The sequence below is a fragment of the Helicobacter pylori genome (genome assembly GCF_021062735.1).
In the GTDB taxonomy this organism is placed as follows: Bacteria; Campylobacterota; Campylobacteria; order Campylobacterales; family Helicobacteraceae; genus Helicobacter; species Helicobacter pylori_DN.
In genome coordinates, this window is sequence record NZ_JAHXLB010000013.1 from 1 (window position 1) to 50,401 (window position 50,401).

The window sequence follows — 50,401 nt, forward strand, 5'->3', positions numbered from 1 at the left end:
CAGGGATAGGGAAATGTTTTTTAATCTTGCTTTTTATTTAATTTCATTATTGATTATATTTTAGTGCTTTATTTTTCTGTTGCTTTTTTCATTTTTTTTGTTTTTAGTTGTTTTGGTTTGGGGTTTTTTGGGGGGGTGTGGAGTGTGTGTTGAAATGGTTTTTGTGTTTTGGATTTTTAGAACCGATCTAAAAGAAAACTTTTTCATCAAGTTTCTTTTTTAAAAAAGCCTAAAAATTTCTTAAACACTTCTTTAGGATCGAATGCATCGCACACCTTGCACCCATACATGCCAATTAAAATCACAAGCCAGCTCACATACACCCAGCTCATCAAAAACCACAAAATAGAAACGCTCCCATAAAGCTCATGGTAAGTGCGATTATACAACACATAATAAGTGAAAGCCCATTTTAACACATGCCAAGAAACGCTCGTAAAAAACACCCATAAAAACACCCAAAAATAATGTTTAAACACCTTATTCGTGGGAATGGTAAAAAGGATCAAAAAAAACGCGTAAGTGCCTATCCATCTTAAAACATGCAACAAATTTGAATCTTTATCTTCAAAAAACACTTGGATCTTAATATCAAAAAACACCACCAAAGGCAGAGCGAATAAAAACACTAATGTCGTGCCAAAACCCCAAAATAAAAAGATTTCTTTACCCTTAAAATGCGCATAATCTCTGGGCTTTGCATCAAAAATTTTTGATGCGATGGAGCGGTAGTTTTCACAAAAAAGCACCAACGCCACCACAATGGACACCTCTTCAAGCGTGCCTAAGGTCATGTCTGTTTTTTTAAAATTTTCTAAAAAATCCTTAATCGTGCCAATGAGTTTAGGGGCGTTGGGGAAAATCAAGGCTTCCATTTCACCGCTGTGCGCTTGCAAATAATGAGACACAAAAAGACTAAACACAAACAACAAAATAGGCGATAAAGACAAAATCGTATAAAAACTCAAGCTAGAAGCGTAGTAAAACAATTCGCTCAAGCCCAAAAAGGCGTTTTTCAGACGCTTGGGGAAAATCATTCTAAGAAGGCGCAAAAACCCTCTAACGCTTTTAAAAAGTTCTCTCATTAATGACAGCTTGTCGCCATTGTCAAGCCATAAGAGAGCAGTTTTTCTATATCTTTTTTAGGGGCTTTGCCTTTGGTGGTCAAATAATCCCCTAACACCACCGCATTGATGCCGTATTCAAAAAGCTTGGCTTCCTTTTTATCGTTATCTTTAAACACCACTTCACGCCCCCCAGCCACCATAAGCCTAGCGTTAGGCAAAAATTCCTTAGCCAAAAGCACGCATTCTAGGGCTTCATCCGCGCTTAAAGTCTCTGCATCAATGGGCAATACCGGGTTTTTAATGAAAAAATTAATCGGCGTGGTGTGCGGGGAGAGCGAAGCTAGTGCCCTAAGCATTTCAATCCGATCTTCCCAGCTCTCATTAAGCCCAAAAATCCCCCCACTGCACAAGCCTAATCCCGCCCTTAAAGCGTTTTCGCATGTGATAAACCTTTCTTCCCATGTGTGCGTGGAACAAATCTTAGGGAAGAAATTTTGCGAAGTCTCTAAATTATGGTTGTAGCTATGAATGCCCGCATCTCTTAAAAACTCTAATTGCTCCAAATCCGCACGCCCGCAGCATGCGATTAAATGCAAGCCCAATTCTTCTTGATTGATGGCTTTAGCTAATTGGGCGATGTATTCGCATTTTTCATCGTCTAATTCGCGCCCTGAAGTAACCAGACAAAACCCTAAAGCCCCTAATTCCCTTAACGCTCTAGCCTCTTGTAAAACCACTTTTTCATCTTTAAATTTATAGCGCTTAATCGCTCCTTGGTGGTGTGAGCTTTGCGTGCAATAAGCGCAATCTTCCTTGCAATCCCCACTGCGCACATTGGAAATAGAACATAAAAAAATCTCTTGCATCATCATTCCTTATATTTTAAAAAAGTTGGTTTTTTTGAGATTGATTATAGCAAAGAAAAAGAAGCGCTTTTGATTTTAAGGGCTTTATTCCATTAAACATTAAAACTAAAACTTTATTTGATTTTAATTTAATTGTTCGCTAGTGCCTCTAAAGTCAATCTCAAAACTTTACGCTATAATTTCCTCACTTTTTCATTAAGGGATTTCATGCAAGATTTATTCACTCAAGGTTACCCCCCCCCCCCCAATCAGCCATAAAAGATCACGCACCCAATAATGCACCCAATAATGGAGAAATAGAGCTACCCACTCACATCACAAGTAATTTAAAAAACGAGCTTAGAGATTATCAAAAACAAGCGATAAATAATTATTTAGAAAAACGACAATCCAACCCAACTCAGAAGCATTTCATGTTTGAAATGGCAACCGGTAGCGGTAAAACCTTAGTGATGGCGGGTTTGATTTTAGAATGCTATAAGCAAGGCTATCAAAATTTTATCTTTTTTGTGAATAGCACCAGCATTTTAGAAAAAACGAAATTGAATTTTATAGACAGCGCCTCATCAAAATACCTTTTTAGTGAAAATATCAATATCAATGATGAAAACACAGAAATTAAAAGCATCAATCATTTAAACGAGAGCCAAGCAAGTGCTATTAACATTTATTTTAGCACCATTCAAGGCTTGTTTTCATTATTCACTAAAGCTAAAGAAAACGCTATCAGCATAGAGGATTTAAAAGATCAAAAATTAGTTTTTTTAGCGGATGAAGCGCACCATTTAAACACAGAGACTAAAAAGAAATTAAACAATGCAGAATCTAGTGAAAAACACAACTGGGAAAGCGTTGTGAAATTAGCGCTAGAACAAAATAAAGACAATTTATTGCTAGAATTTAGCGCCACTATCCCTAATGAAAAAAGCGTTAAAGACAAATATGAAAACTTAAAGGTGATCACTTACCCCTTAAAAAAATTTAGCGAGGATAAATTTTGCAAAAACATCTACTCCCTTTCTTATGAAAATAAAGAATTAGAAACACGCTTTTTAGGGGCATGCGTTTCAAGTTTGTATAAGGAATTATTAGCCCAACACCACAATATTGAAAACTTTAAACCATGTATTTTGTTTAAAAGCGAGAGGGTTGAAGATAGTAAAGAAAATCAAGAGCGCTTCAATACTTTTTTAGAAAATTTAAGCCCTTTAGATTTAGAAAATTTTTTCAATCACAGCCGTAACGCTTTTTTTAAAGACGCTAAAAACTTTTTTGACAAGCAACATTACACCCCCAACCTTGCCGCATTATTGCAAACGAAATTCAAAAAAAGTGTTCAGATTAACACCAATAACGAAAAAGAATTAGAAAAGAGCATGCTTTTATTGAACTCCCTAGAAGACAGAGACAACCCTAAAAGAGTGATTTTTAGCGTGGATAAGCTCAATGAAGGCTGGGATGTGTTGAATTTGTTTGACATTGTCAGGCTTAAAAATAAAGCGAGCCAAAAAGACACCACTAAAGACGCCCAGCTCATAGGGCGAGGAGCGAGATACTACCCCTTTAGCTATAACGATTTAAAACCAAGCCAAATAGAGTTTTACCAACGCAAGTTTGATTTTTCCAACCCCTTAAGCGCGCTGGAGAGATTAGACTACCATGCCGTTTATGACAGCGAGTTTATCGCTCAATTAAACAACGAGTTACAAGTTTTAGGATTAGGATTTGTAAATGAAAAACAGACTATCCCTCTAACACCCACCAAGAATCTCAAATGCTACTATGCGAGCAACACAAAAGACAAAAATAAAAACCTATTCAATAAAGACTATACAGACCCTGTTAAAGTCAAACTCCAAAGTTTGCATGTCCCTTTATTTGCTTTTGGCGTGTGTGAAAAGAAAGTGGATTTTAAAGAAGAAAATAAAGGCGATAAAACTTATTATATACCCCATACCTTAGATAAAATCCCTATAAACTATTTTTTAAAAGCCCTTAATTTAAAAAACCTGGATTTCAAAACGCTTAAAAAAGCCTTTAAAAAACATGCCTTTAACAATAAGGTGGAATTTATAGAGCGCTATATTTCTCCATTAAAAACAAACTTTCATAAAAACCAAAAGTTTGACGACAATAAAATCCTTTTAAAACTCGCTGTTTATATCATTGAAAACTTAAAAGACACGCTTTTAAGAGAGCAAGACAAATACGATGTGAGCACGTTAGAATTAAAAGAATTTGAAACGCATAACAGAAGCCTTAGCGCTAGTGAATTGGAAAAAGACATTCCCTTTTATGAATGGCTGCTTTTTAAAGACATGAGGAAACTAGACAGCGATTTAGAAAGGGATTTTTTAGTTTTCATCAACGATAATAAAGAGGTTTTAGACAAGAAATTCAAAGAATGGTGCGTTTTAAGGAATGATCGTTTCACTGAATTAAAAGTTTTTTGCAATATAGAAAATAGCCCTTATTACGCGCAAGGTTTTGAGCCGGATTTTATCCTTTTTGCCCAAACGCATAGCGATGAATTTTTAGGCTTCACTTGTTATATGGAAGCTAAAGGCGAACATTTAGAGCATTCTAACGCTTGGAAAGAAGAATTTTTAGAAATGCTAGAAAACGCCACGCTTAAAAGCCATAACAAAAAACTCCATTTAAAAGGCTTGCCGTTTTTCACGCTCCATAATAAAGTGCTAAAAAGCGAGTTTGATACCGCTTTCAATCAAATCTTTAAGGATCAAGAATGTTAAAAAACCCACTAAAAACCCTACTAGACGCTTTAATCAATCGTTTCACTAAAGAACGCTTAGAAACTTTAATCCTAACAGCTGATGAAAAGCTTTTAACTTTCATGCTTGAAGATAAAAACGCTGACGACTACAAAAACGCTTTTTTTAAAACGATCGCTAATGCACTTGTATTCAATCAAAAAGCGTTATTAGAATGTTTAACCAATGAATTAGAAAACTCTTTCACACGATTTGAAAATAAAATAGGCTTATATTCACAAGGGCGTCCTATCAAATCCAGCGAATTAGTCGTTTTGAATTTCCCTTTTAAAGACAATGTTTTATTAGGCAGTGCTAAAGATAACAGCACCAAATCTAACGAGCTTTTTTACCATGAAATATTGCATAAAAAAGAAATTGACACGCTTTTAAAGAAAAAAGCACTGTGCCGTTTTGAAATGCATGGGGAAGGCGATTTAGAAAGCGCTTTAAAAGATAAAAACACGAACTACCTTATCAAAGGCAATAATTTGATCGTTCTTCATTCTTTAAAAAAGAAATTCGCTAAACAAGTTAAATGCATCTACATTGACCCCCCCTATAATACGGGCAATGACAGCTTTAATTATAACGATAATTTCAACCACAGCTCTTGGCTAGTGTTTATGAAAAACAGGCTTGAAGCGGCTAGGGAATTTTTAAGCGATGATGGCGTGATTTTTGTGCAATGTGATGACAACGAACAAGCTTATTTAAAAGTGTTAATGGATGAGATTTTTCTTAGGGAGAATTTTGTGGCGAGTATTATCTGGGCTAACAAGGAGGGGGGTGGGAAAAGCGATAGCAAGCATTTTAGACAAAAACACGAATATATCCATTGTTTCGCTAAAAATAAAGAGCAGACTATTATTTACGGACAAGCCGTTGAAGATATTGATCGTTATAAATGTAGCGATAAACATGAAAACACAAGAGGAAAATATCAGTTAGTCAAACTAGACTCCGGAAGTTTAGGGTGGATTAAATCACTAGATTATCCCATAGAATTAGAGGGAAAAACATTTTATGCGGGCGGAGATTATGATCAATGGTTAGATAGACAGAATGGCAAGGCAAGGATTAAGGATTGGGGATGGAGATGGAGTAAGGAAAAATTAGAGTGGGGTTTAAAAAATGATTTTATAGAAATAAAAGAAAACTCTAATGACGAATGGAATATTTATACTAAGCAATATTTGAATTGTGATAACGACGGAAATATTAAACCACGCACTTTACAACCTATGGCACTTATTGAAAAACACTCAAATACGCAATCCAACAGACACATAAAAGAAATGCAATTAAATTTTACTTATTCAAAACCTGAAGCGTTGATTATGGATATTTTAAATTTTTCCACCAACGAAAACGATCTCGTGTTAGACTTTTTTGCTGGGAGCGGGACGACTTGCGCAGTGGCACACAAAATGAAACGCCGCTACATTGGCATCGAGCAAATGGACTATATAGAAACGATCACTAAAGAAAGGTTAAAAAAAGTCATAGAGGGCGAGCAAGGGGGCATTTCTAAAAAATGCGATTTTAAAGGGGGTGGGAGTTTTGTCTATGCTGAATTGAAAGAAGTGAATTTAGAAATTAAAAGACAAATCCTTAACGCTAACAGCAAGAGCGAATGCCTAAAAATCTTTGATAATCTTAGCGAGCGTTTTTTAAAACGCACCGATTGTAAGATTGATGGAATCCATAGCGAAGAGTTCCACAATTTAGATTTAAACGAGCAAAAAAGGATTTGTTGCGCGCTTTTAGACTCTAACGAAGACTATTTGAACTTGGGCGATATTGACGAAGACGCATGGGGGATAGATAAGATCACCAAAAAATACAATGAAATTTTTTATTCTTAAGTTTGATCGTTCAATGCACGCTATTTAACGCATCAAAACGCTATGCACTAGGCTATTGAGTGGGTAAAAATAAACGATTAAAAATATTGTTGTAGTATTCAAGCCAATCAACAAGGAGCAAAACATGAAAACCTTTAAAAACCTGCTCTGTTTTATCCTGATTGCTATGAGTTGGCTCCAAGCGGACATGCTGGATAATTTCACTAAGGCTATTAACAGCTACACCACTAAAAAGCTCAATGAAATCAAAGATCAAGCCAATAGTGCTAACCCCACTAAGACCTATACTAATGGCATTCTCACTAACATTGATTGTAAAGTCTTAAAAAATAACTTTTATTCGGTGTGTTATTCTAGCGAGTTAAAAAACCCTATTTATGGCGTGAGCGTGTTGTTTGGGGATTTAGTGGATAAAAATAATATTGAAAAACGCTATGAGTTTAAAACAGACACTCGATTAGCCAAATACCAACAAGCCACGACACAAGATTACACAAGAAGCGGTTTTGATAGGGGGCATTTTGTGGCGAATGACGCTTCTTTTGATTTTGCGTCTAACCCTTTAAGAGAGACTTACAGAATGACTAACATCACCCCTGAAGCCAAAAACACCAACAGGCATTCTGTTTTATTAGTAGAAAAAGAGGGCCGTAATTTGGCCAGGAAATACCATCAAGTTTTAGTAGAAGAACTCACCATCATCAAACAAGATTATAGGACTTTTAGCTCTAAGAATATCGCTATCCCTAGCGGATTTTGGTACCACTATGATACAAGCCTAACGGACAGCTATGAAAACGCTAAAAGCGAATGCTTTTATATCCCTAATGACAACCAAAACTATCCCTTACAAGAAATGAGAAAAGATTGTAAAGAATATGAGCGAGTTGAAAAGCAGGTGGTTTTTAAGAACAATAAAAACACTGAGTTGAACGAATTGCCTAAGTATCTTAACAACGCTAAGAAGTATTAAAACCGCTCTTAAAATGCCCGTAAAACACCGGTATTGTGGATAAAGGTTTAAGAAATCAAATTTCTAAATGGCTTAAAACTGGTTTTTTATTAGAAGCGATAAAAGTTTTATGGGCGTTGGAGGAATGAGATGAAATTATTATTACAATTATGGCAAACACAACAATAGATCCGGGTTTAAGATAATCTCTTATGGTTGTTTGCTGGTTGCTGGGTAAATCCATGCTATCCATATGAAACAGCCTATAATCCATAAAAACAATCCAAATACCCCATTTCGCTTCTCGCACCCCTAAAAACAACAATATACAAAATTTTAAATTATTTTACATGAACTCCTGGAGTTTGTTTGCTTGCGCCATCCATTCTGCAAGGCTTTCATAATCGTTATTTTCTATCCAAGCCTTAGCTTGTGCGATTTCTTTTTCGCATTTTTCAATCGCTTCTAAGACATTGTCTCGGTTTTGTTTGAAAATATCTTTCCACATTAAAGGCGAGCTTTTAGACAAACGGCTCATGTCCCTAAAACCCCCACCCGCTAAGGATAGAATCACCTCTGGGTCGTTTTGCTTTAAAACGCTATTAGCTAGAGCGTAGCTCAAAACATGGGGTAAATGGCTGATATAAGCCACATGGGTGTCATGCTCGCTAGATTTCATTTTGATCAAGCGTGCTTTAATGCCTAAAAAGATTTCTTTAGCGAGCTCTACTTGCTTGGTCCCTGAATCTTCTAAATCGCACAATATCACCAAAGCGTTTTCATACAGCCCCTTAACGCTCGCTTTAGGGCCATAAAACTCTGTCCCACACATGGGGTGCGCGGCGATGAAATTTTGACGGATGCTTTTAGGGATATTGCGAATGATTTGCGCTTTAGCGCCGCCTAAATCAATAATCGTTGCGTTTTTTTTAACAGAAGTCATTTTTTTCAAACACCCAATGATGCCCTCAACTGGAATGGCTAAAAAAATCACATCGCATTCTAAAATCTTTTCAAACTCCACGCATTCATCTACAAGTCCCAAAGTCAAAGCCAATTTAGCATGCAAAGCGTTATGATCATAGCCTATAACGCTTTTAAAACGCCCCCATTCTTGTAAGGCTAGCCCTAAACTGCCCCCCATAAGCCCTAAACCAATAATGCCTGCTTTCATGCCAACTTCTAAAGTAAAGTTTTTTCTAACACTTCAGCGATGTTTTTCACCGCAACGATGTTTAAATTCTCTCGCACTTCAGCAGGGATCTCGTCTAAATCCCTTTCGTAATTTTTGACAGGAATGAGAGCGGTTTTAATGCCGGCTTTAAAAGCAGCGATCAACTTTTCTTTCAACCCTCCTATGGGTAAAACTTCCCCGCTCAAAGTCAATTCGCCCGTCATTGCCACTTCGCTTCTTGTAGCCCTGTCGCATAAAATGCTCGCCATCACGCTCGCCATAGCGATCCCAGCGCTTGGGCCGTCTTTGGGCGTAGCCCCCTCAGGGACATGCAAATGCAAATCATAAGCGTTATAAACTTTCAGCGCTTTTTTCTTTTTCTTATTCTCTGCATCGGTTTCGCTAGGGATTTTAGGCGCTTTTAAGGTTTCGTTATCCAATAAGGCTTTGACAACAGAAAAGGCAATAATAGCGGATTCTTTCATCACATCGCCTAAACTCCCGGTGAGTTTTAATTCCCCCTTACCCCTGATCTTAACCGCCTCAATTTTAAGCACATCACCACCCACTGGAGTCCATGCCAAACCATTGACGATACCGATTTTATTTTCCCCATCTATGGGGTCAATTTCAAACACCATGCGCTCTAAATACTCTTTAAGGTTGTTAGGCGTGATAGAGACGCAGAAATCTTTGTTCTCGTCTCTTTTTTTGTTTTCTTCATTTTCGCCTTTTTGATCTTTGCCTTTTTTGGTTCGCCCTTTTTTGTGCGGGTTATCTTCTAGGTATTTTAAAGCTACTTTACGCATAATCGTTGCGATTTGTCTTCGTAAATCCCTAACGCCCGCTTCTCTGGTGTATTTTTCAATAATGAGTTTCAAACACTCATGGCTAATATCCACTTCGCTAGGCCTTAAGGCGTGCTTTTCTAATTCTTGGGGGATGAGGTAGTTTTTAGCGATCTCTTCTTTTTCGCTAGGCGTGTAGCTGGACACGCTGATAAATTCCATTCTGTCTCTTAAGGGGGCTGGGATCCTGTCAATATTGTTAGCGGTAGCGATAAAAATCACTTGCGACAAATCAATGCTAAAATTCGCATAATGATCCCTAAAAGCGATATTTTGTTCAGGGTCTAAAATCTCTAATAAAGCGCTCGCTGGATCGCCCCTAACGCTTCTATCCACCTTATCAATTTCATCTAAAACCATGACCGGATTCATCTTTTTAGCTTCAATAAGCCCTTGGACAATACGCCCGGGCATTGAGCCTATATAAGTGCGTCTGTGCCCTCTTAATTCATTTACATCTTCTAAGCCCCCTAAAGCGATCCGAACTAAAGGGCGCTCTATCGCTTTAGCGATAGAATTAGCCAAACTCGTTTTACCTACGCCAGGAGGCCCATAAAAGCATAAAATCGTGCCTTTAGCTTTGTCTTTTTTTTCTTGCTTTTTCTTGTGGCGCATTTCTAAAAGCTGCATGGTGGCAAAGTATTCTACAATACGCTCTTTAGGCCTTTTTAAGGAATAATGATCGTTATCTAATTGTTCTCTCACATGCTTAATGTCAAGCGCTTTTTTCCCGTATTGCCCAAAAGGCACATCTAACATGGTTTCAATATAATTTTGTAAAGTCGCGCTATCAGAGCTGTCCGCATGGGTTCGGCTCAGCCGGTCAATTTGCTTTTTAATCTCCTTAAACGCTTCTTCTTTTAAAAAAGGCTTGACGCTTTCTAGTTTTTGGTAGTATTGGTTTAAATCTTCATCTCGCTGCTTGTCTGTGCCAAGCTCTTTTTGGATCTGTTTGAGCTGCTCTTTTAAGAAATATTCCTTATTGGTTTGCTCCATTTTTTGATGGACTTTGGATTTGATTTCTTTTTGGAGTTTTTGGGTTTTAGTCTCTTCTATCACAATATCAATCAAATCCAACAAGCGCTGTTCGGTGTTGTTGTTGGCAAAAAGAGAATACGCTTGATCTTTTTTCAAATGCAAGGCCGCTGCGATTAAATCAGCGATGCGGTTAGGATCGTCATTGTCTTCTAAAGCCTTGATCAAATCCGGGGGGAAGAGTGAGCTGACATTGGCTAGAGTGATCACCTTTTCTTTTAACACTTCCACAATAGCTTGAATGTTTTCTTTATCGTATTCTAAATATTCAATAGGGCTTATTTGAGCTTCCAAAAAGCCTTGCTCGTTTTCTTTGGCAGGTTCTAAAATACGCCCCTTAGCGATGCCATTAAAGAGCAATTTCACGCGCCCATTAGGCATGTTGGCTTCACGCATAATAGATCCAATCACCCCCACATCATAATAGGGGGCTTCATTGTCGTTCAATTTGTCTTTTTGGCATGCAATAAAGACTAACGATTTATTGTTTTTAGCGTAAGCTACCGCCTTGATGCTGGCGTTATTTTGCAAAAAAATAGGGGCTATCATAAAGGGGTATAAAAAGGTGTCTTCTTCTACCAATAAAGGCAGAATTTTAGGAAAATCTTCAGTCATTTTTCATCTCTCTGTTATAAATTTGTATGGTTTTGAAATATCCTACCAATCAAAAATTAACACATACCAAGGCATGTGCGATGGTTTGGGTTTAGTCTCTTTCTCTAAAGTCTCATCTATTCTTTCTAAATAGCGTTTCACGCCCTCAGGTTTGTGGCGTTTTTTATAGACATTTGCGATCGCGCGATTGAGCTCGTTTTGCCCTAAAATGAATTTGATTTGCATGTATTCTACATAGGGGCGGTAACGGCTGTTAGGGTATTTTTCTATAAATTCGCCTAAACTCACAATAGAATTAGAGATAAATTCCTGGTCTTTAGAATGGTTTTTGAAAGCGTAATAATGCGATTGCAATTTCAAAAAGGTCAAATAATCCACATTGTCCTTAGTCCCAAAGCGCTTGATGTATTCATCAAAGTAAAAAGACGCTAAAACATACTCTTTCTTTTTCATGTGCGCTTGCCCTAAAGCTAACATCGCCTCTGGGACAAGGGGGGAATTGATGTGTTCGCTCTGTAAGGAAGAATAGTAATTGTCCGCTGTTTCTAAATTAGCAAAAAGGATTTCTCTCAAAATCCCTTGATACCAAAAGATCGCCGGTTTGTTGTATTCGTCTTTTTTTTTCTTTTTGTTCGCGCAACCGGTGCCTATCACAATAATCGCCATTGCGATAAAAAGGAAAGTTTTAAAATGTTTTAAACGCATGCCACCTGTCTTATAAAATTAAATTTTTGAATAACTCATGGTTATTTTTTCTTATCTTTCTTATTCCTATCTTCCTATCAAATAATTTAAAAACTATTTCTCCAATCAAGCACACCGCACCAAAAACGTTCCACCCAGTGCTGTAATGAGATTTGCTGGGATTATTTTTCTTGATTTGTAGTTTTATTTTGCTCATTTCTTACTCCTTATTATTTTTATAATGATTCAGTTAAACTTCCATCATGGTTAAGCATGGTTAAGTTATTGGGATTATACCCAAAACTAGCGAAAATTGATTTTACCAAAATTGTTTGATATAATACAGAGTTTTTAGTTTAGAAATCATTGAGCGCTGGTTTTAAGGCGGTCTTTTATTCTTTAAGGAGAGGATTTTGTGCTTTTTTAAAGGGAATGCAATCGCCTATGCTTTTTGATGTGAAAGCACCTATTCTAGGGTTTGAAACCATTCATAAAATGCGTTTGCAAAAGATTGATGAAATCTTTTTGCGTTTGAATAGTGCAGAAGAGAATTCCGTGGTGTCTTTCACGCTGGTCAATCCCTTTGCTTTAAGAAAATACGAATTTGAAGTGCCTACCCCCTTAAAAATCCTTTTAGAATTAGAGGGAGCCAAGAGCGTTCTAGTCGCTAATATCATGGTCATTCAAACCCCCATTGAGCTTTCCACCGTGAATTATTTAGCCCCTTTAATTTTCAATTTAGACAAGCAGTTCATGGGGCAAGTGGTTTTGGATTCTAACAAATACCCACACTACCATTTAAGAGAGAATATTCTAAGCCACACGCATGAATGATATATGAATAATGCATGAGCGGTGTCTGTGTAAAGCGTTTCTTTAAGTTTATGGCACAATGCATCGGTGTTTTTGCAAATGCAAGCGAGCGGTTTTCTTATGGTATAATAGCGGTTATTTTTTAGAATAACCAACGCTAAAAATGGCGCTTTAATTGAATCCAAAACAAGGAGTTTATTTTATGGAACAAAGCCATCAAAACTTACAATCTCAATTTTTTATAGAGCATATCTTACAGATTCTACCTCACCGCTATCCCATGCTATTAGTGGATAGAATTATAGAGTTACAAGCCAATCAAAAAATTGTCGCTTATAAGAATATCACTTTTAATGAAGATGTGTTTAACGGGCATTTCCCTAATAAGCCCATTTTCCCGGGCGTTTTGATCGTAGAGGGCATGGCACAAAGCGGAGGGTTTTTAGCTTTCACTAGCTTGTGGGGGTTTGACCCTGAAATAGCCAAAACAAAAATCGTGTATTTCATGACGATTGACAAGGTTAAATTCCGCATTCCCGTAACCCCAGGCGATAAATTAGAATACCATTTAGAAGTCTTAAAGCATAAGGGCATGATCTGGCAAGTGGGTGGCACGGCTCAAGTGGATGGCAAAGTGGTCGCTGAAGCCGAATTAAAAGCCATGATCGCAGAGAGAGAATAAAAATGAGTAAGATTGCAAAAACAGCCATTATCTCTCCTAAAGCAGAGATTAATAAGGGCGTAGAGATTGGGGAATTTTGCGTGATTGGAGATGGCGTCAAACTAGATGAAGGCGTGAAACTCCACAACAATGTAACCTTACAAGGGCATACTTTTATTGGGAAAAACACCGAAATTTTCCCTTTTGCCGTGCTAGGCACACAGCCTCAAGATTTAAAATACAAGGGCGAATACAGCGAACTGATTATTGGAGAAGACAACCTTATTCGTGAATTTTGCATGATAAATCCCGGTACTGAAGGGGGGATTAAAAAAACCCTTATTGGGGATAAAAACCTGCTCATGGCTTATGTGCATGTCGCCCATGATTGCGTGATTGGCAGCCATTGTATTTTGGCTAATGGCGTAACTTTAGCAGGGCATATTGAAATAGGCGATTATGTCAATATTGGCGGTCTTACCGCAATCCATCAGTTTGTACGTATCGCTAAAGGGTGCATGATAGCCGGTAAGAGCGCTTTAGGCAAAGACGTGCCGCCTTATTGCACCGTAGAGGGCAATCGCGCTTTTATTAGGGGGTTAAACCGCCACAGGATGCGCCAATTACTAGAGAGTAAGGATATTGATTTTATTTATGCGCTTTATAAAAGGTTGTTCCGCCCTATCCCCTCCTTAAGAGAGAGCGCTAAATTAGAGTTAGAAGAGCATGCCAATAACCCTTTTGTGAAAGAGATTTGCTCTTTTATTTTAGAGAGTTCTAGGGGTGTGGCGTATAAGTCAAGCGAATATTCTAGCGAAGAAAAACAAGAGGAATAACATGAACGAAACGCTTTATTGCAGTTTTTGCAAAAAACCAGAATCAAGAGATCCCAAAAAACGCCGCATTATTTTTGCGAGCAACCTGAATAAAGATGTGTGCGTGTGCGAATATTGTATAGATGTGATGCATGGGGAATTGCACAAATACGACAGAATGGATTCTTTATTAACGCTCAAAAGAGACCGATTGAGGCGAATGGAATCCAGTGCCTATGAAGAAGAGTTTTTGCTCTCTCGCATTCCAGCCCCTAAAGAGCTTAAGGCGGTTTTAGACAATTATGTGATAGGCCAAGAGCAGGCCAAAAAGGTTTTTTCCGTAGCCGTGTATAACCATTACAAACGCTTATCTTTTAAAGAAAAACTCAAAAAACAAGACAACCAAGACAGCGATTTAGAGTTAGAACATTTAGAAGAAGTGGAATTGAGCAAGTCTAATATTTTACTGATCGGCCCTACAGGATCAGGCAAAACTTTAATGGCGCAAACTCTCGCCAAGCATTTGGATATCCCTATCGCCATTAGCGATGCGACTAGCTTGACTGAAGCGGGTTATGTGGGCGAAGATGTGGAAAATATCCTCACAAGATTGTTGCAAGCGAGCGATTGGAATGTTCAAAAAGCCCAAAAAGGCATTGTGTTTATTGACGAGATTGATAAAATCAGCCGTTTGTCAGAAAACCGCTCTATCACTAGAGACGTTTCTGGCGAGGGCGTTCAGCAAGCGTTGTTGAAAATCGTTGAAGGCTCTTTAGTGAATATCCCCCCCAAAGGCGGCAGAAAGCACCCTGAGGGCAATTTCATTCAAATTGACACGAGCGATATTTTATTCATTTGCGCTGGAGCGTTTGACGGGTTAGCTGAAATCATTAAAAAACGCACCACGCAGAATGTGTTGGGTTTCACTCAAGAAAAGATGAGCAAAAAAGAGCAAGAAGCGATCTTGCATTTAGTCCAAACCCATGATTTGGTTACTTATGGGCTTATCCCTGAGCTTATCGGCCGTTTGCCGGTTTTAAGCACGCTAGATAGCATCAGTTTAGAAGCGATGGTGGATATTTTGCAAAAACCTAAAAACGCTCTCATCAAGCAATACCAGCAGCTTTTCAAAATGGATGAAGTGGATTTGATCTTTGAAGAAGAAGCGATTAAAGAAATCGCTCAACTCGCATTAGAAAGAAAAACCGGGGCTAGGGGCTTAAGGGCGATCATTGAAGATTTTTGTTTGGATATTATGTTTGATTTACCCAAGCTTAAGGGATCGGAAGTGCGTATCACTAAAGATTGTGTTTTGAAACAGGCTGAACCTTTGATCATTGCTAAAACGCATTCTAAAATTCTTCCTTAAGGAACACGCTTATAAAATTAACGATAAAGGATTAGAAAGGGCATGATTTTTAGCAAATTAATCGGTTTGTTTTCGCATGATATTGCCATAGATTTAGGCACGGCTAACACGATCGTGTTGGTCAAAGGGCAGGGCATTATTATCAATGAGCCTTCTATTGTGGCGGTGCGCATGGGATTGTTTGATTCTAAAGCTTATGATATTTTGGCAGTGGGGAGCGAGGCTAAGGAAATGCTAGGCAAAACCCCTAACAGCATCAGAGCGATTCGCCCCATGAAAGATGGCGTGATCGCCGATTATGACATTACCGCTAAAATGATCCGCTACTTTATTGAAAAAGCGCACAAACGAAAGACATGGATTCGCCCGCGCATCATGGTGTGCGTGCCTTATGGGTTGACGAGCGTGGAAAGGAATGCGGTTAAAGAGAGTGCTTTAAGCGCGGGGGCTAGAGAAGTCTTTTTGATTGAAGAGCCTATGGCAGCCGCGATCGGAGCAGGCTTGCCCGTGAAAGAGCCGCAAGGGAGTTTGATTGTGGATATTGGCGGCGGCACGACTGAAATTGGCGTGATCAGTCTTGGGGGGTTAGTCATTTCTAAAAGCATTAGAGTGGCTGGGGATAAATTGGATCAAAGCATCGTGGAATACATCCGCAAGAAATTCAACCTATTGATAGGGGAGCGCACCGGCGAAGAGATTAAAATTGAAATCGGTTGCGCGATCAAATTGGATCCGCCTCTCACAATGGAAGTGTCAGGGAGGGATCAAGTGAGCGGGCTATTGCACACGATTGAATTGAGCTCTGATGATGTGTTTGAAGCCATTAAAGATCAGGTGAGAGAAATCTCTAGCGCTTTAAGGAGTGTGCTTGAAGAGGTGAAGCCGGATTTAGCTAAAGACATTGTGCAAAATGGCGTGGTGCTTACCGGTGGTGGGGCTTTGATTAAGGGCTTAGACAAGTATTTAAGCGATATGGTTAAACTCCCTGTGTATGTGGGCGATGAGCCTTTATTGGCGGTAGCCAAAGGCACGGGAGAAGCCATACAAGATTTGGATTTACTCAGCCGTGTGGGTTTTAGTGAATAATGCATGCGTTTTTATTTTAAATTCCTTTGGCTTTTAGGGATTTTTCTTATTTTTTATTTTTTAGACATTAAGGGCAGTTCTTCTTATATCAGCGACCGGATTAAAAACGCCTTGATGAGCGCTAAAAACAGCTTATTAGACAACGTTCAAGCGTATTTTTTTCAAGCCCAAAACATTAAGGAATTTCAAAAAGAACGCTTGATTTTAGAAGCTTTAAAACTAGAAAACGCTGATTTGAAAGAGCGTTTGAACAGCGTTTATCCTTTAGAAAATCCAAAAATGACTTATACCCCTACTTTTATGACTTCATTCATCAGTTTAGAAGACACGCACAGCGTTTCTCTCAACCCTATTGTAAATTTAGAAGAAAATAAGATTTATGGCCTTGTCTCTCACAACCAAGCCATAGGCATTGCGGTGTTAGAAAAAGGGCGCTTGAACGGGTTTTTGAACGCTCACAAGCGGTGCGCTTATAGCGTGATGATAGGCAAAAATCAAGTGTTAGGCTTCATAGGATCTAATTTTAGGCAAGAATTAGTCGTGGATTTCATTGTCCCAAGCGCTGAAATCAACATAGGCGATCAGGTGCTAACGAGCGGGTTAGACGGGATTTTTGGAGCGGGGGTGTTTGTGGGTGAAGTTTCAAGCATTGAAGATCATTACACTTATAAAAGCGCGGTGTTGAAAAACGCTTTTTTAAGCGAAGCCAAACTTTTAAGGCATGTGTTTTTGAGCGATGTGAAAAACTAGCGCTCTATTCAAGGCTAATTCAAGTGCATTTTAACCCCTTTCAATGAAATTAGGCTAATCCTTTAAATCCAGAAAAAAATATTCTAGTTTCCCTTTTTCAATCCAAAGATCCCTATAACGCTCCCCCACCTCATCCTTATCCCCATAAAATTTTAAAACCACTTTGATTTTGAGATTGGGATCGTCTTTAGGGTTAAAAATTTTATCTTTAAAAAGTTGATACGCATCTGCCTTATGTTCGTAATCAGTGTGTTTGCTCCCTTTAGGATCAATGAAGCAAATGATCTGCGTGCCGCCTTTTTCTAGCCAAAAGATAAAATCAGGGAAAAAGCGCCTTTCTGCAGCGTTGTCTATATAAGGAATAAACAAATTGTCTAAATGCTCATCAATCTTGCTGAACGCCCAAAAATCATAGTTTTCTTGCAGCGTTTCTGTAATCTTTAACAACTCTTCTAAAAAATCGCTCTCGCTCTTTACTTTAACCACATGCTTAAGCCAATCGCAGTTTTTGGCTTTAATTAAAGGGGTGTAGTAATGCTCCTTGAGTTTTAACAGCTCTGCACCATCAACTTTAAATGTTTTGTCTTGTTTGTGTTTGTCTATATTATCAATGTCAATCTCGCCTTGCGCGATTTTTATTCTTAAAGTTTCTTTATCCAAAGGCGCATACTCTTTCACTTCTTGGATGGTTTGAATCAATTTTTCTTTTTTATCCGCCCTAACTTTAACCCTTTTAAAATGCACGATTTTCTCATTATCTAGGGCGTTAAACTCGTCTTTAGGCACTTTTTGATTGGGGTATAGCTTGCCTTTAATTTCAGAAATCATGTAATCTAAATCTTTATAATGCCAAGTTGATACCTTTTTAAAATGCACTGTTTGTATCATGTCTTTTAACAGCTCGTAATCTTTAGGGTTATAAATTTCATGCTTTAAAATAAAATGCTTTTCGCTCATCAAATGAAAATATTCTTTTAAATCCTTAAAATTTTTTTCGCTCATTTTAAACGAAGCGCTTGGAGAAATTTTAAGAGCGTTGGTTTGTTCTTTTCGGTAGCAAGGCACGAATAATGCGTGTTTTATAGGCGTTTTTTCTAATTTGATTTCACGCCATGAGCCTCTATTCTCGTCTCCATTTTCGCTCTCTTTTTGGAACTTTAAAATCGCTTCAAGGCTTGCATGGTTAGTGGGTATCACAAAAAGCGTTTCTAACATTGCAGCGTTTGGTTTCAAGTCTTTTTTAATGGCTTCATCTATCTCTAAATACGCTAACCTTTGGCGTTGGTTTTTGACGCTTTCAATCCTTACGCCCCTGCCAAAAGATTGTTTCACCAGCTTTTTAGCGTCATCATCAAGCCCTATATTTAAAAATAAAATCACGCTAGGCCTTGTGCTATCCCACCCAGTGTCAAAAGCGCGAGACCCCACTAAGATATTGATACTGCTCTTATCAATCTGGCTGAAATAGCTCTCTTCTTTAAAGCTCAAATTCTTACTCACCACCTTCACGTTCTTTAATTTTTCACGGATCCATTCTGTAATATCGCCTATTCTAATCAGGCAAAAGACTTTATCGCTCGTGTTGAGCTTGAAAGCGATTTCTTGGTTGTTTTTAGGGTTAATGATCACTTCAATATGCCCGCTATTAGCATAAAAAACCTCTTCTTTTAAGCCTTTAAAATCCATGCTCTTTAAACCCTCTTTAAAAACCCTAACCTTATAGTCTTTATCTTTGCCATCGCTAAAAAGGAATTCTGGGGCTTTCAATTCCTCTAATAAATCTTCTCTAGCCTTTGAAAAATCGCTCTCATCGTCATTTTCAATCACGCGTGCTAAAGTTTTAAAAAAGATTTCCGCATCGCTGTTTTCCACGTTCACAGAATGCGTGAACACGAGCATTAAAGGGTCATGAAAATAGCCATCTGTTTTATAGCGTTTTTGCATGCCTAGAAGCAATAACGCCTTTAAAAGAGCGATTTCTTTTTCCCTATCGTTTAAATCTTTCAATTCCTTAAAAGCGTTTAAATTGTTTTTCTTCAATAAAACAGACTCTTTGCCATAGCCAAGTTTCACCCACTCGCCCACGCTTAAATTATACACCGCAGTGATGAGATCGCTCTCTTCAGTGAAAGTGGCGCTGAAATTGAATAAAAACCCTTTTAAAGACAGCAGGCTAAAAATAGCCTGTCTTTTGCTTTCAGTCTTGTTCCCCTTATGCGCTTCATCTAAAATCACATAATTTTCCCCATTATCCCAATAATCCTTATAATTTAAAAGGTTTTCCTTGCTTTCTTCATCATTCATTAAATCCGCGCGGTAATAAAAAAGGGTGATTTTTTCAAAAAAATCTTTTGGAGCGTGATAAAAATCCTTATTGGTAACGCTTTTAAGGTTTTTGAAATCAATTTGTTTAAAATAGTCCTTATTGCGGTTGTATTTTTCAATTTCTTTTTCAAATTGCTTGATCAAATTTTCATTCGCGCTAAAAAACATGATATTTTTCTTAGGGATTAAACCCATTCTTATAGCCACGCTTAAAAGCTCTACCAGTTTGATGATGACAATCGTTTTACCGCTCCCTGTGGCCATGTAAAAGGCTAGGCGGTTGATAAAATTTTCAAACTTCACGCAACCATTTTCTACCTTAAAATGGCTCTTTAACAAAGGATTGAGTTTCTTTTTAGCGAAATCGCAATTGGCGAATGAATAATGTTTTTGATAAAAAGCGTAAAATTCTTTTTTATTTTCTTTGAAATCCCTAAAATAAGCGACAAGCATTCTAAAAGCGTTAATCAAAGCTTGCTGTTGGTAATCTAAAAGCTCCTTATTATTATCAAAGCTTTTAAAGTCTAGCATTTCTAATGGCTCGTTAATCTCGTTAGTGTCCAATTCCTCTTCAGCGAGTTTTTGAGCGACAAAAATTTCGTTATCGGTGGTTACATCTTTTTTCTTTGCCATGATTTTTTCCTTACCAAATGAGCGCTTCTTTTAAGGCTTTTAAGATCTCTACTTCTTTATCATTCCCTTTAAATTTCACCACTTTTTCATTGAAAAACTCCACTCCAACCCCCCATAAATTTTCCAAAGTCTCTTTAATATCCACGCCCATGCTTTCTAGAGCTTCTACATTGAGCGTGTAAGATTCGTTTTTGCATCCCACTAAATCGCTGTATTGTTCGTCATAAGCTAAGGGTTTGTCATTGTCTTCATACTTGATTTTCCTTAAAATCTCTTCATAGCTTTCCAATTCATAAACTTTGATGGCTCCACCCCCATTAAATTCTTTAAGCGCACCGCTTTTAAAACCGCCTATAACCTTTTTAAGGCGTGGCAAAATCACGCTCTCAAAATGCTCCCCCATTTCAATACCGATATACTTCCTTTTCATTTTGTGCGCCACCGCGCAAGTCGTCCCACTCCCAGCGAAAAAATCACACACGATAGAGTTTTCGTTACTGCTCGCTTTGATTATCCTTTCTAGCAATTTTTCCGGTTTTTGGGTTAGATTTTCATTGTTTTTTACCCTTTCTGTTGAAGTAGAGCCAATGATAGGTATATTCCATAAGGTATCTACATAGCGTTCATGAGATAATTCATAAATAACCTTACCATTTTCATCCCTTGCTCTCATATTTTTACCATCTCGCCCTTCTCGCTTGCTTAAAAGAACTGGCTCACTTCGTGGCTCTTTTTGTCTATAAAATATATATTCTTCATTTTTAGAATAATTTAAAATTGTTTCGGTGTTTTTAGCAAAACTATTGCCACTATTTGCCATTTTATTAGAGTAATACCAAATTATCTCATTCCTAAAATTTTCTTTACCAAAAATATCATTGAGTAGCATACGCCCCAAATAATTAGCATTGTTATCCAAATGCAGATAAAAGCTTCCTTGAGAGCTTAAAAAATCATAAGCGAGTTCCAAACGATTGTGCATAAGGCTTAGCCATGTGCTATCTTGAAACTTATCTATGTAAGCAAAATCACTGCCGGTATTGAAAGGCGGATCAATGTAAATGCAATCAATGGCTTCTTTATAGCGGTTTTTGAGAGAGTTTAGGGCTTGGTAATTTTCGCTTTTAATGAGCGTGCCGTTGATTTCATCTTCATTGAATAATTTTTTAATCCCTTCTTCTAAATCTTTAAAATAAATCGTGTCTAGGGGCAAAAACTCGTTTTCTAAAAGATTGTCTGTGGTTTTTAAATTCAAGTCTTGCCATTCTTTAACTTGTTTGGGGTAGTTTGGGTGGTTTGTGATTTTATTCAAATCGTAGTTTTTAGCTTTTAATTGATCTAGGCTTACAATAAAATGCGAGTTTAATACAAAACGAGGTTTGTTCCAAATCTTACAAAGTTCGTTTTCAAACTCGCTCACTAATACAATCACTTCTAAAGCCACTTCTTTAATAATGTTGATTTCATTCAGGCGTTTTAAATCAAATGCAGTCATTTCTTTAAAAAGGTATTCAAACAGATACAAATCCAACTGCTCTTTTAAAAACCCTAGTGCGTTTTTATGGATGAAATAATCCATACTGCCTTGCTTTTTGAATTTTCCAAACGCTTTTTTTAAAATTTCTTCATCAAGTTTGACGCCTTGATTGAAACAACCTTTTAGGATTTCATTCACTTTAGTTTGATTCCCCTTGCTGCTGAGCGTAACGCTAAAGTTTAGGGTGTTAGTTTTTGTGTCTGTATCTTTTAGAGTAAAGACTAAATCTATTTTTTCATTGATTCTTTTTACTTTCCAATGAAGAAGTGTCAAAATTAAAAAGAATGTTTTCTAATTCAAAGCAAAAATCCTTATAAATGGTTTCGCTTTTCACATAATAAAGATCTTTAGTTTTATAAAATAAAGCGGTGTCTTTTTTAAGGGAGCATTTTTCATAATCGCTTTTAGTATAAAGGCTGTCATAAAGGGGCGTGTCGTTGAAATAAATCCCTCCATTAGCGCTGAAATAACGCTTGAAAAAGCTATAGAGTTTGTCAAACAATTCTTCTTTGAGATCGTTATTATTTTGGCATTTTAAATCAATGAGTTTTTTTAATTTTTGTTTTTTACTTTGGTAATACTGGCTTTTAGCCTTTATGAGATTAACCATGCCATTTTTTACCGCTCTAGGGGTAGGATCTAAAAGGCTTTCTTGTTTGTCTTCAATCTTAACGCCTATGAAAAGGTTTTCTAAAACTTCATAAAATTGTGCTTCGTTCGTCTTCATTATAACGCTCCTTAAAAAACATAAAAAAGTATTATAACAAAGCCCACCCATTAAGCACTACAATACCCCCATGCGAAAAAAGATTTTTTTACTAGAAGACGATTACCTTTTAAGCGAGAGCGTTAAGGAGTTTGACTCATTGAAAATTTAGATTGCCTTGACTGACTCATTTTTTAAAATACCCCTATTTCATTGTAAAATTCTTTCATGCAAAACCCATTGGAATTTAATAAAAGGTAAAAATAAGATTGAATATCAATAAAGTGTTTTATCATAGCAGCACCAACATGAATGAAGTGCCAGATAATAGCGTGGATTTGATCATCACAAGCCCGCCTTATTTCAACATCAAAGATTACGCAAAAAATGGCACACAAGACTTACAACATTCAGCCCAACATGTCGAAGATTTGGGGGCGTTAGAAAAATATGAAGATTATCTTTTAGGTCTTTTAAAAGTTTGGCTTGAGTGCTACAGAGCGTTAAAACCCAATGGTAAGTTATGCATCAATGTGCCTTTAATGCCCATGCTTAAAAAGGTTTTAAACACGCACTACAACCGCCATATTTTTGATTTGCATGCTGATATCCAACACTCCATTTTGCATGATTTAAATAATACGCTAGAAAACAAGCCTAAAATGTTCTTACTAGATGTCTATATTTGGAAACGTGCAAATCCTACTAAAAGATTGATGTTTGGGAGTTACCCTTATCCTAGAAATTTTTATGCGCAAAACACTATAGAATTTATCGGCGTGTTTGTCAAAGACGGCAAGCCCAAACAACCCACAGAAGAACAAAAAGAACAAAGCCAATTGACTCAAGAGGAATGGGTGGAATTTACCAAACAAATTTGGGAAATCCCAATCCCTAATAAAAACGATATTGCTTTTGGCAAGCATGCGGCTTTAATGCCGGCTGAATTAGCAAGGCGTTTGATTAGGTTGTATAGTTGCGTGGGCGATGTGGTGCTAGATCCATTTAGCGGGAGCGGGACAACCTTAAGAGAAGCAAAGCTTTTAAAAAGAAATTTTATAGGTTATGAACTCTATGAAAATTATAAGCCCTTGATTGAGCAAAAATTAGGAAACTTGTTTGATTTTGAATAAGATTTATATAGAAGATGTTTTCACATTTTTAGACAAATTAGAAGATAAAAGCGTTGATTTAGCCATTATTGATCCCCCCTACAATCTTAAAATTGCTTCATGGGATAATTTTAAAAATGATGAAGAGTTTTTAACATTTTCTTACGCTTGGATTGATAAAGTACTACCCAAAATCAAAGACACAGGGAGTTTTTATATCTTTAACACCCCTTTTAATTGCGCTTTATTTTTAGCGTATTTGCACCATAAAAAAGTGCATTTTTTAAATTTTATCACTTGGGTTAAAAAAGATGGGTTTGCCAACGCCAAAAAGCGTTATAACCATGCGCAAGAAAGCATTTTATTTTATAGCATGCACAAGAAAAACTACACCTTTAATGCCGATGAGATTCGCACCGCTTATGAATCCACCGAACGCATCAAGCATGCTCAAAGTAAGGGGATTTTAAAAAACAACAAACGCTGGTTCCCTAACCCTAAGGGCAAATTATGCCTTGATGTGTGGGAAATCGCTTCACAAAGGCATGTTGAAAAAGAGAAGGGTAAAATCCTTAAGCCCAAACACCCTAGCATTAAACCTAAAGCGCTCATTGAACGCATGATAAAGGCTAGCTCTCATAAAAACGATTTGATTTTAGATTTGTTTAGCGGCAGTGGCATGATTAGCTTAGTGGCTAAAAGTTTGGAGCGTAATTTTATAGGGTGTGAGAGCCATGCTGAATATGTGCATGAGAGTTTGGAAATGTTTAAGTATAATTAATGCCAATAAAAAAGGATATTTAACATGCCAAAATTAGAAAAAATTTTGCTAGAAATCACACAGCTTGACCCTAGTAAAGAGTGTTTGAAATTCTTAGCTAATCGCATAAAAAGTTCTGATTATAGGGGCTTACACTTATCCCAACACAATCGTTACGATCAAAATAAGATTAAAATTATTATTCAAGCTATTTTTAATGAAGTGGGAGGAGATTTTTTGCAAATCCGCACCACCGATATGAGCAAACGCCCTAGCAATATTATAGGCGAAGAGGTTTATGCAAAAGTGGTTGATAATATCTGCAAGTCTGAAATGTCTCAAGATAACTTAAGAAACAAGAATCAAGTAACCCAAGATAGCTTGAGAAAAAATCTTTTTGTAGATATGCATAGAATGGGGCTGATTGAACGCTACAATAAAAATAAGAAACCTACAAACCCCTACATTCAAAGCAATATTAAATATATCAGTTTAACTCCCTTAGCTATAGAATTTTTAAACGCGCAAGATTTGTTAAGAAAAAATTTTTGTTACACGCAAGCTTTAGAAAATCTTTTGCAAGGTTTTGGAGCAGAATGCAGAGAGGTGATGATAGAGCTTGACCATCATTATTTAGACATTGAAGAAATGATGTTTTTTGTTACATTTTTAAATATTGAAAATTTTACTAGAAGCGAAATTATAGAATATGTTAGAGAGTATAGGAGTTTAAGCCGTATCCAAAAAGAAAAATTAAAAGAGTTAGTGCAAGACTATTGCAACCCTAACCATTTTAACGGGAATAAGTTAGACAAGAGAGATTATCATAATTGGAAAAATCAAGCCCAACAAATTTTTAGCTTGCTAGAACAAAGCATGTTTTTTGAAACCAATAAAGAAAGGCTTATTTTAAAAACGCTCAATGAAGAAAACAAACAAAACGATAAAAAACTCAAACGCTCTATTAAAGAGAAAGCCCTTTATTTTGAAAAACATGGCGTTAAAAAAGAAAAGGGTTTTGAATTGCACCATATTGTGCCTTTATGCTTGGCTCGCTCTGTAGAAGAATTTGATCTTTTGGATAAATGGGAAAATTTAATCTATATTGACGCTTTTAACCATGCGAAAATATCTCAAACGCAAAATAAACATATTTGTTTGTATTTTGAAAATTGCGATGTGGTTTTATCTAAAGGTTTCAAAGAAGAACAAGAAAGCCTTTATTTGACTTACATTGAAAATGTGTTATATAAACTTGATTTACAAAATGCCATGTTGGAATACAATAAAGATCTATTGCATTCTAAAAACGGCTGATAAAATAAGGCGGTGTCTTTTTAAAGAGAGCGTTTTATTATAACCGCTTTTAGTATAAAGGCAATTAGTGCTACAATACCCCCATGCAAAAAAAGATTTTTTTACTAGAAGACGATTACCTTTTAAGCGAGAGCGTTAAGGAGTTTTTGGAGCATTTAGGCTATGAAGTGTTTTGCGCTTTTAACGGGAAAGAGGCTTATGAAAGGCTCTCTGTTGAGCGCTTCAACCTCTTGCTTTTAGACGTGCAAGCGCCTGAAATGAATAGCTTGGAATTGTTTAAGCGCATCAAAAACGATTTTTTGATCTCTACGCCTGTGATTTTTATCACCGCCTTACAGGATAACGCTACCTTAAAAAACGCTTTTAATTTAGGAGCGAGCGATTATTTGAAAAAGCCTTTTGATTTGGACGAATTGGAAGCGCGCATTAAAAGGTTTTTCAATGATGATCCCATAGAAATCATGCCTAACATTTTTTACCACCAAAATTGCTTGAGTGTCAGGGGCAAAAAAGAGATCTTGCCGCCCAAAACCGCCCAACTTTTAGAATATTTTTTAGAGCATAAAGGGCAAATCATTAGCTCTCAAGCGCTAGAAAACAATTTATGGGAGCAAGCGATTGATGATTCCACCTTACGCACTTACATTAAAGTGTTGCGCAAGCTTTTGGGTAAAAATTGCATAGAAACGCATAAGGGGGTGGGCTATCGCTTTAACCCACTATGAAAAAAAATCCCTTAAACTCTTTTTAGGGACTTATTTAGGGTCTTCGTTTGTGTTGATGCTAGTGATTAGCGTTTTAGCGTTTAACTATGAAAAAAACGAAAAAATCAAAATGATACGCATGGACATGGACAAAATGGCTTCTAAGATCGCTAGTGAAGTGGTTGCCTTGCACATGCAAACGCATGGGGATTACCACAACGCTTTAAACGCTCTCATTTCACGCTATAAAGACGCTTCCATAGCCCTTTTTGATAGTAAAAAGCGTGTTTTGTATTCTAATATCCCTGAAAGCGCGGATTTGATTAAAACTCATAAAGAGGCGGGCTTTTTTAGTTTTAAGGGGGAATATTACCTATTCAGCGATGAGACTTTCGCTCACTTGGGCGTGGCTAAAATGCTTTTTAAAAATTCTAAACCCCTGCATTTTTCTTCTTTGTATCGTAATATTGTTTTAGTGTTTGTCGTAGCGTTTTTATGCGTGATAGGGGTTTCTGTGTTTTTGGGGCGTTTGTTTTTAAAGCCCATTAGGAATGAAATCACCCGTATTGATCATTTTTTAAAAAACACCACGCATGAATTAAATACCCCCATGAGTGCTTTAGTCTTGTCGTTAAAAACCTTAGAAGACAACCAACAACACCGCCGCATTAAAATCGCTATCCAGCGCATGAGTTTTTTATACCGATCGCTCTCGTATTTAGTGATGCAAGATATTGAGCGCGAATCTTTTATGCTTTTAGATTTAAAAGCCCTGATTACCAAAGAAAACACGCTTTTTAGCGAGATGATAGACTACCACAAGCTGGAATTTAAAAGCGATTTAGTGGGAGTGGAATTTAAGGCTAAAGAGCAGGATTTTATTTCGCTTTATAGCAATTTGCTCATGAACGCGATCAAATACAGCGTCATGCATGGGTATATCCACATAGAGCTAACGCCTGAGTTTTTGAAAGTGAAAAATTTAGGGTATGAAATCCCTAAAGACAAGATCGCAGAATTAAGCGTTCGTTACGCGCGTTTCAATTCTAGCGTGTTGGGTTATGGTATAGGGTTAGATTTAGTGAAAAAAGTGTGCGAAAAGTATAAAATGCGTTTAGAAATTCATAGCGAACCCTCTTTAAAAGGATCGTTTTACGAAAATTCGTTTTGCATTCATTTTCAAGGATAAAGATGCTTTCAGTGTATGAAAAAGTGAACGCTCTAGACAAAAGGGCGATTGAAGAATTGTTTTTAAGCGAAGACATTTTAATGGAAAACGCCGCTATGGCTTTAGAAAGGGCGGTTTTACAAAACGCTTCTTTAGGCGCTAAAGTCATTATCTTGTGTGGGAGCGGGGATAACGGAGGCGATGGTTATGCGTTAGCCAGGCGTTTAATAGGGCGTTTTAAAACGCTGGTCTTTGAAATGAAATTAGCCAAAAGCCCCATGTGCCAATTGCAAAAAGAAAGGGCTAAAAAAGCAGGGGTAGTCATCAAAGCATACGAAGAAAAGAATGAAGATTTAGAATGCGATGTTTTAATAGATTGCGTGGTAGGGAGCGCTTTTAAGGGCGAATTAGAGCCGTTTTTAGACTTTGAAAGCCTTTCTCAAAAAGCGTGCTTTAAAATCGCTTGCGACATTCCTAGCGGGATCGATTCTAAAGGCAGGGTGGATAAGAGGGCGTTTAAAGCGGATTTGACTATCAGTATGGGCGCTATCAAATCATGCTTATTAAGCGATAGGGCTAAAGACTATATAGGGGAATTGAAAGTGGGGCATTTGGGGGTTTTTAATCAAATCTATGAGATCCCAACAGACACTTTTTTACTAGAAAAAAGCGATTTGAAACTGCCCTTAAGGGATAGAAAAAACGCTCATAAGGGCGATTACGGGCATGCGCATGTTCTTTTGGGCAAGCATAGTGGGGCTGGGTTATTGAGCGCAATAAGTGCGTTAAGTTTTGGATCTGGGGTGGTGAGCGTTCAAGCGTTAGAATGCGGGATAACTTCTAATAACAAGCCTTTAGAATTGGTTTTTTGTGAAAATTTCCCTAACTCATTAAGTGCGTTCGCTCTTGGCATGGGGTTAGAGGGTTTCCCAAAGGATTTTAACAAGTGGCTTGAATTAGCCCCATGCGTTTTAGATGCGGGCGTTTTTTACCACAAAGAGGTGTTACAAGCCTTAGAAAAAGAAGTCGTTTTAACCCCTCACCCTAAAGAGTTTTTATCGTTATTAAAATTAGTGGGGATCAATATAAGCATGCTAGAATTGTTAGACAATAAACTAGAAATCGCAAGGGATTTTTCTCAAAAATACCCCAAAGTGGTTTTGCTTTTAAAAGGGGCTAATACCCTAATCGCTCATCAAGGGCGGGTTTTTATCAACATTTTAGGGAGCGTGGCTTTAGCCAAAGCAGGCAGTGGCGATGTGTTAGCGGGGCTTATTTTAAGCTTGCTTTCTCAAAACTACACGCCTTTAGACGCCGCAATTAATGCAAGTTTAGCGCACGCGCTAGCGAGTTTAGAATTTAAAAATAATTACGCTTTAACGCCCTTAGATTTGATAGAAAAGATCAAACGATTATAAAAGGATAAAAATGGATCATTTAAAGCATTTGCAGCAATTGCAAAACATTGAAAGGATCGTGCTTTCAGGCATTGTGTTGGCCAATCATAAGATTGAAGAGGTTCATAGCGTTTTAGAGCCTAGCGATTTTTACTACCCGCCTAACGGCTTGTTTTTTGAAATCGCTTTAAAACTGCATGAAGAAGATTACCCCATTGATGAGAATTTTATCCGCCAAAAAATGCCTAAAGACAAGCAAATTAAAGAAGAAGATCTAGTCGCTATTTTTGCGGCAAGCCCCATAGATAACATTGAAGCCTATGTGGAAGAGATTAAAAACGCTTCCATTAAACGAAAACTTTTTGGCTTGGCTAACACCATTAGAGAGCAAGCCCTAGAAAGTGCGCAAAAATCCAACGATATTTTAGGCGCTGTGGAGCGAGAAGTCTATGCGTTATTGAATGGCAGCACCATAGAGGGCTTTAGGAGCATTAAAGAAGTGCTTGAAAGCACGATGGATCTTATTACAGAAAACCAAAGAAAAGGGAGTTTGGAAGTTACTGGCATACCGACTGGCTTTGTTCAGTTGGATAATTATACGAGCGGTTTTAATAAGGGGAGTTTAGTCATTATAGGGGCAAGGCCGTCTATGGGTAAAACCAGTTTGATGATGAACATGGTCTTAGCTGCGCTCAATGATGATAGAGGGGTAGCGGTTTTTAGTTTAGAAATGTCTGCAGAGCAACTCGCTTTAAGAGCGTTATCGGATCTCACTTCTATTAACATGCATGATTTAGAAAGCGGGAGACTTGATGATGATCAATGGGAAAATTTAGCCAAATGCTACGATCACCTTTCTTGCAAAAAACTCTTTTTCTACGATAAAAGCTATGTGAGGATAGAACAGATCCGCTTGCAACTACGAAAGCTTAAATCCCAACACAAGGAATTGGGTATCGCTTTTATTGACTATTTGCAGCTCATGTCAGGGAGCAAAGCCACTAAAGAACGCCATGAGCAAATCGCTGAAATTTCAAGGGAGCTTAAAACTTTAGCCAGAGAATTAGAAATCCCTATCATAGCACTAGTCCAACTCAACCGCAGCCTAGAAAATCGAGACGATAAACGGCCCATTCTTTCGGATATTAAAGACAGCGGGGGGATTGAACAAGACGCTGATATTGTTTTATTTTTATATAGAGGCTATATCTATCAAATGAGGGCTGAAGACAACAAAATAGACAAACTCAAAAAAGAAGGCAAAATTGAAGAGGCGCAAGAGTTGCGCCTAAAAGTTGATGAAGAAAGGCGTATCCACAAGCAAAATGGCAGTATTGAAGAGGCTGAAATCATCGTGGCTAAAAACAGGAATGGGGCTACAGGAACGGTTTATACGCGCTTTAACGCTCCTTTCACGCGCTATGAAGACATGCCCATAGATTCCCATTTAGAAGAAAACCAAGAAACTAAAGTGGATTACGATATAGTTACAACTTGAAAGACAAAACTTTTCAGGGGGCGTTTGAACTTCTTACGACCCCCAAAGAATACTTGTTGTGTGGGGTGTTTTTAAGCCTTTTGTTGGCAATCAATCTTTATTTAGAATACTTGAATTACCAAAAGCTTGATTTTTCAAAACCGACAAGCCTAAACGCTCAAATCTTGTTGCAATACCCTAAAACTAAAGATCAAAAAACCTATTTTGTTTTAAAGCTCCAATCAAAGGGCATGATCTTTTATTCCACCATTAAAGAGCCTTTAAAAAACCTCCAATACCGCCATGCGCAATTTTTTGGCAAAATCAAATCTTGCTCGTTCTTAGAGTCTCTAAAATCATGCTTTTTCCAAACCTATTCTTTTTCTTTAACACGAAAACAAGATTTCAAATCGCATTTGCGCCATTTCATTGACAGCGCTCATTCCAACGCTTTAGTGGGTAATTTGTATCGAGCGCTTTTTATAGGGGATAGCTTGAATAAGGATTTAAGAGACAGGGCTAATGCACTAGGGATCAACCACTTACTAGCCATTAGCGGGTTCCATTTAGGGATTTTGAGCGTTAGTGTGTATTTTCTTTTCTCTCTTTTTTATACTCCCTTACAAAAACGCTATTTCCCTTATAGGAACGCTTTTTATGATATAGGGGTTTTGGTGTGGGTTTTTTTGCTAGGGTATTTGTTGCTATTGGATTTTTTACCCTCTTTTTTCAGGGCGTTTTTAATGGGCTTATTAGGGTTTTTGGCATGCTTTTTTGGGGTAAGGCTTTTGAGTTTTAAACTTTTGATTTTAGCGTGCTGTATCGCCATAGCGTTACTCCCTAAATTGCTTTTTAGCGTGGGGTTTTTGCTTTCTGTTTGTGGGGTGTGGTATATTTTTTTATTTTTAAAACACACTCAAGCTTTTTTTAAAACCTCTTCTTTTTTAAGGCGATCTTTTCAAGCCATAAGCTTAAGCGCACTGGTGTTTTTGAACATGCTCATTATCGCGCATGCCTTTTTCCCTATGTTTTCGCCCTACCAACTTTTTAGCATTCCTTTAGGCTTGATTTTTATCGTGTTCTTCCCTTTGAGTTTGTTTTTGCATGCGGTGGGTTTGGGATCTTTGTTGGATCACCTTTTAAGCATGCCTTTAGCAATCCCTACGATTTCAATCTCTTCGCCTTTATGGCTTTTAGGGGTGCATTTATGTTTAACGATTTTAAGCGCGCGATTTTTTAAAGTTTATTTAAGCATGAACGTTTTAAGTGCGGGCTTTTTCTTGTATTGTTGCTATCAATATATTATAATGCCTAGCTTAATTGTAGGTTAGAAAAGTCATTTTACTAGGGATCAAATAATTGCTTAAAAAAATTGCACACAAAATCAAAGCTTTAAGCGAATTGGTCGCTTTGGAGCATACGATATTTTCTAGCATGTTTTTACTCATGGCTATGGTCATAAGCTCTTATCAAAAAAATCAAACGCTCTTTTTTGACTTAGAAACCTTAATCCTTTGCTTTTTAGCCTTACTAGGGGCAAGAAATTTCGCTATGGGGTTTAACCGCTTGGTGGATAGAGACATTGATAAGGATAACCCAAGGACGAAAAACCGCCCGAGCGTGGATGGCCGGATCAGCGTTAAAGGCATGGTCATTTTTAGCGCTTTAAACGCTCTTTTATTCGTGGTGGTGAGCTATTGCATCAACCCTTTAGCGTTCAAGCTCTCGTTACCTTTTTTAATCATTTTGGGGGGGTATTCGTATTTCAAGCGCTTTTCTTCTTTGGCACATTTTATCGTGGGTTTGGCTTTGGGTTTGGCTCCCATTGCTGGGAGTGTGGCGGTTTTAGGGGATATTCCTTTATGGAATGTCTTTTTGGCTTTAGGGGTGATGCTATGGGTGGCTGGGTTTGATTTGCTCTATTCTTTACAGGATATGGAGTTTGATAAAGAGAGAGGCTTGTTTTCCGTTCCTAGTAAATTAGGGGAAAAATGGTGCTTGAATCTTTCAAGGCTCTCACACCTTGTAGCACTTGTGTGTTGGCTTTTTTTTATAAAGTGCTATCATGGGGGGCTTTTTGCGTATTTAGGCTTAGGGGTTTCAGCCTTGATTTTACTCTATGAGCAGATCTTAGTGGCTAGAGATTATAAAAACATCCCTAAAGCCTTTTTTGTGAGTAATGGCTATTTGGGGGTGGTGTTTTTTATTTTCATCGTCCTTGATGTGGGGTTTAAGCATGCATGAGTTGGTTTTAAGATCCCAAGCTTTAGGGTTTGAAACGCGCTTAGTCCAGTGCGATTTATCGTTCTCTTATGAAAGGTTTATCTCTAAAAGTAAACGCTCTTTAGCGGTGTTAGAAGAATTTGATTGGTTAAATTCTGGCTTTGATTTTTCACGCTTGAATGTTGAAAACGACACTTTGGAATTATTCAAAGCGTTGTATTTTAAATTAGAAAAACTAGAGAGTCTGCTTTTAAAAGAAAACTTGCTTGAATTGGAGCAAAATAACCGCATCATCGCTTTAGGGCATGGGCTAGTTTGCTTAAAAAAACAAAGCCTGATAGCGCCTCAAACTTACTATGGGCGTTGCGTGTTAGAGGGGAAAATCCTAGCCTTTTTTGGCGTGGCAAGGGATAAAGATTTTTTAGAAATCACGCGCATGCACGCCTTAGACATCAAGCGTTATGATTCTTTTATTGTCCATAGCGAAAGAAAAGGCTTGAAATTATGAACGGGAGCAATCATGTTATCTTCTAATGATTTGTTTATGGTCGTTTTGGGGGCGATTTTATTGGTGTTGGTGTGCTTGGTGGGGTATTTATATCTTAAAGAAAAAGAGTTTTACCATAAAATGAGGCGTTTAGAAAAAACCTTAGACGAATCCTATCAAGAAAACTATATCTATTCTAAGCGTTTGAAAGAATTAGAGGGGCGTTTGGAAGGCCTTTCTTTAGAAAAAAGCGCTAAAGAGGATAGCTCATTGAGAACGACTCTTTCACACCTTTATAACCAGTTGCAAGAAATCCAAAAATCCATGGACAAAGAGCGCGATTACTTAGAAGAAAAAATCATTACTTTAGAAAACAAATTCAAAGACATGGGGCATTATGCCGCTAGCGATGAAATCAACGAAAAACAGGTTTTGAAAATGTATCAAGAAGGTTATAGCGTGGATTCTATTTCTAAAGAGTTTAAAGTGAGTAAGGGCGAGGTGGAATTTATATTGAACATGGCAGGGTTAAAATGGTAGCTTTAAGCAACGCTCTTTCAAGGGTTTTTGGCTCTGTGGCTGGCTATAAATTCCCTTCTTTTATCCAAAAAGGCATCAACGCCCTTTACGTTAAGATCTTTAAAATTGATTTGAGCGAGTTTGAACCTTTAGAAAATTACAAGAGTTTGAACGCTCTTTTCACGCGCTCCTTAAAAAAAGAACGCCCCTTTGACAAATCCCCTAATATTTGCATTGCACCTTGCGATGCTTTGATCACGGAATGCACTTTTTTAGACAACGATACCGCTTTGCAGATTAAAGGCATGCCCTATAAAGTGCATGAATTAGTGGGCGAAATCAATCCCTTAAGCCCTTCTTTTTTCTATGTGAATTTTTACCTTTCGCCTAAAGATTACCACCACTACCACGCCCCTTGCGATTTAGAAATTTTAGAGGCTCGTTATTTTGCGGGGAAACTACTGCCGGTCAATAAACCATCGCTTTACAAAAACAACAATCTGTTTGTGGGCAATGAAAGGGTGGCACTTGTTGCAAAAGACATTCAAGGCAATAGGTTGTATTTTGTAGCGGTGGGAGCGTTAAATGTGGGTAAAATGCGTTTTAATTTTGATAAGAATATCCAAACTAACGCTAAAGCCCGTTTCACGCAAACCTATTCTTACAACCCGCCGATTAAGGTTAAAAAGGGGGATAATTTAGGGAATTTTGAAATGGGTTCTACGATCGTTTTATTCATTCAAAACACCGCTTTTAAAGATTTGAAAGAAAAAAGCGTGAAGTTTGGGGAAAGTATAGGGGAATTTCATGCCAACTGATAACGATTTAAAAGCTTCTATTTTGGAATTGTTGCACGATTTAGACGCGCTTTTAGTGGCTCATTTTTATCAAAAAGATGAGATTGTAGAGTTAGCCCACCATACAGGGGACAGCTTGGAATTAGCTAAAATCGCAAGCCAGAGCGATAAAAACCTCATCGTGTTTTGCGGGGTGCATTTCATGGGCGAAAGCGTGAAAGCCCTAGCCTTTGACAAACAAGTGATCATGCCCAAACTCTCATGCTGCTCTATGGCGAGAATGATAGACAGCCATTACTACGATAGAAGCGTCCATTTATTGAAAGAATGCGGCGTTAAAGAATTTTACCCTATCACTTATATTAATTCTAACGCTGAAGTGAAAGCCAAAGTCGCTAAAGATGGTGGCGTGGTTTGCACGAGCCGCAACGCTTCTAAGATCTTTAATCACGCTTTAAAACAAAATAAAAAAATCTTTTTTTTACCGGATAAATGCTTGGGGGAAAATCTAGCCCTAGAAAACGGCTTAAAAAGCGCGATTTTAGGCGCAAATAGCAAAGAAGAAATTAAAAACGCTGATGTGGTTTGTTATAACGGCTTTTGTTCGGTGCATCAGCTTTTCAAATTAGAAGACATTGAATTTTACCGCCAAAAATACCCGGATATTTTAATCGCTGTCCATCCAGAGTGCGAGCCTAGCGTGGTTAAAAATGCTGATTTTAGCGGATCAACGAGTCAAATCATAGAATTTGTAGAAAAGCTAAGCCCCGATCAAAAAGTCGCCATAGGCACTGAAAGCAATTTGGTTAACCGCTTGAAAGCCAAGCGCAACCATCAAAACACTTTCATTCTTTCTAGCACGCTCGCGCTTTGCCCTACCATGAATGAAACGACTTTAAAGGATTTGTTTGAAGTCTTAAAGGCTTATAAAAACCACAGGGCTTATAATACGATTGAATTAAAAGATGAGGTGGTGCGCTTAGCCAAACTCGCTTTAACCAAAATGATGGAGTTATCCTAATGGAGATTAAAACCTTTTTAGAACGCGCTTTAAAAGAAGATTTAGGGCATGGGGATTTGTTTGAAAGGGTGTTAGAAAAGGATTTTAAAGCCACAGCGTTTGTTAGGGCTAAACAAGAGGGCGTGTTTTCAGGCGAAAAATACGCTTTAGAGTTGCTTCAAATGACCGGCATTGAATGCGTTCAAAATATTAAAGATAAAGAACGCTTCAAGCCTAAAGACACCCTAATGGAAATTAGGGGGGATTTTAGCATGCTTTTAAAGGTTGAGCGCACCCTTTTAAACCTTTTGCAACACAGCAGCGGGATCGCCACTTTAACGAGTCGTTTTGTAGAAGCTTTAAATTCTCATAAAGTGCGTTTGTTGGACACGAGAAAAACTAGACCCCTTTTAAGGATCTTTGAAAAATACTCCGTACTTAATGGGGGAGCGAGCAACCACCGCTTAGGGCTAGATGACGCTTTAATGCTTAAAGACACGCATTTAAAGCATGTGAAAGATCTCAAAAGCTTTTTAACGCATGCCAGAAAAAATTTGCCTTTCACGGCTAAAATTGAAATTGAATGCGAGAGTTTTGAAGAGGCCAAAAACGCCATGAATGCGGGAGCGGATATTGTGATGTGCGATAACATGAGCGTTTTAGAGACGAAAGAAATTGCCGCTTATAGAGAGGCGCATTACCCCTTTGTCTTATTGGAAGCGAGCGGGAACATCTCGCTAGAGACAATCAACGCTTACGCTAAAAGCGGCGTGGATGCCATTAGCGTAGGGGCTTTAATCCATCAAGCCACTTTTATTGACATGCACATGAAAATGGCTTAAAGACTTTAAAAAGGGGTTATTAGCATGCTAAAAGAATATTTAGAAGGCATTAAAGATCTGACGCCTGAAAAGAACGAACTCACGCACCGTGCCTTTTTACAAATCTTGCTTAAGGGTTTAAAAGAAAATTTCAATACAGAATTTAAGATTGAACATGAGCCTAAAAAAGACAAACAAGGGGGTCAGCCTGATTTTCGCATTTCTCATCAAGGGCTAAACATCGGCTATATAGAAAATAAAAGAGTGGGGACCGATCTTAGAAAGATTGTAGAAAGCGAAAGCAAACAAATCCTTAAATATTTAGAATTAAACCCTAATCTCATGCTCACGGATTATCTTAATTTCGTGTGGGTAGGGAAAGATGAAGAGAATAAGCCTTTAATTAAAAGAGAAATCTCTGTCGCTAGCCTTGATGAACTCTCTAAACCCCTAAAACCCAACCCGCAAACCGAGCGTGATTTAATTGAATTGTTCAAAAGCTTTTTCAATTACGAAGCAGCCCCTATTACTAACGCTAAAGATTTCGCAACGCATTTAAGCACGCCCACCAAGTATTTAAAAGACGCTCTAATCCAATACCAAAAAGACGAGCAAGTTTCTAGCATTTTTAAGAATTTTAAAGAATATCTTTATGAAGAATTGAGTTTTGAAGACTTTAGCGATGCGTTCGCTCAAACGCTCACCTACAGCCTTTTTCTAGCCAAGCTCAACCACCCTTTTGAAAAAATCAATTTGGATAATGTGAGGAGTTCCATCCCTAAAAATTTCGCTGTGATCAGAGAAATGGCGGATTTTTTAAAGAAGCTTGATGCAATCAAAGAAATCCAATGGCTTTTAAATGAAATTTTAAGCTTGATCAATCATGTTGATATGGACTCTATCATCAAAGATTTGAATGATGATAAAGACCCTTATTTGCACTTTTATGAAACCTTTTTAAGCGCTTATGACCCTAAATTGCGAGAGAAAAAGGGCGTGTATTATACTCCGGATTCTGTGGTGAAATTCATCATTAACGCTTTGGATAGCCTGCTTAAAACGCATTTCAAAGACGCTCCCTTAGGCTTAAAAAGTGCTTTGGATAACGAAAACATCAAGCTCTTAGATTTTGCTACCGGCACCGGCACTTTTTTATTGGAAGCGTTCAGGAAAGCGCTAGAAGTGAGAAAAACAAGCGATGGAGGCACCTCCACTAAAGAGGACAAATACCAAAACCTTTTAAAGCAATTCTATGGGTTTGAATACTTGATCGCTCCTTATGCGATCGCTCACTTGAATCTCAGCCAAGCCTTTAAGGAGGAATTTAAAAAACCTCTCAAAGAAAACGATGCACCTCAAATCATTTTAACCAACACCCTCATACAGCCTAGTGAGATCGTTGCTTATCGTGGGCTAAGCCCGATTTTTGAAAAAGAGCTTTCAAGCGCTCAAGAAATCAAAAAAGATGAAAAGATCCTTATCATCACCGGTAACCCCCCTTATAGCGGGGCGAGCAGTAATGAGGGCTTGTTTGAATGGGAAGTGAAAGCCACTTACGGCATAGAGCCTGAATTTCAAACCATAGAAATTGAAAAAAAGGTTAAACTCACCGATAAAATCCAAACGCTTTTAAACAACATTCAAAAACAAGAAGAAAGCGGCAGCAAAAACGCCCTAAAGGAACTTAAAAAACTCCATTCCAAATACAAACTACAAAAGGAGAAAAACCCTAAATGGCTCTTAGACGATTACGTGAAATTCATGCGTTTCGCTCAAAACAAGATCGAATCATTAGAGCATGGCCTTTTTGGCTTTATCTCTAACAACGCCTTTTTAGACAACCCTACTTTTAGGGGGTTAAGGCACTCTCTTTTAGAATGCTACGATGAGCTTTATATCTTAAATTTGCATGGAAACGCGAGGAAAAAGGAGGAAACCCCGCAAGGCGCAAAAGATGAAAACGTTTTCAATATCATGCAAGGCGTGTCCATTAACCTCTTTGTCAAAAAGGTGCAAACAACCAAGCAAAAAATCCACTATTATGATGTTTATGGCCAAAGGGCTGAAAAATACGCCTTTTTAGCCCAAAATGATTTGAATAGCATTGAATGGCTTGAGCTTTGCCCAAGAGAGCCTTTTTACTTGCTGTTGCCTTTAGAAACGCCCTTGTTAGAGGAATACGAGCAAGGCTTTAGCGTTCAAGAGATGTTTCAAGTTGGAGGTACCGGTATTTGCTCTAAACGAGACCATGTCGTTTTCCATAAAGACAAAGAAAACTTATTAAAGCTTTTAAAAGATTTTTCAACCTTAGAACCTAGCGAGTTACGCAGAAAGTATGATATTGGCGATGATAGTAGGGATTGGCGTTTAAACAATGCTATCAAAGAAGTTAAGACTAATATTAAGCGTTTAGAAGAATACATTGTTTTGTGCCAATACCGCCCTTTTGATTATCGTTGGACTTATTACACACCTAATTCAAGGACTTTTTTAGCATACCCTGTATATGATGTTTTTAAGCACATGTTACCCCCCCCCCCCCCCAACAAACCCTAAAACACCCAATCAAACGCGCAAAAATGTCGCACTAAACACCCCACGACAGCTAAAAAACAACGATAAAAGTTGGACGCAATGCTTTATAAGCTCTTGTATTAACGATCAGGGGTTAAGCTCTGGGGGCAATGGTGCTGGGGTCAATTACCCCCTTTATCGGTTTAGAGATCCCAACTACACCGAAAATTTTACGCCAGAGTTTAGAAGCTTTATAGACAAGCATTATAACCACTCTTTTGAGCCGCTAGAGGTTTTAGGCTATATTTATGCGTTATTGTATTCCCCAAACTACCGCAAGCGTTATGAAGAGTTTCTCAAAGCCGATTACCCTAAAATCCTTTTCACAAACAATAAAGATTTGTTTAGGGCTTTAAGCCTTTTAGGGATTGAACTAATCGGCTTGCATGTCTTAAATAAAGAAAGCTTGAATTACAGCTTTAACAAATTAAAAGACGCCACCATAGGCAAATCCTACTACAAAGAAGCGCATGAGCGTAACCCCATCATCAAAAAACCCTCTTATAATGAGCCAGAACAACGCCTTTATATCAACCATAGCGCTTATTTTATGGGGGTGAGTCAAGAAATTCATGATTACATGATAGGGGGGTATGGCGTTTTAGACAAATATTTAAAAAGCCATAAAGGCGAGTCTTGTAACTTTGATCATGTAAGCAATATCATTAAAGTCATCGCGCGCACGATTGAAATCCAAAAAACGCTTGGATTTTTGACGAGCGATTTGCCTCATTTAAAAGGGAATGACAGCCAAGCGTTAATGCGAGAAATCTTATCTATCGCAGAGACGGAGGTTCAGCCTTCCCTTTATTCTGTATTGCCTAATCTCGCTCTCATTTGCGATAGAGGCTCTAAAGTAAGCCCTATTTCTAATGTTTTTGTAACGAGCATGCTTTGTGATTTGCATGTGAATGGATCGGGGAGTTATGCGTTTTTGTTGTATCGTTTAACATAGGTTGAGATAGGTAACTTCTATCATTTGATGAGAACAAAGCTAAAGATTAAACATTAAGATAGCCTTAAAACGCTTGTGTTAAAATGGCTAGAGTAGCAGATATAAAAGGTTAATTAATAATGGATTTTTTAAAAGAAAACTTAAACACTATCATAGAGGGGGATTGTTTAGAAAAAATGAAAGATTTCCCTAACAGAAGCGTTGATTTTATCTTTGCTGACCCCCCATATTTTATGCAAACAGAGGGGGAATTGAAGCGTTTTGAAGGCACAAAATTTCAAGGCGTTGAGGATCATTGGGATAAATTTGGCTCTTTTAAGGAATACGATACCTTTTGTTTGGGTTGGTTAAAAGAGTGCCAAAGGATTTTAAAAGATAATGGCAGTATTTGTGTGATAGGGAGTTTTCAAAATATTTTTAGAATTGGTTTTCATTTGCAAAATTTAGGGTTTTGGATACTCAATGATATTATTTGGCACAAGAGTAATCCGGTGCCTAATTTTGCTGGCAAGAGACTATGCAACGCTCATGAGACGCTTATTTGGTGCGCTAAACACAAAAACAGCAAAGTTACCTTTAATTATAAAACAATGAAGTATCTCAATAATGACAAACAAGAAAAATCGGTTTGGCAAATCCCTATTTGCATGGGTAACGAAAGGTTAAAAGACGCGCAAGGCAAGAAAGTGCATTCCACGCAAAAACCAGAAGCGCTTTTAAAAAAAATCATTTTAAGCGCGACTAAACCTAAAGATATTATTTTAGATCCCTTTTTTGGCACAGGCACAACAGGGGCTGTGGCTAAATCTATGAATAGGTATTTTATTGGCATTGAAAAAGATTCTTTTTATATCAAAGAAGCAACAAAACGCCTTAATAGCGCTAGGGATAAAAGCGATTTTATCACTAATTTAGATTTAGAAACTAAACCCCCAAAAATCCCTATGAGTCTTTTAATTTCTAAGCAATTGTTAAAAATTGGAGATTTTTTATACTCATCTAACAAAGAAAAAATTTGTCAAGTTTTAGAAAACGGACAAGTGAGGGATAATGAAAATTATGAAACTTCTATTCATAAGATGAGCGCTAAATATTTGAATAAAACCAACCATAATGGCTGGAAATTTTTTTATGCGTATTACCAAAATCAATTTTTGTTGCTCGATGAACTGCGCTATATCTGCCAAAAGGAGTTTTAATGGATTATCAAACCTTTAGCGAGATTTTTAATCGTTTTGTCTTTGGAACATCTAAAGCAAAATTACTTGAAAATATTGCTCAAAATCCTGAACGCTATTTGGGGATTTTTAGACCCACTAAGCCTAAAACAAAACTATTACAAAATTTATTGACTTCCCATGAGATTAAATTTGGCGATGCGTTTGAATGCTTAATAGAACAATTATTAAAAGAGCATAACTTTTCACCTTTATCTAAAAAAATTCCCTTTTATAATAAAGATAAAGAAAAGATGGAATCTTTAGAATTAGATCAGTTGGCTAAAAAAGATAACACCTATTATTTTATAGAACAAAAAATGCGAGATGACCATGACAGCGCCAAAAAGAGAGGGCAAATAGATAACTTTGAAAGAAAATTAGAGGCTTTAATCCATCATTATGGCGAAAACATTCAAGGCTATTTTTACTTTATAGATGAGAGTTTGAATAAAAATCAAAATTATTATAAAGAAGAATTGCAAAAATTATCTGTTGATTATGGCGTGCCTTTGAGCTTGTGTTATGGTAAGGAGTTGTTTGAAAATCTTAATATCTTGCAAGTTTGGGATGAGATTTTAAACCATTTAGCATGGTGGCGTGAAAGCTTACCTGATTTGCCCAGTTTGAATTTTGATGAAAATCCTTCAGAGAGCTTTCAAGAAATCAAAGATTTAGCGCCAAGCGTTTATAGAAAACTTTTGGATAATGATGGAATTTTCAATCTTGTGTTAATCTTATTCCCAGAACAAAAAGTTTTAAAAATGTTAGTAGAGTATTTTAAACGACAAAATAAAACGATTTATCAGCAATTAGCGTCAAAGTTAGAAGAAAAGTTATTGCCTTTGCGATAGAGGCTTTAAAGCAAGCCCCATTTCTAATGTTTTTGTAACGAGCATGCTTTGTGATTTGCATGTGAATGGATCGGGGAGTTATGCGTTTTTGTTGTATCGTTTAGGCTCAAAATGAGTGAATGAATGGGCATGTTATCTAAATTTTAGATAGAATAAACGCAAAAAGTTGAATAAAACCTTAAAGGTGATTCTTTCTAATCTCAAAAATGGGTGGTGCTATTAACAATGACAAAACGACTTTTTAAAGGGTTGTTAGCGATTTCTCTTGCTGTGAGTTTGCATGGTGGTGAAGTTAAGGAAAAAAAGCCGGTCAAGCCGGTTAAAGAAGATCCGCAAGAATTAGCGGCTAAAAGGGTGGAAGCGTTCAGTCGTTTCTCTAATGTGGTTACAGAAATTGAAAAAAAGTATGTGGATAAAATCAGTATTTCTGAGATCATGACTAAAGCGATTGAAGGCTTGCTCTCTAATTTGGACGCGCATTCAGCGTATTTGAATGAAAAGAAGTTTAAGGAATTTCAAGCCCAAACCGAGGGCGAATTTGGGGGGCTTGGGATCACGGTGGGCATGCGCGATGGCGTTTTAACTGTTATTGCCCCTTTAGAAGGCACTCCCGCTTACAAGGCTGGGGTTAAGTCAGGCGATAACATTTTAAAAATCAATAACGAAAGCACGCTGAGCATGAGCATTGATGATGCGATCAACCTCATGCGCGGCAAGCCAAAGACCCCTATCCAGATCACCGTTGTGAGAAAAAACGAGCCAAAACCTTTAGTGTTTAACATCATTAGAGACATCATTAAACTCCCCTCTGTCTATGTGAAAAAGATTAAAGAAACCCCTTATCTGTATGTGAGAGTGAGTGGTTTTGACAAGAATGTTACCAAATCGGTTTTAGATGGCTTAAAAGCTAACCCTAAGGCTAAAGGGATCGTGTTGGATTTAAGGGGGAATCCTGGAGGGCTATTAAACCAGGCGGTGGGCTTGTCTAACCTCTTCATTAAAGAGGGGGTTTTAGTTTCTCAAAAAGGCAAAAACAAAGAAGAAAATTTAGAATACAAGGCTAACGGCAGAGCCCCTTATACCAATTTACCTATTGCGGTGTTAGTCAATGGTGGTTCAGCGAGCGCGAGCGAGATCGTCGCAGGGGCACTGCAGGATCACAAACGGGCCGTGATTATCGGTGAAAAAACCTTTGGTAAAGGAAGCGTGCAGATGTTGCTCCCTGTCAATAAAGACGAAGCCATTAAAATCACGACCGCACGCTACTATTTGCCGAGCGGGCGCACCATTCAAGCTAAGGGGATCACGCCTGATATTGTGATTTATCCGGGTAAAGCGCCAGAAAATGAAAACAAATTCAGCTTGAAAGAAGCGGATCTAAAACACCATTTAGAGCAAGAGCTTAAAAAACTTGATGATAAAACCCCCAATTCTAAAGAGGCGGATAAAGACAAGAAAAATGAAGAGGAAAAAGAGGTTACTCCTAAAATGATCAATGATGATATTCAGCTAAAAACCGCTATTGACAGCTTGAAAACCTGGTCTATCGTTGATGAGAAAATGGATGAAAAAGCGCCTAAGAAGAAATAAAAACTCATGGGGTTTTTATTTGAAAAATCGTTAATGGGTTTTTTGGCCCATTCAATCAAAATCGTTAAAACCATCAGTTTGATTTTAAGCTTTTTAGCCACTTTTTTGGTTGCTGATTTGGTTGCCGAAAACACTCATGAGCCAGAAGAAATCAAAGCTAAAGTGGCTTATGTGAAAATCCCCCAATTAGAAGATTTAGAAAACAACCCGGTTTATATCGGTCAAATTATAGGCGTAACTTATGATTTATTGCTGTTTGACGCTGAGTTTTTGGAAGCCAAAATCAAAGACGGGTGGGATAAAACCCAAATTGAGCTCTTAAACAAGATGCCTAAATGGAAAAAGGTGGAAAAAGAGCTTTTCAGAGCGACTTATTATTACAAGATTAAGGGCATAAAAGCGATTATTCCGTCCTTAGAAGTGAGCGCGTTTTCCAATAAAGACAAATACATCGATCATTCCATAGCCCCAAAAGTTACTTTGCAGGTAACGGATTTGTCCAAAAACCCTCGTTACGCGAATGTCATGGCCAAAGATTTACAAGTTGTGCAATACAAAACCAAAGATTATGACGATAAAAACAATATTTTGGTGATGGAAATAGCGTTCAAAGAAGCCACTTGGGAAGATTTTCACATCAAAGAAGCGATCAAGCAAGGGTTTGATAACGCCTCTTTAAATCAGATCAAGGCTAAAGAAGGGAGCGTTTTTTATTATTGCGTGTTGCCTAAAACCCTTCAAAACCTTTCTTTTGATTATTTTTCGCTTTCTAATAGGCAGTTTAAAACCTTATCTTTTTCAGCCATTCCCACTCAAGACACTACCGGTATTCAAAGCGATCTCATCCCTAAAAACAATTTTTTAGTCTTTTCTAACGTGGCGCTGCTCGCTTTGTGCGTGTTTTTCTTGGTGTTGTTTTTCATTTTTGGGCGCAAACTCATTTTTTTAGGGCTTGGGATTTTGTGCTTAGGGTTTGTTTTGTATCACCTTTTATTCACGCAAAAATCAGCCCTATTGCTCGCTCATAAAAAAATCCGCATTCTGCCCACGCAAAATTCCACCATTTTAGGGCTTTCTAAAAATGAAATGCCGATTAAAATCTTAGGTTCGCATGATGATTATTACAAAATCCTAACGCCGCATGAACAAATAGGATGGGTCAAAAAAGATGAAATCAAATAGTTTAAGAGCGATTTATAGGGCTTTAGTGATCGCTATAGGCTTAGCCGTTATCATTGTTTTCAATTACTTTAACCGCAAAAACAATAACGCCCGCTCCAGCCGTAGGGCTTGTTCGTGCTTTTTTTCCCTTACCGGGGTTACTTTAGAAAAAATAGGCGCTTTTGATACGGACGCTAAACTCATTGTCTTAAACCACCAAAGCTTACTAGACATTATTTATTTAGAAGCCTACCACCCTAGCAATATTTGCTGGATCGCTAAAAAAGAGCTGGGCGAAATCCCCTTTTATGGGCATGCCTTAACGGATACGGGAATGATTTTAATTGACAGAGAGGATAAAAAGGGGATTGTGAGCCTTTTGAAAGCGTGTAAGGAAAAGCTAGATCAAAACCGCCCTTTAGTGATTTTCCCTGAAGGCACTAGAGGCAAAGGGGGAGAAAAATTCCTCCCTTTCAAGCAAGGGGCTAAGATTATCGCTGAAAAATTCCAGCTCAAAATCCAGCCCATGGTGTTAATCAATTCCATTAAAATCTTTAATTCCAAGCCCCTAGAAGCCTATAAAGCGCGCACCCGTTTGGTCATGCTAGAAAGCTATACGCCTGATTTTAACTCGCCCATCTGGTATGAAGAATTACAAGAACGCATGCAAAAAGAGTATTTAAAACACTACCACGAACTAAACGCATGAGGCTTTTTGACTACGCTCCTTTGAGTTTGGCTTGGCGGGAGTTTTTGCAAAGCGAATTTAAAAAGCCTTATTTTTTAGAAATAGAAAAACGCTATTTAGAAGCCCTAAAAAGCCCTAAAACCATTTTCCCTAAAAGCTCTAATCTGTTTTATGCACTCAATTTAACGCCCCCTAGTGCGGTTAAAATCATCCTTTTAGGGCAAGACCCCTACCATTCCACCTACCTAGAAAATGAGCAAGAATTGCCGGTGGCGATGGGCTTGAGCTTTAGCGTGGAAAAAAACGCCCCCATCCCCCCAAGCTTAAAAAATATTTTTAAAGAATTGCATGCGAATTTAGGCGTGCCTGTGCCTTGTTGTGGGGATTTGAGCGCATGGGCTAAAAGGGGCATGCTGTTATTGAACGCCATTTTAAGCGTGGAAAAAAATAAGGCCGCTTCGCACCAATATATTGGCTGGGAAGCTTTTAGCGATCAAATATTGATGCGCCTTTTTGAAACGACCGCCCCCTTAATCGTGGTGTTATTAGGGAAAGTCGCCCAAAAAAAGATCGCGCTAATTCCCCCTAATAAGCATATCATCATCACAGCCCCTCACCCAAGCCCATTATCTAGGGGGTTTTTAGGGAGCGGGGTTTTTACAAGCGTTCAAAAAGCTTATAGAGAGATTTATCGCAAGGATTTTGACTTCAGTTTGTGATTGATGCTTAATGAGACAGAACCCCTTAAGAATACCTTTATTTAAGAGCATTTGTGATAAAATGGTGATTTTTAAATAAAGGGAAAACATGCCAATTAGAATCGCTATCAATGGGACTGGGCGCATCGGTTTGTGCGCTATAAGAGTCGCCAGTCAAAGAAAGGATATAGAAATTGTAGCTATCAATTCTACCGCTGAATTAGAAACTCTTTTGCATTTGATCCGCCATGACAGCGTGCATGGGCATTTTGAAGCCAAATTAAACGCTGATAGAACCTTAAATATCGGGCATAGTAAAAACATTTTAGTGTTGAGCGAGCGAGACATTAACAAGCTTGATTTTTCTGTCGCTAACGCAGAAATCATCATAGAATGCACCGGGAAATTCAATTCCTTAGAAGCTTCAAGCGCTCATCTTAAAAACAGCGTGAAAAAAGTCATCATCTCCGCTCCCGCACAAAACGCCCCCACCTTTGTCTATGGTGTGAATCATAAGAATTACCATAACGAAAGCGTGATTTCTAACGCTTCTTGCACGACTAACGCTACCGCTCCCCTATTAAAAATCTTAGACGAAGCCTTTAAAGTAGAAAACGCGCTTTTAACCACCATTCACAGCTACACTAACGATCAAAACCTTTTAGACACCAAGCACAAAGACATCCGCCGCGCTAGAGCGGCTAGCCTTAACCTCATCCCCACAAGCACCGGCGTGAGCAAAGCCATTTCGCTAGTCTTACCGCATTTAGGCCCTAAAGTTACAGGCCTTGCTATTAGAGTGCCTACCCCTAATGTGAGCTTGGTGGATCTGTCTTTAAGCTTTAAAAAATCCGTGAGTAAAGCGAGCGTTCAGCATGCGCTTAAAGACGCTTGTAAGCATGCCTTTAAAGGGGTTGTGAGCATTGATGAAGAAAGGCTTGTTTCAAGCGATTTTATTTCTTCGCCTTTTAGCGCGATCGTGATTGATGATCAAATCATGACAATAGGCGAAAAAAATGCTAAAGTATTGGCATGGTATGACAATGAGATGGGTTATAGCGAGCGCTTGATAGACATGGCGCAATATATAGCACAAAATTAAAAGAAAGGATTTTTCATGTTAGCTAAAATGTCGTTTATGCAAAATGTTAAAAACATTCAAGAAGTGGAAGTGAGCCATAAAAGGGTGCTTATTAGAGTGGATTTTAATGTGCCTTTAGATGAAAATTTGAATATCACTGATGATACGCGCATTAGAGAGAGCTTGCCTACCATCCAATATTGTATTGACAATAAGGCTAAGGATATTATTTTAGTGAGCCACTTGGGCCGCCCTAAAGGGGTTGAAGAAAAATTGAGCTTGAAACCTTTTTTAAAACGCCTTGAAAGACTCTTAAATCATGAAGTGGTTTTTTCTCAAAATATTGCGCAACTCAAGCAGGCTTTAAACGAAAACGCGCCCACAAGGATTTTTCTTTTAGAAAATATCCGCTTTTTAAAAGGCGAAGAAGAAAATGATGAAAATCTGGCTAAAGATTTAGCGAGCTTGTGCGATGTGTTTGTGAATGACGCTTTTGGCACGAGCCACAGAAAGCATGCCAGCACTTATGGCACGGCGCAATTCGCCCCTATTAAAGTGAGCGGGTTTTTACTCAAAAAAGAAATTGATTCGTTTTATCAAGCGTTTAACCACCCTTTACGCCCTTTATTGTTGATTGTGGGGGGGGCTAAGGTCAGCTCCAAACTCACCTTGTTAAAAAACATTTTAGATCTCATTGATAAGCTCATCATTGCTGGAGCCATGAGTAACACCTTCTTAAAAGCTTTAGGCTATGATGTGCAAGATTCTTCTGTAGAAGACGCTCTAATCAATGACGCCCTAGAATTATTAAAAAGCGCCAAAGAAAAAAAAGTCAAAGTCTATTTGCCTATAGACGCTGTAACCACTGATGACATTCTCAACCCCAAACACATCAAAATTTCACCCGTCCAAGACATTGAACCTAAACACAAGATCGCTGATATAGGGCCTGCGAGCGTGAAATTATTTTCTGAAGTCATAGAGAGCGCGCCCACGATCCTATGGAATGGCCCCTTAGGCGTGCATGAAAAACAAGAATTTGCCAGAGGCACAACCTTTTTAGCCCATAAGATCGCTGACACTTACGCTTTCTCGCTCATTGGGGGGGGCGATACCATTGATGCGATCAATCGCACGGGCGAAAAGGACAACATGAGTTTTATTTCCACCGGTGGGGGAGCGAGTTTGGAATTATTAGAGGGCAAAATTTTACCTTGTTTTGAGGTTTTGGATAAACGCCATTAACTCTAAGGATCGCTTATGGTGAACGTGTTTTTCAAACAGCAAAAATTTGTCATTAAAAAACGCTTTAATGATTTTAATGGTTTTGATATAGAGGAAAATGAAGTTTTATGGTTTGAATTAATCAACCCTACGCCCAATGAATTAGCCACTCTAAGCCAAGAATACGCTATCCACTACAACACAGATCATTCCCAACGAGTCTCATCAGTTACCAAATATTGGGAAGACAGCTCCAGCGTTACGATCAACGCCTTTTTCACCAACCAGGATGAAAATGAGACTTTCCACACGGAAATGGCGACCTTTATTTTGTCTAATAACATTCTTTTCACGATTTATTACGGAACTTTAGAAATCTTTGATTCTATCCAAAAAAAGGTTTTGGCTAGCCCTAAAAAATTTGAAGACGGGTTTGATATTCTAACCAAAATCTTTGAAGTGTATTTTGAAAAAGGCGTGGAATGTTTGGAGTGGATCAACAAACAAACGAGCCTGTTGCGCAAAAACATCATTTTCAAAGAAACTTCTACGCATGATGATATTTTAGTGCACTTGTCCAATTTGCAAGAATTTAATGTGGCTTTAAGGGATTCCTTTTTTGACAAACGGCGCATTATCACCGCTTTATTAAGGAGCAATAAAGTGGATAGCGATACTAAAAATAATTTAAATATCATTTTAACCGATTTTAGCTCTTTGGTGGAGTCTACAACGGTCAATCTCAACTCGCTTGATAACATTCAAAACCTGTTCGCTTCTCAAGTCAATGTGGAGCAAAATAAAATCATCAAGCTCTTCACTGTGGCGACCATGGCGATGATGCCCCCCACATTGATTGGCACGATTTATGGCATGAATTTTAAATTCATGCCGGAGTTAGAATGGCAATATGGGTATTTTTTCGCACTGATTGTCATGGCGGTTTCTACGATTTTGCCTGTGCTCTATTTTAAAAAGAAAGGCTGGTTGTAGCCTTTTATGGAGTTTTTATCCTCACTCTTAGACGCTCTTTCTACACCGCATGGCATAGTCTCCTTGGCTACGCTCACGCTTTTAGAGATCGTTCTAGGGATTGATAATATCATTTTTATCACGGTGATGGTCTATAAACTCCCCAAACATCAGCAAAATAAGGCCATGATTTTAGGCTTGGGCCTAGCGATGATCGCTCGTATAGGGCTTTTAGGGAGCTTGTTTTTTATCAGCCATTTGCAAAAGCCTTTATTCACTTTAGTAAGCATGAGTTTTTCATGGCGTGATGTGGTGCTGCTTGTAGGGGGGGCGTTTTTGGCTTTTAAAGCGTTAGCGGAGCTAAAAGAGCAGATCTACCCTAAAGAAAAACACCAAGAAAAAGCGTTTGGCTTTTTCATCACTTTAATAGAAATCATGTTTTTAGACATTGTCTTTTCTTTAGACTCCGTGATCACGGCTATTGGGATCGCTAAACACTTAGAAGTCATGGCGCTTGCTATTATTTTATCTGTAATCGTGATGATGTTTTTTTCCAAAATCGTTGGCGATTTTATTGAAAAGCACTACCGCATCAAAACTTTAGCCTTTGTTTTTTTGCTCGTTGTGGGCGTGTTTTTGTTTTTAGAAGGCTTGCATTTGCATGTTGATAAAAATTATTTGTATGCGGGCATTGGTTTTGCCTTGCTCATAGAATGCTTGAACATTTTCATAGAAAAGAAAATGAAAAAAAGTTAAAAAGCGTTTTTTAAAAACAAAATTAAAGGAGTTATTTGTAAAAGGCTTTCATGCTTTTATGAACAACTAAATTTTAATCAAAACTCATAAGCGCATAGGGGCATTTCGCAATGAAACCCCCTTAAAAAGAGAATTTGTGCCACCTAATAAGCAAACACATAATTGAGGAAAAGGCTATACATCCTTCTGTATTCTAGTTTGGAGCCCATGAAAGAATAGTAGCTTGTGTTGATCGTAGGGATTTTAAAACCTAGTTCAATGCCATGCTGAGCGG

45 protein-coding genes and 2 pseudogenes are annotated in these 50,401 nt (G+C 37.9%); 37 read left to right on the forward strand and 10 right to left on the reverse strand.

Going from position 1 to position 50,401, the window contains the following annotated elements; translation table 11 throughout:
- Window positions 1-206: 206 nt before the first annotated feature.
- Window positions 207-1,085, reverse strand: a complete 879-nt coding sequence (locus tag KX581_RS06275) for a YihY/virulence factor BrkB family protein (protein WP_231175879.1) — start codon at window positions 1,083-1,085, stop codon at window positions 207-209.
- A complete protein-coding gene (locus KX581_RS06280; RefSeq protein WP_033583233.1) occupies window positions 1,085-1,933 on the reverse strand; it encodes a biotin synthase in 849 nt (282 codons plus the stop codon). The genes KX581_RS06275 and KX581_RS06280 overlap by 1 nt, the downstream gene beginning before the upstream one ends.
- A gap of 132 nt (window positions 1,934-2,065) precedes the next feature.
- Between KX581_RS06280 and KX581_RS06285 the strand changes: the two genes are divergently transcribed.
- From KX581_RS06285 to KX581_RS06300, 4 genes are all read left to right on the forward strand, one after another.
- Window positions 2,066-2,191 carry a type III restriction endonuclease subunit R gene (locus KX581_RS06285; protein WP_231175880.1) on the forward strand — a complete coding sequence of 42 codons (126 nt, stop codon included), beginning with the start codon at window positions 2,066-2,068 and terminating at the stop codon, window positions 2,189-2,191.
- A 56-nt stretch (window positions 2,192-2,247) separates the two neighbouring features.
- Entirely contained in the window at window positions 2,248-4,686 is a 2,439-nt protein-coding gene (locus KX581_RS06290) for a DEAD/DEAH box helicase family protein (RefSeq protein WP_231175899.1), read from the forward strand.
- Window positions 4,680-6,572: a site-specific DNA-methyltransferase gene (locus tag KX581_RS06295; protein WP_231175881.1), complete on the forward strand. Its 1,893-nt coding sequence runs from the start codon at window positions 4,680-4,682 to the stop codon at window positions 6,570-6,572. The genes KX581_RS06290 and KX581_RS06295 overlap by 7 nt, the downstream gene beginning before the upstream one ends.
- A gap of 124 nt (window positions 6,573-6,696) precedes the next feature.
- The gene (locus KX581_RS06300; RefSeq protein WP_231175882.1) at window positions 6,697-7,545 is read left to right on the forward strand and encodes a DNA/RNA non-specific endonuclease; all 849 of its coding nucleotides are present in this window, start codon (window positions 6,697-6,699) and stop codon (window positions 7,543-7,545) included.
- Between the two features lie 325 nt (window positions 7,546-7,870).
- Here the strand turns inward: KX581_RS06300 and KX581_RS06305 are convergent, their stop codons facing one another.
- The 4 genes from KX581_RS06305 to KX581_RS06320 are packed head-to-tail and all read right to left on the reverse strand — an operon-like array spanning window position 7,871 to window position 12,097.
- A complete protein-coding gene (locus KX581_RS06305) occupies window positions 7,871-8,698 on the reverse strand; it encodes a prephenate dehydrogenase (RefSeq protein WP_180629502.1) in 828 nt (275 codons plus the stop codon).
- Between the two features lie 8 nt (window positions 8,699-8,706).
- Complete coding sequence (gene lon, locus KX581_RS06310) at window positions 8,707-11,196, reverse strand: endopeptidase La (protein ID WP_231175883.1); 2,490 nt, start codon at window positions 11,194-11,196, stop codon at window positions 8,707-8,709.
- A 42-nt stretch (window positions 11,197-11,238) separates the two neighbouring features.
- Entirely contained in the window at window positions 11,239-11,901 is a 663-nt protein-coding gene (locus KX581_RS06315; protein WP_001237300.1) for an outer membrane protein assembly factor BamD, read from the reverse strand.
- Window positions 11,902-11,911: 10 nt separating this feature from the next.
- Window positions 11,912-12,097 carry a hypothetical protein gene (locus KX581_RS06320; RefSeq protein WP_180386061.1) on the reverse strand — a complete coding sequence of 62 codons (186 nt, stop codon included), beginning with the start codon at window positions 12,095-12,097 and terminating at the stop codon, window positions 11,912-11,914.
- A gap of 227 nt (window positions 12,098-12,324) precedes the next feature.
- Between KX581_RS06320 and fliW the strand changes: the two genes are divergently transcribed.
- Window positions 12,325-12,714 (forward strand): flagellar assembly protein FliW, encoded by a 390-nt coding sequence (gene fliW / locus KX581_RS06325; protein ID WP_231175900.1) that lies wholly within the window; start codon window positions 12,325-12,327, stop codon window positions 12,712-12,714.
- Here fliW and KX581_RS08350 read toward each other — a convergent pair.
- Window positions 12,672-12,848, reverse strand: coding sequence for a flavoprotein oxidoreductase (locus KX581_RS08350; protein WP_331273484.1), 177 nt, complete (start codon window positions 12,846-12,848; stop codon window positions 12,672-12,674). The genes fliW and KX581_RS08350 overlap by 43 nt on opposite strands.
- A 47-nt stretch (window positions 12,849-12,895) precedes the next feature.
- On the opposite strand from KX581_RS08350, the gene fabZ reads away from it, so the two are divergent.
- Genes fabZ through mreC form a run of 5 tightly spaced genes read left to right on the forward strand, consistent with a single transcriptional unit; the run spans window position 12,896 to window position 17,374 of the window.
- Window positions 12,896-13,375 (forward strand): 3-hydroxyacyl-ACP dehydratase FabZ, encoded by a 480-nt coding sequence (gene fabZ, locus KX581_RS06330; protein WP_078283915.1) that lies wholly within the window; start codon window positions 12,896-12,898, stop codon window positions 13,373-13,375.
- 2 nt (window positions 13,376-13,377) lie between these two features.
- Window positions 13,378-14,190, forward strand: a complete 813-nt coding sequence (lpxA, locus tag KX581_RS06335; RefSeq protein ID WP_101008281.1) for an acyl-ACP--UDP-N-acetylglucosamine O-acyltransferase — start codon at window positions 13,378-13,380, stop codon at window positions 14,188-14,190.
- 1 nt (window position 14,191) lies between these two features.
- On the forward strand, window positions 14,192-15,538 hold the full coding sequence (gene clpX, locus KX581_RS06340; RefSeq protein WP_231175884.1) for an ATP-dependent protease ATP-binding subunit ClpX: 1,347 nt from the start codon (window positions 14,192-14,194) through the stop codon (window positions 15,536-15,538).
- A 42-nt stretch (window positions 15,539-15,580) separates the two neighbouring features.
- A complete protein-coding gene (locus KX581_RS06345; RefSeq protein ID WP_000577744.1) occupies window positions 15,581-16,624 on the forward strand; it encodes a rod shape-determining protein in 1,044 nt (347 codons plus the stop codon).
- Between the two features lie 3 nt (window positions 16,625-16,627).
- Window positions 16,628-17,374, forward strand: a complete 747-nt coding sequence (gene mreC / locus KX581_RS06350) for a rod shape-determining protein MreC (RefSeq protein ID WP_231175885.1) — start codon at window positions 16,628-16,630, stop codon at window positions 17,372-17,374.
- Window positions 17,375-17,428: 54 nt separating this feature from the next.
- Here the strand turns inward: mreC and KX581_RS06355 are convergent, their stop codons facing one another.
- Both KX581_RS06355 and KX581_RS06360 read right to left on the reverse strand, forming a co-directional pair.
- The gene (locus KX581_RS06355; protein WP_231175886.1) at window positions 17,429-20,332 is read right to left on the reverse strand and encodes a DEAD/DEAH box helicase family protein; all 2,904 of its coding nucleotides are present in this window, start codon (window positions 20,330-20,332) and stop codon (window positions 17,429-17,431) included.
- Window positions 20,333-20,342: 10 nt separating this feature from the next.
- Window positions 20,343-22,596, reverse strand: a pseudogene (locus KX581_RS06360) (site-specific DNA-methyltransferase).
- A gap of 248 nt (window positions 22,597-22,844) precedes the next feature.
- Between KX581_RS06360 and KX581_RS06365 the strand changes: the two are divergent.
- From KX581_RS06365 to KX581_RS06485, 27 genes and pseudogenes are all read left to right on the forward strand, one after another.
- On the forward strand, window positions 22,845-23,708 hold the full coding sequence (locus KX581_RS06365) for a DNA-methyltransferase (protein WP_001024631.1): 864 nt from the start codon (window positions 22,845-22,847) through the stop codon (window positions 23,706-23,708).
- On the forward strand, window positions 23,695-24,468 hold the full coding sequence (locus KX581_RS06370) for a site-specific DNA-methyltransferase (RefSeq protein ID WP_231175887.1): 774 nt from the start codon (window positions 23,695-23,697) through the stop codon (window positions 24,466-24,468). The genes KX581_RS06365 and KX581_RS06370 overlap by 14 nt, the downstream gene beginning before the upstream one ends.
- Window positions 24,469-24,492: 24 nt before the next feature.
- On the forward strand, window positions 24,493-25,764 hold the full coding sequence (locus tag KX581_RS06375; RefSeq protein ID WP_231175888.1) for a restriction endonuclease subunit R: 1,272 nt from the start codon (window positions 24,493-24,495) through the stop codon (window positions 25,762-25,764).
- 83 nt (window positions 25,765-25,847) lie between these two features.
- Window positions 25,848-26,489: a copper response regulator transcription factor CrdR gene (crdR, locus tag KX581_RS06380; RefSeq protein ID WP_197307006.1), complete on the forward strand. Its 642-nt coding sequence runs from the start codon at window positions 25,848-25,850 to the stop codon at window positions 26,487-26,489.
- On the forward strand, window positions 26,455-27,657 hold the full coding sequence (crdS, locus tag KX581_RS06385; RefSeq protein WP_120872973.1) for a copper-sensing histidine kinase CrdS: 1,203 nt from the start codon (window positions 26,455-26,457) through the stop codon (window positions 27,655-27,657). Before crdR ends, crdS begins: the two co-directional genes overlap by 35 nt.
- A 2-nt stretch (window positions 27,658-27,659) precedes the next feature.
- Window positions 27,660-29,054, forward strand: coding sequence for an NAD(P)H-hydrate dehydratase (locus KX581_RS06390; protein WP_231175889.1), 1,395 nt, complete (start codon window positions 27,660-27,662; stop codon window positions 29,052-29,054).
- Window positions 29,055-29,064: 10 nt separating this feature from the next.
- Window positions 29,065-30,531 carry a replicative DNA helicase gene (locus KX581_RS06395; RefSeq protein ID WP_231175890.1) on the forward strand — a complete coding sequence of 489 codons (1,467 nt, stop codon included), beginning with the start codon at window positions 29,065-29,067 and terminating at the stop codon, window positions 30,529-30,531.
- The gene (locus KX581_RS06400; RefSeq protein ID WP_231175891.1) at window positions 30,528-31,841 is read left to right on the forward strand and encodes a ComEC/Rec2 family competence protein; all 1,314 of its coding nucleotides are present in this window, start codon (window positions 30,528-30,530) and stop codon (window positions 31,839-31,841) included. The genes KX581_RS06395 and KX581_RS06400 overlap by 4 nt, the downstream gene beginning before the upstream one ends.
- 70 nt (window positions 31,842-31,911) lie before the next feature.
- On the forward strand, window positions 31,912-32,754 hold the full coding sequence (gene mqnP, locus KX581_RS06405; RefSeq protein WP_231175892.1) for a menaquinone biosynthesis prenyltransferase MqnP: 843 nt from the start codon (window positions 31,912-31,914) through the stop codon (window positions 32,752-32,754).
- Window positions 32,747-33,241: a hypothetical protein gene (locus tag KX581_RS06410; protein WP_180481822.1), complete on the forward strand. Its 495-nt coding sequence runs from the start codon at window positions 32,747-32,749 to the stop codon at window positions 33,239-33,241. The genes mqnP and KX581_RS06410 overlap by 8 nt, the downstream gene beginning before the upstream one ends.
- Before the next feature lie 12 nt (window positions 33,242-33,253).
- Complete coding sequence (locus tag KX581_RS06415) at window positions 33,254-33,760, forward strand: DUF6115 domain-containing protein (RefSeq protein ID WP_000953107.1); 507 nt, start codon at window positions 33,254-33,256, stop codon at window positions 33,758-33,760.
- A complete protein-coding gene (locus KX581_RS06420) occupies window positions 33,754-34,557 on the forward strand; it encodes a phosphatidylserine decarboxylase (RefSeq protein ID WP_231175893.1) in 804 nt (267 codons plus the stop codon). The genes KX581_RS06415 and KX581_RS06420 overlap by 7 nt, the downstream gene beginning before the upstream one ends.
- Window positions 34,547-35,557, forward strand: coding sequence for a quinolinate synthase NadA (nadA, locus tag KX581_RS06425; protein WP_231175894.1), 1,011 nt, complete (start codon window positions 34,547-34,549; stop codon window positions 35,555-35,557). The genes KX581_RS06420 and nadA overlap by 11 nt, the downstream gene beginning before the upstream one ends.
- Complete coding sequence (gene nadC, locus KX581_RS06430) at window positions 35,557-36,378, forward strand: carboxylating nicotinate-nucleotide diphosphorylase (RefSeq protein ID WP_180629532.1); 822 nt, start codon at window positions 35,557-35,559, stop codon at window positions 36,376-36,378. The genes nadA and nadC overlap by 1 nt, the downstream gene beginning before the upstream one ends.
- Window positions 36,379-36,402: 24 nt before the next feature.
- A complete protein-coding gene (locus KX581_RS06435) occupies window positions 36,403-38,913 on the forward strand; it encodes a type ISP restriction/modification enzyme (RefSeq protein WP_269201263.1) in 2,511 nt (836 codons plus the stop codon).
- Window positions 38,864-39,886: a type ISP restriction/modification enzyme gene (locus KX581_RS08280; protein WP_269201264.1), complete on the forward strand. Its 1,023-nt coding sequence runs from the start codon at window positions 38,864-38,866 to the stop codon at window positions 39,884-39,886. Before KX581_RS06435 ends, KX581_RS08280 begins: the two co-directional genes overlap by 50 nt.
- Before the next feature lie 119 nt (window positions 39,887-40,005).
- Window positions 40,006-41,085 (forward strand): DNA-methyltransferase, encoded by a 1,080-nt coding sequence (locus KX581_RS06440; RefSeq protein WP_231175895.1) that lies wholly within the window; start codon window positions 40,006-40,008, stop codon window positions 41,083-41,085.
- Complete coding sequence (locus KX581_RS06445) at window positions 41,085-41,957, forward strand: HpyAIV family type II restriction enzyme (protein ID WP_231175896.1); 873 nt, start codon at window positions 41,085-41,087, stop codon at window positions 41,955-41,957. Before KX581_RS06440 ends, KX581_RS06445 begins: the two co-directional genes overlap by 1 nt.
- Window positions 41,947-42,072 (forward strand): annotated as a pseudogene (locus tag KX581_RS08355) (DNA methyltransferase); the annotation flags it as partial. The gene KX581_RS06445 and the pseudogene KX581_RS08355, both read left to right, overlap by 11 nt.
- Window positions 42,073-42,182: 110 nt before the next feature.
- Window positions 42,183-43,547, forward strand: a complete 1,365-nt coding sequence (locus tag KX581_RS06450) for a S41 family peptidase (RefSeq protein WP_180629534.1) — start codon at window positions 42,183-42,185, stop codon at window positions 43,545-43,547.
- A 6-nt stretch (window positions 43,548-43,553) separates the two neighbouring features.
- Window positions 43,554-44,729, forward strand: a complete 1,176-nt coding sequence (locus KX581_RS06455) for an SH3 domain-containing protein (protein WP_180629536.1) — start codon at window positions 43,554-43,556, stop codon at window positions 44,727-44,729.
- Window positions 44,716-45,417: a 1-acyl-sn-glycerol-3-phosphate acyltransferase gene (locus KX581_RS06460; RefSeq protein ID WP_180629538.1), complete on the forward strand. Its 702-nt coding sequence runs from the start codon at window positions 44,716-44,718 to the stop codon at window positions 45,415-45,417. Before KX581_RS06455 ends, KX581_RS06460 begins: the two co-directional genes overlap by 14 nt.
- Window positions 45,414-46,115 carry a uracil-DNA glycosylase gene (gene ung / locus KX581_RS06465; protein ID WP_180629539.1) on the forward strand — a complete coding sequence of 234 codons (702 nt, stop codon included), beginning with the start codon at window positions 45,414-45,416 and terminating at the stop codon, window positions 46,113-46,115. The genes KX581_RS06460 and ung overlap by 4 nt, the downstream gene beginning before the upstream one ends.
- An 88-nt stretch (window positions 46,116-46,203) precedes the next feature.
- Entirely contained in the window at window positions 46,204-47,196 is a 993-nt protein-coding gene (gap, locus tag KX581_RS06470) for a type I glyceraldehyde-3-phosphate dehydrogenase (RefSeq protein WP_180629541.1), read from the forward strand.
- 15 nt (window positions 47,197-47,211) lie between these two features.
- Complete coding sequence (locus KX581_RS06475) at window positions 47,212-48,420, forward strand: phosphoglycerate kinase (protein ID WP_231175897.1); 1,209 nt, start codon at window positions 47,212-47,214, stop codon at window positions 48,418-48,420.
- A 15-nt stretch (window positions 48,421-48,435) separates the two neighbouring features.
- Window positions 48,436-49,392, forward strand: coding sequence for a magnesium/cobalt transporter CorA (gene corA / locus KX581_RS06480; RefSeq protein ID WP_100973462.1), 957 nt, complete (start codon window positions 48,436-48,438; stop codon window positions 49,390-49,392).
- A 6-nt stretch (window positions 49,393-49,398) separates the two neighbouring features.
- Window positions 49,399-50,127, forward strand: a complete 729-nt coding sequence (locus KX581_RS06485) for a TerC family protein (protein ID WP_231175898.1) — start codon at window positions 49,399-49,401, stop codon at window positions 50,125-50,127.
- 143 nt (window positions 50,128-50,270) lie between these two features.
- Here KX581_RS06485 and KX581_RS06490 read toward each other — a convergent pair.
- A partial coding sequence (locus KX581_RS06490) for an outer membrane beta-barrel protein (protein ID WP_231175901.1) occupies window positions 50,271-50,401 on the reverse strand: 131 nt, incomplete at its 5' end.

Coding starts and splice junctions, on each gene's coding strand:
- KX581_RS06445 (WP_231175896.1), top strand. CDS start 41,085: ATGGATTATCAAACCTTTAGCGAGATTTTTAATCGTTTTGTCTTTGGA.
- KX581_RS06420 (WP_231175893.1), top strand. CDS start 33,754: ATGGTAGCTTTAAGCAACGCTCTTTCAAGGGTTTTTGGCTCTGTGGCT.
- KX581_RS06410 (WP_180481822.1), top strand. CDS start 32,747: ATGCATGAGTTGGTTTTAAGATCCCAAGCTTTAGGGTTTGAAACGCGC.
- fliW (WP_231175900.1), top strand. CDS start 12,325: ATGCTTTTTGATGTGAAAGCACCTATTCTAGGGTTTGAAACCATTCAT.
- mreC (WP_231175885.1), top strand. CDS start 16,628: ATGCGTTTTTATTTTAAATTCCTTTGGCTTTTAGGGATTTTTCTTATT.
- KX581_RS06460 (WP_180629538.1), top strand. CDS start 44,716: ATGAAATCAAATAGTTTAAGAGCGATTTATAGGGCTTTAGTGATCGCT.
- gap (WP_180629541.1), top strand. CDS start 46,204: ATGCCAATTAGAATCGCTATCAATGGGACTGGGCGCATCGGTTTGTGC.
- KX581_RS06305 (WP_180629502.1), bottom strand. CDS start 8,698: ATGAAAGCAGGCATTATTGGTTTAGGGCTTATGGGGGGCAGTTTAGGG.
- KX581_RS06300 (WP_231175882.1), top strand. CDS start 6,697: ATGAAAACCTTTAAAAACCTGCTCTGTTTTATCCTGATTGCTATGAGT.
- nadA (WP_231175894.1), top strand. CDS start 34,547: ATGCCAACTGATAACGATTTAAAAGCTTCTATTTTGGAATTGTTGCAC.
- KX581_RS06275 (WP_231175879.1), bottom strand. CDS start 1,085: ATGAGAGAACTTTTTAAAAGCGTTAGAGGGTTTTTGCGCCTTCTTAGA.
- KX581_RS06280 (WP_033583233.1), bottom strand. CDS start 1,933: ATGCAAGAGATTTTTTTATGTTCTATTTCCAATGTGCGCAGTGGGGAT.
- fabZ (WP_078283915.1), top strand. CDS start 12,896: ATGGAACAAAGCCATCAAAACTTACAATCTCAATTTTTTATAGAGCAT.
- KX581_RS06390 (WP_231175889.1), top strand. CDS start 27,660: ATGCTTTCAGTGTATGAAAAAGTGAACGCTCTAGACAAAAGGGCGATT.
- KX581_RS06435 (WP_269201263.1), top strand. CDS start 36,403: ATGCTAAAAGAATATTTAGAAGGCATTAAAGATCTGACGCCTGAAAAG.
- KX581_RS06315 (WP_001237300.1), bottom strand. CDS start 11,901: ATGCGTTTAAAACATTTTAAAACTTTCCTTTTTATCGCAATGGCGATT.
- KX581_RS06485 (WP_231175898.1), top strand. CDS start 49,399: ATGGAGTTTTTATCCTCACTCTTAGACGCTCTTTCTACACCGCATGGC.
- ung (WP_180629539.1), top strand. CDS start 45,414: ATGAGGCTTTTTGACTACGCTCCTTTGAGTTTGGCTTGGCGGGAGTTT.
- KX581_RS06375 (WP_231175888.1), top strand. CDS start 24,493: ATGCCAAAATTAGAAAAAATTTTGCTAGAAATCACACAGCTTGACCCT.
- corA (WP_100973462.1), top strand. CDS start 48,436: ATGGTGAACGTGTTTTTCAAACAGCAAAAATTTGTCATTAAAAAACGC.
- KX581_RS06320 (WP_180386061.1), bottom strand. CDS start 12,097: ATGAGCAAAATAAAACTACAAATCAAGAAAAATAATCCCAGCAAATCT.
- KX581_RS06455 (WP_180629536.1), top strand. CDS start 43,554: ATGGGGTTTTTATTTGAAAAATCGTTAATGGGTTTTTTGGCCCATTCA.
- KX581_RS06440 (WP_231175895.1), top strand. CDS start 40,006: ATGGATTTTTTAAAAGAAAACTTAAACACTATCATAGAGGGGGATTGT.
- crdR (WP_197307006.1), top strand. CDS start 25,848: ATGCAAAAAAAGATTTTTTTACTAGAAGACGATTACCTTTTAAGCGAG.
- clpX (WP_231175884.1), top strand. CDS start 14,192: ATGAACGAAACGCTTTATTGCAGTTTTTGCAAAAAACCAGAATCAAGA.
- lon (WP_231175883.1), bottom strand. CDS start 11,196: ATGACTGAAGATTTTCCTAAAATTCTGCCTTTATTGGTAGAAGAAGAC.
- KX581_RS06395 (WP_231175890.1), top strand. CDS start 29,065: ATGGATCATTTAAAGCATTTGCAGCAATTGCAAAACATTGAAAGGATC.
- KX581_RS06415 (WP_000953107.1), top strand. CDS start 33,254: ATGTTATCTTCTAATGATTTGTTTATGGTCGTTTTGGGGGCGATTTTA.
- nadC (WP_180629532.1), top strand. CDS start 35,557: ATGGAGATTAAAACCTTTTTAGAACGCGCTTTAAAAGAAGATTTAGGG.
- KX581_RS06475 (WP_231175897.1), top strand. CDS start 47,212: ATGTTAGCTAAAATGTCGTTTATGCAAAATGTTAAAAACATTCAAGAA.
- KX581_RS06355 (WP_231175886.1), bottom strand. CDS start 20,332: ATGGCAAAGAAAAAAGATGTAACCACCGATAACGAAATTTTTGTCGCT.
- lpxA (WP_101008281.1), top strand. CDS start 13,378: ATGAGTAAGATTGCAAAAACAGCCATTATCTCTCCTAAAGCAGAGATT.
- KX581_RS06450 (WP_180629534.1), top strand. CDS start 42,183: ATGACAAAACGACTTTTTAAAGGGTTGTTAGCGATTTCTCTTGCTGTG.
- KX581_RS06295 (WP_231175881.1), top strand. CDS start 4,680: ATGTTAAAAAACCCACTAAAAACCCTACTAGACGCTTTAATCAATCGT.
- KX581_RS06345 (WP_000577744.1), top strand. CDS start 15,581: ATGATTTTTAGCAAATTAATCGGTTTGTTTTCGCATGATATTGCCATA.
- KX581_RS08280 (WP_269201264.1), top strand. CDS start 38,864: ATGATGTTTTTAAGCACATGTTACCCCCCCCCCCCCCCAACAAACCCT.